The organism is Mammaliicoccus sp. G-M28 (assembly GCF_022386595.1).
GTDB lineage: Bacteria > Bacillota > Bacilli > Staphylococcales > Staphylococcaceae > Mammaliicoccus > Mammaliicoccus fleurettii.
In genome coordinates, this window is the sequence record NZ_JAJNIF010000008.1 from 1 (window position 1) to 57,671 (window position 57,671).

53 protein-coding genes and 25 tRNA genes (1 of these 78 running past the window's edge) are annotated in these 57,671 nt (G+C 31.2%); 64 read left to right on the forward strand and 14 right to left on the reverse strand.

Annotated elements, in window-relative coordinates; translation table 11 throughout:
* Positions 1-96 precede the first annotated feature (96 nt).
* The 16 genes from LQ609_RS08235 (at position 97) to LQ609_RS08310 (ending at position 1,789) form a co-directional block, all read left to right on the forward strand.
* Positions 97-170, forward strand: a tRNA-Arg gene (locus LQ609_RS08235).
* A 19-nt stretch (positions 171-189) separates the two neighbouring features.
* Positions 190-263 (forward strand) — tRNA-Pro (locus LQ609_RS08240).
* Between the two features lie 24 nt (positions 264-287).
* Positions 288-363 (forward strand) — tRNA-Ala (locus tag LQ609_RS08245).
* A 19-nt stretch (positions 364-382) separates the two neighbouring features.
* A tRNA-Met gene (locus tag LQ609_RS08250) sits at positions 383-456 on the forward strand.
* A gap of 37 nt (positions 457-493) precedes the next feature.
* A tRNA-Ile gene (locus tag LQ609_RS08255) sits at positions 494-567 on the forward strand.
* Between the two features lie 12 nt (positions 568-579).
* Positions 580-672, forward strand: a tRNA-Ser gene (locus tag LQ609_RS08260).
* A gap of 29 nt (positions 673-701) precedes the next feature.
* Positions 702-775: transfer RNA gene (locus LQ609_RS08265), tRNA-Met, on the forward strand.
* Between the two features lie 11 nt (positions 776-786).
* Positions 787-862: transfer RNA gene (locus tag LQ609_RS08270), tRNA-Asp, on the forward strand.
* Positions 863-882: 20 nt separating this feature from the next.
* Positions 883-955: transfer RNA gene (locus LQ609_RS08275), tRNA-Phe, on the forward strand.
* 14 nt (positions 956-969) lie between these two features.
* A tRNA-Thr gene (locus LQ609_RS08280) sits at positions 970-1,045 on the forward strand.
* A 6-nt stretch (positions 1,046-1,051) separates the two neighbouring features.
* A tRNA-Tyr gene (locus LQ609_RS08285) sits at positions 1,052-1,135 on the forward strand.
* A gap of 18 nt (positions 1,136-1,153) precedes the next feature.
* Positions 1,154-1,227: transfer RNA gene (locus LQ609_RS08290), tRNA-Trp, on the forward strand.
* Positions 1,228-1,229: 2 nt separating this feature from the next.
* A tRNA-His gene (locus LQ609_RS08295) sits at positions 1,230-1,302 on the forward strand.
* A 14-nt stretch (positions 1,303-1,316) separates the two neighbouring features.
* Positions 1,317-1,388, forward strand: a tRNA-Gln gene (locus LQ609_RS08300).
* Positions 1,389-1,394: 6 nt separating this feature from the next.
* Positions 1,395-1,469: transfer RNA gene (locus tag LQ609_RS08305), tRNA-Cys, on the forward strand.
* A 235-nt stretch (positions 1,470-1,704) separates the two neighbouring features.
* A tRNA-Leu gene (locus LQ609_RS08310) sits at positions 1,705-1,789 on the forward strand.
* 92 nt (positions 1,790-1,881) lie between these two features.
* On the opposite strand, the gene LQ609_RS08315 is transcribed toward LQ609_RS08310, so the two are convergent.
* Positions 1,882-2,097, reverse strand: a complete 216-nt coding sequence (locus tag LQ609_RS08315) for a Gfo/Idh/MocA family oxidoreductase (protein ID WP_078357646.1) — start codon at positions 2,095-2,097, stop codon at positions 1,882-1,884.
* Positions 2,098-2,157: 60 nt separating this feature from the next.
* Complete coding sequence (locus LQ609_RS08320) at positions 2,158-3,123, reverse strand: LacI family DNA-binding transcriptional regulator (protein ID WP_078357645.1); 966 nt, start codon at positions 3,121-3,123, stop codon at positions 2,158-2,160.
* A gap of 83 nt (positions 3,124-3,206) precedes the next feature.
* On the opposite strand from LQ609_RS08320, the gene LQ609_RS08325 reads away from it, so the two are divergent.
* The 9 genes from LQ609_RS08325 (at position 3,207) to trmL (ending at position 12,080) form a co-directional block, all read left to right on the forward strand.
* A complete protein-coding gene (locus LQ609_RS08325; protein WP_078357644.1) occupies positions 3,207-3,548 on the forward strand; it encodes a nuclear transport factor 2 family protein in 342 nt (113 codons plus the stop codon).
* A 72-nt stretch (positions 3,549-3,620) separates the two neighbouring features.
* Positions 3,621-4,673 carry a PTS sugar transporter subunit IIC gene (locus tag LQ609_RS08330; RefSeq protein ID WP_208143715.1) on the forward strand — a complete coding sequence of 351 codons (1,053 nt, stop codon included), beginning with the start codon at positions 3,621-3,623 and terminating at the stop codon, positions 4,671-4,673.
* 361 nt (positions 4,674-5,034) lie between these two features.
* Positions 5,035-6,498, forward strand: a complete 1,464-nt coding sequence (locus tag LQ609_RS08335; protein ID WP_078357642.1) for an ABC transporter substrate-binding protein/permease — start codon at positions 5,035-5,037, stop codon at positions 6,496-6,498.
* Positions 6,491-7,216, forward strand: a complete 726-nt coding sequence (locus LQ609_RS08340) for an amino acid ABC transporter ATP-binding protein (protein ID WP_078357641.1) — start codon at positions 6,491-6,493, stop codon at positions 7,214-7,216. The genes LQ609_RS08335 and LQ609_RS08340 overlap by 8 nt, the downstream gene beginning before the upstream one ends.
* Positions 7,217-7,242: 26 nt before the next feature.
* Positions 7,243-8,277, forward strand: coding sequence for an N-acetyl-gamma-glutamyl-phosphate reductase (gene argC / locus LQ609_RS08345; protein ID WP_239734576.1), 1,035 nt, complete (start codon positions 7,243-7,245; stop codon positions 8,275-8,277).
* 15 nt (positions 8,278-8,292) lie between these two features.
* Positions 8,293-9,531 (forward strand): bifunctional glutamate N-acetyltransferase/amino-acid acetyltransferase ArgJ, encoded by a 1,239-nt coding sequence (gene argJ / locus LQ609_RS08350; protein WP_239734577.1) that lies wholly within the window; start codon positions 8,293-8,295, stop codon positions 9,529-9,531.
* A gap of 14 nt (positions 9,532-9,545) precedes the next feature.
* Positions 9,546-10,307 (forward strand): acetylglutamate kinase, encoded by a 762-nt coding sequence (argB, locus tag LQ609_RS08355; RefSeq protein WP_078357638.1) that lies wholly within the window; start codon positions 9,546-9,548, stop codon positions 10,305-10,307.
* Between the two features lie 168 nt (positions 10,308-10,475).
* Positions 10,476-11,603, forward strand: coding sequence for a tRNA epoxyqueuosine(34) reductase QueG (gene queG / locus LQ609_RS08360; protein WP_107509806.1), 1,128 nt, complete (start codon positions 10,476-10,478; stop codon positions 11,601-11,603).
* Positions 11,604-11,606: 3 nt separating this feature from the next.
* Entirely contained in the window at positions 11,607-12,080 is a 474-nt protein-coding gene (trmL, locus tag LQ609_RS08365; RefSeq protein WP_078357636.1) for a tRNA (uridine(34)/cytosine(34)/5-carboxymethylaminomethyluridine(34)-2'-O)-methyltransferase TrmL, read from the forward strand.
* A gap of 29 nt (positions 12,081-12,109) precedes the next feature.
* On the opposite strand, the gene LQ609_RS08370 is transcribed toward trmL, so the two are convergent.
* Positions 12,110-12,247 carry a hypothetical protein gene (locus tag LQ609_RS08370; RefSeq protein ID WP_016913147.1) on the reverse strand — a complete coding sequence of 46 codons (138 nt, stop codon included), beginning with the start codon at positions 12,245-12,247 and terminating at the stop codon, positions 12,110-12,112.
* Between the two features lie 86 nt (positions 12,248-12,333).
* Here LQ609_RS08370 and nagA point away from each other — a divergent pair, with 86 nt between their 5' ends.
* The 6 genes from nagA (at position 12,334) to LQ609_RS08400 (ending at position 19,716) form a co-directional block, all read left to right on the forward strand.
* Positions 12,334-13,485 (forward strand): N-acetylglucosamine-6-phosphate deacetylase, encoded by a 1,152-nt coding sequence (gene nagA, locus LQ609_RS08375; RefSeq protein WP_078357635.1) that lies wholly within the window; start codon positions 12,334-12,336, stop codon positions 13,483-13,485.
* A 47-nt stretch (positions 13,486-13,532) separates the two neighbouring features.
* Positions 13,533-14,132 (forward strand): 6-phosphogluconolactonase, encoded by a 600-nt coding sequence (locus LQ609_RS08380; protein ID WP_107509807.1) that lies wholly within the window; start codon positions 13,533-13,535, stop codon positions 14,130-14,132.
* Positions 14,133-14,136: 4 nt separating this feature from the next.
* Positions 14,137-14,283: an SAS053 family DNA gyrase inhibitor gene (locus tag LQ609_RS08385; protein WP_239701513.1), complete on the forward strand. Its 147-nt coding sequence runs from the start codon at positions 14,137-14,139 to the stop codon at positions 14,281-14,283.
* 188 nt (positions 14,284-14,471) lie between these two features.
* Entirely contained in the window at positions 14,472-15,860 is a 1,389-nt protein-coding gene (gene fumC / locus LQ609_RS08390; RefSeq protein ID WP_119634438.1) for a class II fumarate hydratase, read from the forward strand.
* A 92-nt stretch (positions 15,861-15,952) separates the two neighbouring features.
* The gene (gene ppx, locus LQ609_RS08395; RefSeq protein ID WP_239734578.1) at positions 15,953-17,479 is read left to right on the forward strand and encodes an exopolyphosphatase; all 1,527 of its coding nucleotides are present in this window, start codon (positions 15,953-15,955) and stop codon (positions 17,477-17,479) included.
* Between the two features lie 71 nt (positions 17,480-17,550).
* Positions 17,551-19,716: an RNA degradosome polyphosphate kinase gene (locus LQ609_RS08400; protein WP_115337289.1), complete on the forward strand. Its 2,166-nt coding sequence runs from the start codon at positions 17,551-17,553 to the stop codon at positions 19,714-19,716.
* Positions 19,717-19,779: 63 nt separating this feature from the next.
* Here LQ609_RS08400 and LQ609_RS08405 read toward each other — a convergent pair whose 3' ends face one another.
* Positions 19,780-20,601 carry an RluA family pseudouridine synthase gene (locus LQ609_RS08405; RefSeq protein ID WP_078357630.1) on the reverse strand — a complete coding sequence of 274 codons (822 nt, stop codon included), beginning with the start codon at positions 20,599-20,601 and terminating at the stop codon, positions 19,780-19,782.
* Between the two features lie 104 nt (positions 20,602-20,705).
* Between LQ609_RS08405 and LQ609_RS08410 the strand changes: the two genes are divergently transcribed.
* From LQ609_RS08410 to yhaM, 10 genes are all read left to right on the forward strand, one after another.
* Positions 20,706-22,244: a bifunctional GNAT family N-acetyltransferase/carbon-nitrogen hydrolase family protein gene (locus LQ609_RS08410; protein WP_078357629.1), complete on the forward strand. Its 1,539-nt coding sequence runs from the start codon at positions 20,706-20,708 to the stop codon at positions 22,242-22,244.
* A gap of 17 nt (positions 22,245-22,261) precedes the next feature.
* A complete protein-coding gene (locus LQ609_RS08415) occupies positions 22,262-23,371 on the forward strand; it encodes a GAF domain-containing sensor histidine kinase (protein WP_078357628.1) in 1,110 nt (369 codons plus the stop codon).
* Between the two features lie 18 nt (positions 23,372-23,389).
* Positions 23,390-24,019 carry a LuxR C-terminal-related transcriptional regulator gene (locus tag LQ609_RS08420; RefSeq protein ID WP_078357627.1) on the forward strand — a complete coding sequence of 210 codons (630 nt, stop codon included), beginning with the start codon at positions 23,390-23,392 and terminating at the stop codon, positions 24,017-24,019.
* A gap of 167 nt (positions 24,020-24,186) precedes the next feature.
* On the forward strand, positions 24,187-25,461 hold the full coding sequence (locus LQ609_RS08425) for a dicarboxylate/amino acid:cation symporter (RefSeq protein ID WP_078357626.1): 1,275 nt from the start codon (positions 24,187-24,189) through the stop codon (positions 25,459-25,461).
* Positions 25,462-25,626: 165 nt separating this feature from the next.
* Positions 25,627-26,085 carry an XRE family transcriptional regulator XdrA gene (gene xdrA / locus LQ609_RS08430; protein WP_078357625.1) on the forward strand — a complete coding sequence of 153 codons (459 nt, stop codon included), beginning with the start codon at positions 25,627-25,629 and terminating at the stop codon, positions 26,083-26,085.
* Positions 26,086-26,149: 64 nt separating this feature from the next.
* Complete coding sequence (locus LQ609_RS08435; RefSeq protein WP_078357624.1) at positions 26,150-27,280, forward strand: DUF445 domain-containing protein; 1,131 nt, start codon at positions 26,150-26,152, stop codon at positions 27,278-27,280.
* A 74-nt stretch (positions 27,281-27,354) separates the two neighbouring features.
* A complete protein-coding gene (locus LQ609_RS08440) occupies positions 27,355-27,723 on the forward strand; it encodes a YlbF/YmcA family competence regulator (protein WP_078357623.1) in 369 nt (122 codons plus the stop codon).
* A gap of 218 nt (positions 27,724-27,941) precedes the next feature.
* Entirely contained in the window at positions 27,942-29,126 is a 1,185-nt protein-coding gene (locus LQ609_RS08445; RefSeq protein ID WP_078357622.1) for a metallophosphoesterase family protein, read from the forward strand.
* A gap of 4 nt (positions 29,127-29,130) precedes the next feature.
* The gene (locus LQ609_RS08450) at positions 29,131-32,064 is read left to right on the forward strand and encodes an ATP-binding protein (RefSeq protein WP_239734579.1); all 2,934 of its coding nucleotides are present in this window, start codon (positions 29,131-29,133) and stop codon (positions 32,062-32,064) included.
* Entirely contained in the window at positions 32,061-33,002 is a 942-nt protein-coding gene (gene yhaM / locus LQ609_RS08455; RefSeq protein WP_078357620.1) for a 3'-5' exoribonuclease YhaM, read from the forward strand. The genes LQ609_RS08450 and yhaM overlap by 4 nt, the downstream gene beginning before the upstream one ends.
* Positions 33,003-33,842: 840 nt before the next feature.
* Here yhaM and LQ609_RS08460 read toward each other — a convergent pair.
* From LQ609_RS08460 to LQ609_RS08480, 5 genes are all read right to left on the reverse strand, one after another.
* Positions 33,843-34,811: a peptidylprolyl isomerase gene (locus tag LQ609_RS08460; protein ID WP_239734580.1), complete on the reverse strand. Its 969-nt coding sequence runs from the start codon at positions 34,809-34,811 to the stop codon at positions 33,843-33,845.
* 71 nt (positions 34,812-34,882) lie between these two features.
* Complete coding sequence (locus LQ609_RS08465) at positions 34,883-35,446, reverse strand: DUF3267 domain-containing protein (protein WP_107509874.1); 564 nt, start codon at positions 35,444-35,446, stop codon at positions 34,883-34,885.
* 38 nt (positions 35,447-35,484) lie between these two features.
* Positions 35,485-36,030: an HTH-type transcriptional regulator Hpr gene (locus LQ609_RS08470; protein WP_078357617.1), complete on the reverse strand. Its 546-nt coding sequence runs from the start codon at positions 36,028-36,030 to the stop codon at positions 35,485-35,487.
* 96 nt (positions 36,031-36,126) lie between these two features.
* Positions 36,127-36,504, reverse strand: coding sequence for a YtxH domain-containing protein (locus LQ609_RS08475; RefSeq protein WP_078357616.1), 378 nt, complete (start codon positions 36,502-36,504; stop codon positions 36,127-36,129).
* A gap of 64 nt (positions 36,505-36,568) precedes the next feature.
* Positions 36,569-36,991, reverse strand: a complete 423-nt coding sequence (locus LQ609_RS08480; protein WP_078357615.1) for an HIT family protein — start codon at positions 36,989-36,991, stop codon at positions 36,569-36,571.
* Positions 36,992-37,118: 127 nt separating this feature from the next.
* On the opposite strand from LQ609_RS08480, the gene LQ609_RS08485 reads away from it, so the two are divergent.
* Positions 37,119-37,856 carry an ABC transporter ATP-binding protein gene (locus tag LQ609_RS08485; RefSeq protein WP_107509872.1) on the forward strand — a complete coding sequence of 246 codons (738 nt, stop codon included), beginning with the start codon at positions 37,119-37,121 and terminating at the stop codon, positions 37,854-37,856.
* Positions 37,849-39,069 carry an ABC transporter permease EcsB gene (ecsB, locus tag LQ609_RS08490; RefSeq protein WP_239734581.1) on the forward strand — a complete coding sequence of 407 codons (1,221 nt, stop codon included), beginning with the start codon at positions 37,849-37,851 and terminating at the stop codon, positions 39,067-39,069. The genes LQ609_RS08485 and ecsB overlap by 8 nt, the downstream gene beginning before the upstream one ends.
* 53 nt (positions 39,070-39,122) lie before the next feature.
* On the opposite strand, the gene LQ609_RS08495 is transcribed toward ecsB, so the two are convergent.
* The gene (locus LQ609_RS08495; protein ID WP_078357612.1) at positions 39,123-39,644 is read right to left on the reverse strand and encodes an antibiotic biosynthesis monooxygenase family protein; all 522 of its coding nucleotides are present in this window, start codon (positions 39,642-39,644) and stop codon (positions 39,123-39,125) included.
* A gap of 166 nt (positions 39,645-39,810) precedes the next feature.
* Here LQ609_RS08495 and hemE point away from each other — a divergent pair, with 166 nt between their 5' ends.
* Genes hemE through hemY form a run of 3 tightly spaced genes read left to right on the forward strand, consistent with a single transcriptional unit; the run spans position 39,811 to position 43,254 of the window.
* Entirely contained in the window at positions 39,811-40,860 is a 1,050-nt protein-coding gene (hemE, locus tag LQ609_RS08500) for a uroporphyrinogen decarboxylase (protein WP_239734582.1), read from the forward strand.
* Between the two features lie 45 nt (positions 40,861-40,905).
* Positions 40,906-41,826 (forward strand): ferrochelatase, encoded by a 921-nt coding sequence (gene hemH, locus LQ609_RS08505; protein ID WP_107509870.1) that lies wholly within the window; start codon positions 40,906-40,908, stop codon positions 41,824-41,826.
* A gap of 33 nt (positions 41,827-41,859) precedes the next feature.
* The gene (gene hemY, locus LQ609_RS08510; RefSeq protein ID WP_239734583.1) at positions 41,860-43,254 is read left to right on the forward strand and encodes a protoporphyrinogen oxidase; all 1,395 of its coding nucleotides are present in this window, start codon (positions 41,860-41,862) and stop codon (positions 43,252-43,254) included.
* Between the two features lie 540 nt (positions 43,255-43,794).
* Here the strand turns inward: hemY and LQ609_RS08515 are convergent.
* Positions 43,795-44,523 (reverse strand): IclR family transcriptional regulator, encoded by a 729-nt coding sequence (locus LQ609_RS08515; RefSeq protein WP_239734584.1) that lies wholly within the window; start codon positions 44,521-44,523, stop codon positions 43,795-43,797.
* Between the two features lie 96 nt (positions 44,524-44,619).
* On the opposite strand from LQ609_RS08515, the gene LQ609_RS08520 reads away from it, so the two are divergent.
* The 16 genes from LQ609_RS08520 to menC all read left to right on the forward strand — a co-directional run bounded on the left by LQ609_RS08520 (position 44,620) and on the right by menC (position 55,107).
* Positions 44,620-46,026 carry a sodium:solute symporter family protein gene (locus tag LQ609_RS08520; protein WP_239734585.1) on the forward strand — a complete coding sequence of 469 codons (1,407 nt, stop codon included), beginning with the start codon at positions 44,620-44,622 and terminating at the stop codon, positions 46,024-46,026.
* Positions 46,016-47,362 (forward strand): dihydroorotase, encoded by a 1,347-nt coding sequence (locus LQ609_RS08525; protein ID WP_239734586.1) that lies wholly within the window; start codon positions 46,016-46,018, stop codon positions 47,360-47,362. Before LQ609_RS08520 ends, LQ609_RS08525 begins: the two co-directional genes overlap by 11 nt.
* 1 nt (position 47,363) lies before the next feature.
* Positions 47,364-48,509, forward strand: coding sequence for a M20 family metallo-hydrolase (locus LQ609_RS08530; protein ID WP_239734587.1), 1,146 nt, complete (start codon positions 47,364-47,366; stop codon positions 48,507-48,509).
* A 382-nt stretch (positions 48,510-48,891) separates the two neighbouring features.
* Positions 48,892-48,966, forward strand: a tRNA-Glu gene (locus tag LQ609_RS08535).
* Positions 48,967-49,053: 87 nt separating this feature from the next.
* Positions 49,054-49,127: transfer RNA gene (locus tag LQ609_RS08540), tRNA-Met, on the forward strand.
* A gap of 14 nt (positions 49,128-49,141) precedes the next feature.
* Positions 49,142-49,217 (forward strand) — tRNA-Asp (locus LQ609_RS08545).
* A 10-nt stretch (positions 49,218-49,227) separates the two neighbouring features.
* Positions 49,228-49,300, forward strand: a tRNA-Phe gene (locus LQ609_RS08550).
* An 18-nt stretch (positions 49,301-49,318) separates the two neighbouring features.
* Positions 49,319-49,394 (forward strand) — tRNA-His (locus tag LQ609_RS08555).
* Between the two features lie 17 nt (positions 49,395-49,411).
* A tRNA-Gly gene (locus LQ609_RS08560) sits at positions 49,412-49,485 on the forward strand.
* A gap of 7 nt (positions 49,486-49,492) precedes the next feature.
* A tRNA-Asn gene (locus tag LQ609_RS08565) sits at positions 49,493-49,567 on the forward strand.
* A gap of 4 nt (positions 49,568-49,571) precedes the next feature.
* Positions 49,572-49,643, forward strand: a tRNA-Glu gene (locus tag LQ609_RS08570).
* Positions 49,644-49,685: 42 nt separating this feature from the next.
* Positions 49,686-49,774, forward strand: a tRNA-Ser gene (locus LQ609_RS08575).
* A gap of 657 nt (positions 49,775-50,431) precedes the next feature.
* Positions 50,432-51,274 carry a DegV family protein gene (locus tag LQ609_RS08580; protein ID WP_239734588.1) on the forward strand — a complete coding sequence of 281 codons (843 nt, stop codon included), beginning with the start codon at positions 50,432-50,434 and terminating at the stop codon, positions 51,272-51,274.
* Positions 51,275-51,415: 141 nt separating this feature from the next.
* Complete coding sequence (locus tag LQ609_RS08585; protein ID WP_078357607.1) at positions 51,416-52,588, forward strand: MFS transporter; 1,173 nt, start codon at positions 51,416-51,418, stop codon at positions 52,586-52,588.
* A gap of 130 nt (positions 52,589-52,718) precedes the next feature.
* Complete coding sequence (gene menE, locus LQ609_RS08590) at positions 52,719-54,116, forward strand: o-succinylbenzoate--CoA ligase (protein WP_078357606.1); 1,398 nt, start codon at positions 52,719-52,721, stop codon at positions 54,114-54,116.
* Entirely contained in the window at positions 54,109-55,107 is a 999-nt protein-coding gene (menC, locus tag LQ609_RS08595; protein WP_208143722.1) for an o-succinylbenzoate synthase, read from the forward strand. Before menE ends, menC begins: the two co-directional genes overlap by 8 nt.
* Before the next feature lie 69 nt (positions 55,108-55,176).
* Here the strand turns inward: menC and yidD are convergent, their stop codons facing one another.
* Together yidD and LQ609_RS08605 are read right to left on the reverse strand one after the other, a co-directional pair.
* Positions 55,177-55,407, reverse strand: a complete 231-nt coding sequence (gene yidD, locus LQ609_RS08600) for a membrane protein insertion efficiency factor YidD (protein ID WP_078357604.1) — start codon at positions 55,405-55,407, stop codon at positions 55,177-55,179.
* A 10-nt stretch (positions 55,408-55,417) separates the two neighbouring features.
* Entirely contained in the window at positions 55,418-56,203 is a 786-nt protein-coding gene (locus LQ609_RS08605; protein WP_078357603.1) for a hypothetical protein, read from the reverse strand.
* A gap of 66 nt (positions 56,204-56,269) precedes the next feature.
* On the opposite strand from LQ609_RS08605, the gene ytkD reads away from it, so the two are divergent.
* A complete protein-coding gene (gene ytkD / locus LQ609_RS08610; RefSeq protein ID WP_078357602.1) occupies positions 56,270-56,734 on the forward strand; it encodes an RNA deprotection pyrophosphohydrolase in 465 nt (154 codons plus the stop codon).
* Positions 56,718-57,491, forward strand: a complete 774-nt coding sequence (locus tag LQ609_RS08615) for an alpha/beta hydrolase family protein (RefSeq protein WP_198644269.1) — start codon at positions 56,718-56,720, stop codon at positions 57,489-57,491. The genes ytkD and LQ609_RS08615 overlap by 17 nt, the downstream gene beginning before the upstream one ends.
* Positions 57,492-57,541: 50 nt before the next feature.
* On the opposite strand, the gene pckA is transcribed toward LQ609_RS08615, so the two are convergent.
* Positions 57,542-57,671, reverse strand: the 3' end of a protein-coding gene (gene pckA, locus LQ609_RS08620) for a phosphoenolpyruvate carboxykinase (ATP) (RefSeq protein ID WP_107509866.1). The gene runs 1,469 nt beyond the window's last position; the window shows 130 of its 1,599 coding nt (coding positions 1,470-1,599); its start codon lies off the right edge, out of view — the gene reads right to left on this strand; its stop codon occupies positions 57,542-57,544.

A 57,671-nucleotide genomic window follows, 5' to 3' on the forward strand; every position in this document is an offset into this window, starting at 1 on the left:
CGGGGTGGCGGAACTGGCAGACGCACAGGACTTAAAATCCTGCGGTAAGTGATTACCGTACCGGTTCGATTCCGGTCCTCGGCACCATTTTAATATGCGCCCGTAGCTCAATTGGATAGAGCGTTTGACTACGGATCAAGAGGCTAGGGGTTCGACTCCTCTCGGGCGCGTAATGACCATTTTTGGTTACGGGAAGTAGCTCAGCTTGGTAGAGCACTTGGTTTGGGACCAAGGGGTCGCAGGTTCGAATCCTGTCTTCCCGACTCTTTAAAAGTTACATATTAAATGGGGGCTTAGCTCAGATGGGAGAGCGCCTGCTTTGCACGCAGGAGGTCAGCGGTTCGATCCCGCTAGTCTCCACCATTTAAAATAATATTATTACGGCGGCGTAGCTCAGCTGGCTAGAGCGTACGGTTCATACCCGTGAGGTCGGGGGTTCGATCCCCTCTGCCGCCATTAAAATTTTGAATATGAAATACATATTTTAAATTTTGGACCTTTAGCTCAGTTGGTCAGAGCAAACGGCTCATAACCGTTGGGTCGCAGGTTCGAGTCCTGCAAGGTCCATACTTATATAGTGGAGGAATACCCAAGTTCGGCTGAAGGGATCGGTCTTGAAAACCGACAGGGGCTTAACGGCTCGCGGGGGTTCGAATCCCTCTTCCTCCGCCATTATATTTGTAAAATTAAATTATTATTATCGCGGGATGGAGCAGTTCGGTAGCTCGTCGGGCTCATAACCCGAAGGTCGGTGGTTCAAATCCACCTCCCGCAATTATTATTTTAGGTCCCGTGGTGTAGCGGTTAACATGCCTGCCTGTCACGCAGGAGATCGCGGGTTCGATTCCCGTCGGGACCGCCATTTTTTAAAATTTTATGTATGGCTCAGTAGCTCAGTCGGTAGAGCAAAGGACTGAAAATCCTTGTGTCGGCGGTTCGATTCCGTCCTGAGCCATCTTTTAACATTATGCCGGCCTAGCTCAATTGGTAGAGCAACTGACTTGTAATCAGTAGGTTGGGGGTTCAAGTCCTCTGGCCGGCACCATCTATCGGAGGGGTAGCGAAGTGGCTAAACGCGGCGGACTGTAAATCCGCTCCTTCGGGTTCGGCAGTTCGAATCTGCCCCCCTCCACCATATTTCTTATAATTTAATAGGGGCATAGTTTAACGGTAGAATAGAGGTCTCCAAAACCTTTGATGTGGGTTCGATTCCTACTGCCCCTGCCATGGCGGTTGTGGCGAAGTGGTTAACGCATCGGATTGTGGTTCCGACACGCGTGGGTTCGATTCCCATCAGCCGCCCTTACTTTTATTAATGGGCTATAGCCAAGCGGTAAGGCAACGGACTTTGACTCCGTCACGCGCTGGTTCGAATCCAGCTAGCCCAGTAGTCTGGCGGCATAGCCAAGTGGTAAGGCAGAGGTCTGCAAAACCTCTATTCACCGGTTCAAATCCGGTTGCCGCCTCCATTAATATTTTGCGGGAGTATTTCAACTCTTAGAATACATTCCTTCCCGGAATGAGATATAGGTGTAAATCCTATCTTCCGCTCCATTATTTTTCAGAACTACTAATTATTAAAATGCGGGAGTATTTCAACTCTTAGAATACATTCCTTCCTGGAATGAGATATAGGTGTAAGTCCTATCTTCCGCTCCATTATTTCTTCCATTGGGAAGATTTTTTTGTAGGAAATATAATTATGCCGGTGTGGTGGAATTGGCAGACACGCGGGACTCAAAATCCCGTGTCCGTTGAGGACGTGTCGGTTCGAACCCGACCACCGGTACTTATAACAAAAAGGCTGAGACAATTAATTTGTCTCAGCCTTTTATAATTTCATCATTAGATTACTGTCTTCTTCTTTTACTAACCTGCAATTTAAAGTTTTATAATATAATCAATTTTTTGATCATTATACAACTTACTTCTTGTCATTACTTTTGGAATTCCGTATTTATCTTTCATATTAATTGCTTTTGTTAAATTATCATCTGCACACGCTACTATGTCAATATTTCTTGTGTGTTGAACTAATTCTACATATATTTCTGAAGTAATGTTACACCCATCAATGCCGACTTTTTGTTTATTCATTTAAATTACCCCCTAAGATATGTGATTAAATAAAGGATAATCTATGAAATGCATTTCATGTCAACAATTAATATTTTTTACAGAATTTCTTTTTATTAATTTAGTTTCAAAAAAGTGATGTGTTATATTATTATCGTATAATTGGTTAAAGAGACTTTTGCCTATATTGATAAGTGGTATTTCTATCGTTGTCAAATTAAGCATCTCTGATATTTTATGATTTTCAAAGCCAATAATAGATAAATGTTCTTTTGCATCATTGTTTATACTTAGTAATAGACCAGCAGCAGTGTTGTCACCTGAAACTATAATTGCTGATGGGGGAGTTGGTGATTTATTTAAATCTTTAGCAAGTATATAACCATCTTCTAGTAATACATAATTTTCATAAATCTTTTTATTATTGAAAGTTAGTGATTTTTCTTTGCAAAAATCTTTATAAGCTGCAATCCTTAATAATGAACTTGTACTATTCTTTCTATTAATAGCACATGAGATATTTCGATGTCCATGTTCGTACAAATGGTTTAATGCCGTGTAAAAGGCTTTATAGTGATCTATATAGGTTGTACGAAGCTTAGAATGTGTTATATCTTCAAAAATAGAGATAGGACCATATTCAACATACTGTTCGATTATATTTAATGAAATATTTCTTGAACATATAATTAAGGCGTCTAGTTGTTTTAGTTTAAGCATTTCTAAAGCGTCTATTTCTTGGTCGTTATCATAAGAAGTTTGGAAAAGTACAATTTTCTTGTTTAATTTAATTGCTTCTTCTGATATACCTTGTATTAGCTGAGAAAAATAAGGATGATTAGAAAAAGGAATAACAACACCTATTAAGTTTGTTTTACCTTTTTTTAAATGTATGGCATTAATGTTAGGTATATAATTTATTTCTTCTATAACTTGGAGTACTCTATTCCTTTTCTCTTCGTTTACATAAGGGTGGTTATTAATTACTCTTGAAACAGTACTGGGAGAAACACCAGCTTTTCTTGCGACTTCTTTTAGATTTGTCATTCGGATTCCCCCTCATTTATACTATATATTATATAAATATTTTAGCATATTAACTTAAAAATTATCTTTAAATTATAAAGTAGGTGAAATTTATTAAACAACAATTTTTTGAACTGGAATGTTCTCATTTAAACGCAAATAATAGATTAGATCATAACATTATACTAGATTTACTTGATGATAATTTCAAAGAGATTGGAAAGTCGGGTAGAGTCATTTATAAAAATGATATTGAAAACAGCACTTTACATACTTTTGAATATCAAATTAGTGACTTTGTAACTGACAAGATTCAAAAAGGCATTGTATTGGTTACATATAAATTATTCAATGAGACGGATAATGTATTAACGAATAGAAGTACTTTGTGGATCAGAAAAAATAACCAGTGGAAAATGCGATTTCATCAAGGTACAATTATTTAAAATTAAAAATGTGATTGTCTATTAAAATAAACTCATATATGATTAATACATATTTAAATATGGAGGAATTTTATGGATAGACATTTCACTGTAAAGGAATTTTTCTTTAACATATTAAATGGTATAGGTGTAGGTATTGTTATTGCGCTTATACCAAATGCAATATTAGGTGTTTTATTTAGTTACTTATCACAGTTTCACCCTGTACTTGAAATGTTTAACCAAGCTTTATTACTTATGCAATATGCTATGAGTTTTATTATAGGAATAATTGTAGCTAATCAATTTAAATTCCAAGCTACAGATGCCGTGATGATAGGGGCAGCTGGATTAATAGGTTCAGGTGCTGTGAAAGTCCAAAATGGCCAATTTATGTTTGTTAGTATTGGTGATGTGGTCAATTTAATAGTTGTATTAATCATTAGTTGTTATTTAATGATTAAATTAAAAGGTAAATTTGGTTCTTTAGATATGCTAATTATGCCAATATTTATTTCGGTAGTTAGTGGTTTTATTGGAATGCTTACTTTGCCATATGTAAGTAATGTAACAAAAGGCATTGGAAAATTAATAGAACAATTCTCGACTTTAAATCCATTGTTAATGTGTATTTTGATAGCAATTACATATGCTCTCCTTATGGTCACTCCAATTTCATTGGTAGCAATTGCAACAGCTGTAGGATTAGAAGGTCTAAGTTCAGGTGCAGGTAATATGGGAATCGTTGCGGCATGTGTAACATTCTTAATGGGATCATGGAAAGTAAATGATAAAGGGATTAATATCGTACTTATTATTGGTGCTGCAAAAATGATGATACCTGTCTACTTTAAAAATCCAATAATAGCAATACCGTTGATCATTAATGGGTTAATGAGTGGTTTGCTAACGTATTTTGTAGGAATAAAAGGAACACCTATGTCAACAGGATTCGGATATACAGGTTTTGTTGGTCCAGCTAATGCAATAAAATATATGGACGGCTCAATAATTGTAAATATAGTTCTTTTAATATTCGCGTACTTTGTTATACCATTTGTATTTGCTTATATTGTACATAGATTATGTTTGAAATTATTGCCTAAATATAATCAGGAAATGTTTTTGTTTAAAGAAAATGCATAAGAATTGAATACTAAAAAGCGCCCTCAGTTAGAGGACGCTTTTTTATATTACATTTTATATATAAATTTAACTATAATTATTAGAATATTATGAAAATATATTGTTTGTTTTCATAAAGTGAGGTAGAATAAATCATTATTCACAAATTTGCATATTGATATCACATTTATAAGTGCATTAAATCAGTGCTAGTTATTTTTAATAGTGTTATAACAGTGATTACAAAAATTTGATTTTAAAATGAGATTATATTTAGTAACGATTAAATGAATAACCATTCAAAAACTTTTATAAAAAGCATTGCATAAAATTACATAAATGCGTATAATAATGAATATTATTAATTCAGGAGGTTACAACTTTGAAAAGAAATTTATTTGTGAAAGTAGTACTTATAACAGTTTGTTTACTACTTACTATTCCATATTTAGTCCCCAAACAGTCACACGCCCAAGAAACTGACCAGTGGGAAAAAGCTAAAGAACGTGGCGAGCTAAGAGTAGGTTTATCAGCAGATTATGCACCATATGAATTTGAACATACCAAAGATGGAAAGCGTGAGTATGCAGGTATAGATATTGAGTTAGCTAAAAAAATTGCGAAAGACAATGGTATAAAGCTTAAAATAGTGAATATGCAATTTGATAGTTTATTAGGTGCTTTAAAAACTGGGAAAATAGATATGATTATTTCAGGTATGGCACCGACTCCTGAAAGAAAAAAAGAAGTTGATTTTTCAGATCACTATATGGAAGTTAAGCAAAGACTAATTGTTCAAAAGAAAGATAAAGATAAATTAAAAACAATTGAAGATTTCAAAGGAAAAATGATTGGAGTACAAAAGCAAACAACTCAAGAAGAATTAGCAAAAACTGAAATGCCAGACTCTCAAGTGAGCTCACTTGCAAGGGTACCTGAAGTTATTATGTCACTTAATTCAGGAAAAGTAGATGGAATGATTATTGAAGGTCCTGTAGCAGATGCATATTTAGAGAAAAATCCAAATTTAACTTATTCAGATGTTGATTTTTCTGATGCAGATAAAACAACTGCCATCGCTTTACCTAAAGATTCTCCTCAATTAATGGAGAGAGTCAATAAAAGTGTTAAAGAAGTTCGAGATAATAATTTGATAAAAGATTATCAAGATAAAGCCACAGAAGCAATGTTTGATGATGGATCATTTTTTAGCAAATATGGATCTTATTTCTTACATGGTGTTGGATATACAATTCTATTATCATTCTTAGGAGTTGTAGCTGGTGCACTTATTGGTGTTTTCTTTGCATTGATGAAATTAAGCAACAGTAAAATCTTAAAATCTATTGCATCAGTTTATATAGAATTTATAAGAGGAACGCCTTTATTAGTTCAAGTATTTTTAGTGTATTTTGGTACAACAGCAGTACTTGGTTTAGATTTATCTGCACTTATTTGTGGTATTATCGCGCTTATTATTAACTGTAGTGCTTACATAGCAGAAATTATTAGAGCAGGGATTAATGCAGTTGATAATGGTCAAATGGAAGCCGCAAGATCATTAGGTTTAAACAAATCACAAGCTATGAAAAAAGTTATTATGCCTCAAGCCATTAAAAATATACTACCAGCTTTAGGTAATGAGTTCGTAACTGTAATTAAAGAATCATCTATTGTATCAGTAATAGGTGTTAGTGAATTAATGTTTAATGCACAAGTTGTGCAAGGTGCGTCGTTTGATCCATTCACACCATTGTTAGTAGCAGCAGTATTGTACTTCATTTTAACGTTTACGTTATCTAGAGTGATGTATATTGCTGAAAGGAGGTTCAGTGTCAGTGATTAAAGTTAATGATTTACACAAAACATTTGGTAAAAATGAAGTATTAAAAGGTATTAATTTAAATATTGAAAAAGGAGAAGTAGTTGCCATAATAGGTCCATCAGGTAGTGGTAAAAGTACGCTATTAAGATGTTTAAACTTATTAGAAGATCCTACTTCAGGTCAAATTATTTTTGAAAACAATGATCTAACGAATACTAAGGGAGCAAAGCTGGATCAATTAAGACAAAAAATGGGAATGGTGTTCCAAAGCTTTAATTTGTTCCCTCACAAAAAAGTTATAGATAATGTTACTTTAACGCCTTTGACTTTAAAAAAAGGAAATAAATCTGAATTAGAAAAACAAGCTCATCAGTTGCTTGAAAAAGTTGGATTAGAAGATAAATCGGATGTTTATCCTTCAAAACTTTCTGGAGGACAAAAGCAGCGTGTCGCTATTGCGAGGGCATTAGCTATGAATCCAGAAGTTATTTTATTCGACGAACCAACTTCAGCACTTGATCCCGAAGTAGTTGGGGAAGTGTTAAGTGTTATGAAAGATTTAGCTAAAGAAGGCATGACAATGGTAGTTGTAACACATGAAATGGGCTTTGCTAAAAATGTAAGTGATCATGTCATTTTTATGGATGAAGGAATTGTACAAGAAGAAGGTACACCTGAACAAATTTTTGATAATCCGCAAAATAGTAGAACGAAACAATTTTTATCTAAAGTATTGTAATACTAAAAAATAAAAGAGGTGTTTTCGTGTTAGAAATAGGTATAGTCGGCGGAAGTGGATATGGTGCAATTGAACTAATTAGATTACTCAAACAACATAAAGAAGTGAATATTAAATATGTATTTTCACATTCTAAGTCTGGGGAAGACATTAAAGAAACATTTCCACATTTGCAAGACAATATTAATGTACCATTTTCAAGTTTAGATGTTGATAAAGTAGATTGCGATTTAATATTATTTGCTACGCCATCAAATGTGAGTAAACATTTTATTCCTAAATTAATTGAACGAGGAATAAAAGTTATTGATTTATCAGGAGATTTTAGACTAAAAGATCCAGCATTATATGAAAAATATTATGGTGAAAAACCAGCTGAACAAAGCATACTTGATAAAGCTAATTATAGCTTAGCTGAGTGGTCCGATATAAACAATGATTCAACTAAAATTATTGCTAATCCAGGATGTTTTCCAACAGCGACTTTACTTTCTCTACATCCACTATTAAAAAACAATTTAATTAATAAGGAATCAATAATTATAGATGCTAAAACAGGTATTTCTGGTGCAGGTAGAAGTTTAAGTCAGAATGTTCATTATGGAGAAGCGAATGAGAATTTCTCTGCTTACAAATTAGGAACACATAAACACACGCCAGAAATTGAGCAATATTTATCAAAATTATCAGGATCTGATATTAAAGTAATGTTTACACCACATCTTGTTCCTATGACAAGAGGCATACTGGCTACAATTTATGTTGATTTAAATGAACAAATATCAGAAGAAGCATTACATAAAATGTATATAAAAACCTATCAAAATAAACCATTTGTCCGTATTAGGAAAATAGGTGAATTTCCAAAAACTAAGGAAGTATTAGGTAGTAATTTTTGCGATATAGGTATTTACGTTGACGAAGAACGAAATAAAGCTGTAATTGTAACTGTAATAGATAATTTAGTAAAAGGTGCAAGTGGTCAAGCAATTCAAAACATGAATATTTTATATGGATTTAATGAAGATGAAGGTTTGAATTTATTACCAGTATATCCTTAGAAATGGAGGAATTTGATGTTAGAAGAAACTGAACAATTAATTGACTCTGAATTGACAATTATAGAAGAAGGTGACGTTGCGACACCTAAGGGCTTTGTAGCAGGTGGAACACACGTGGGCCTTCGTAGAGAAAAGAAAGATTTTGGTTGGCTATTTTCATCAGTTCCAGCTAATTGTGCAGCAGTATATACACAAAATGCTTTCAAAGCTGCACCATTACAAGTTACAGAGGAGAGTATAAGTGTTAATAATAAACTTTCTGCAGTAATCATTAATTCTGCAATAGCAAATGCTTGTACAGGTAAACGAGGTGTTGAAGATGCGAAACAAACTCAAAAATGGGCTGCATCAAAATTACAAATACCAGAACATGAAATTGCAGTTGCTTCAACAGGTTTAATAGGCGAATTTTTACCAATGCAAAAAATAAAGTATGGCGTTAATAATATAGATATACAAAATGATTTTAATTCTGAAAATTTTAATGAATCTATTTTAACAACAGATAAAGAAACCAAGCACATAGCTGTACAAGTGACTATTGATAATGAAGTGATAACAATTGGTGGAACTTGTAAAGGATCAGGTATGATACATCCGAATATGGCTACTATGTTAGGATTTATGACTACAGACGCAAACGTAGAAGTTGAAGATTTAAATAGTTTATTGAAAGAATCTGTTGATGAAACTTTTAATATGATTACTGTTGATGGAGATACAAGTACTAACGATATGGTTATTCTTTTAGCAAATGGTGAAAGTAATAACCAACCATTATGTAAGCTACATCCTGAATGGAATAAATTTGCTAAAGCAGTGCAACATGTAAGTCGATATTTAGCACAAAGTATTGCTAGGGATGGTGAAGGTGCAACGAAATTAATAAAAGTTAAAGTTACTGGTGCCGAAACAAAAGAACAAAACAATATTATTGCTAAAACAATCGTCGGTTCTAGTCTAGTCAAGACGGCTATTCATGGAGCAGATCCAAACTTTGGCAGAATCATTTCAGCAATTGGATATGCTGATATTACGATAAATCCAACTGATATAGACGTATGGCTCTGTGATCATTTATTGGTTAGCAAAGGAATGAATGTTTCATTTGATGAGTTAGATTTAAAAGCTAAAATGGAGCAGGATACTATTGAAATCAATGCTAAGATTGGTGATTCATCCTTTACATCTACAGCATTTGGGTGCGACTTATCTTATGATTACGTGAAAATTAATGCATTATATAGAACCTAATTGGAGGTCTTTAAGTGAAGTATGCAGTAATTAAAATAGGCGGAAGTATATTAAATAATCTTAACAAATCAATAATTGAAGATATTCTCACTTTAAAAAAGCAAAATTATGTACCCATAATCGTGCATGGTGGAGGTCCATTTATAAATAAGCAACTTAGTAAAATAGGAGTTGAAAGTAAATTTGTAGATGGATTACGTGTAACTGATGAGGAAGTGTTGCTACAAACTTCTAGTACATTGATAGGTGAAGTGAATCCTCAAGTAGTATTTCAAATCAATCAATATGAACCATTAGCAATAGGTGTTAATGGAATAGATATGAATTTATTTGATATAGAACCACTTCATCCTAAATACGGTTTTGTTGCAGAATGTTCTTCAGTTAACAAAGCTGCTCTTGAACTTATTTGTTCAAATAGTATCCCAGTTGTAGCTCCTATAGGTATAGATAGTATCAGTGGACAACGATACAATATTAATGCTGATAGTTTAGCTTATAAAATTGCAAGTGAAATGGAAGGTGATTTATTTCTAATAAGTGATATTCCAGGTGTACTCATTAAAGATGAAGTTCAAGCTAACTTAAGTATTAAAGATATTAATAATTATATTGAAACGACTGAAATATATGGTGGAATGATACCTAAAGTTACTGGTGCAATTTCAGCTATAAAAGATGGTTGTAAAAGCGTAAAAATTATTTCTGGATCATCAGAACATGCTTTATTAAAGAGTTCGATATCAAATGAAATAGGTACTACGATTACTTCTTAAAGATATAACAATTCAACATGATTAGTCTGCCAACAAATTCACTATCTTTGTTGGCAGCTTTTTTGTTTATATTCAAGATTTAATTTGTTTTAAATAACTTTAAAATCTAAAACTTTCATATAAATATGTTAAAATATATAAGCATGTTTGATAGTGAGGTGAATCAATTTGAATTTAGATTTATTGAAACAAGAAGTAATAGATTACGCGCATTCTATTGGAATTGATAGCATTGGATTTACAACGGCAGATCCCTTTGATGAATTAAAACAGAAATTAGAAGATTATCACTCAAAGGGCTATGCGTCTGGTTTTGAAGAAAGTGATATTGAATTAAGAACAGTTCCAAAACTCACTTTACCATCTGCAAGATCAATAATTGCTATTGCAGTAGGTTATCCTAATAAATTAAAAGATGCACCTAAAAGTGTAAGAGGTGACAGACGAGGTTTATTTGCACGAGCTTCTTGGGGTCAAGATTATCATACGATTATGAGAAATCGACTAGATAAACTCAGTTTATTCCTACAAGAGAAAGTACCAGATGTAGAAGTGAAATCGATGGTTGATACAGGTGTTCTATCTGATCGAGCTGTTGCTGAAAGAGCTGGCTTAGGATTTGCAGGTAAAAATGGCTTTATTATAAATGAAGATTTAGGGACATGGAGCTATTTAGGTGAGATGTTAGTGAGTATCCCATTTAAACCTGACGACCCGGTTATCGATAGTTGTGGTGATTGTAATATATGTGTAGATCGATGTCCTACTGGAGCATTAGTGGGTGATGGACAATTAAATAGTCAAAAATGTATCAGCTTTTTAACGCAAACTAAAGGATATTTAAAAGATGAATATCGTTATAAAATTGGTAATAGACTATATGGTTGTGATACATGTCAGCAAGTATGTCCAAGAAATAGAGGGATTAACACAGAACAAGATGATATCGTCTTAGAACCTGAAGTCTTGAAGCCTAGATTAGTTCCATTATTAAAAATGTCTAACAAAGAATTTAAGAATACTTATGGACATTTAGCTGGTGCATGGCGTGGAAAGAAACCGATTCAAAGAAATGCAATTGTTGCACTTGCACATTTTAATGAAGAAAGTGCAATACCTGATTTGAAAGATGTTGCATTAACAGATCCTAGACCAATGATAAGAGGTACAGCATTTTGGGCAATTGGACAAATTCAAGGTGAAGAAGCAAGATCATTTATAATGTCGCACTATGAACGTGAAATTGAAGAAGTTCAAGAAGAAATGATAAAAGGATTAGAGATTAGGAGAAAATAAAATATGACAAATCATGTAGTTTTATATCAACCAGAAATACCAGCAAATACAGGGAATATTGCACGTAGTTGTGCAGCAACAGATACAACTTTACATTTAATAAGACCTTTAGGTTTTAGTACTGATGATAAAATGTTAAGAAGAGCAGGATTAGATTACTGGAAATTCGTAAATATTGTTTATTATGATAGTGTTGAAGAATTTTTTGAGAAAACAGAAGGTGGAAACTATTATTTATTAACTAAATTTGGTACACAACCACACACTGAATTTGATTATAGTAGTTTAGATGAAGATCATTATTTTGTGTTTGGTAGAGAAACGACTGGTCTTCCAGATTGGATTAAAGAAAAATATAAAGATACGGCTTTAAGAATTCCAATGAATGAAAATGTAAGATCATTAAATTTATCTAACACTGCTGCAATTTTAATTTATGAAGCTTTAAGACAACAAAATTATCCTAATTTATCATAAAAAAAACTGAGGCCAAATGGTCTCAGTTATTAATTATTTGATTTTAAAGATTCAAGTTCTTTATTTAAATCTTCTTCTTTAAGACCATAGTCTTTAGAATCGCGACCAGCAGTTAACATCGCAGTAATAAATGCTACACCAACCATACAAATTAATAACGTGTTCATTTAATTAGCCCCCTCGTAATGTTATGTTATCTTTATTATAAACGAATTAGGGGAATATTTAAATACATTTTTAAGGAGACATACAAATGGATAATTATATTTTAAAAAATGCACAAGTTTATACTGAAAAAACAAAGATTGAAAATGGATATATCGAAGTGCGTGATGGCTTTATTTATGATATTCAAGAAGGTGACTATAAAGGTAATGCTCGTGTTGTAGATTTAAAAGGACAACATTTGATACCAGGTTTTATTGATATACATATACATGGTGGTTATGGTCAAGATGCTATGGATGCTACTCCAGAAACTTTAAACGTATTATCTGAAAAATTATTATCAGAAGGAACAACAAGCTTTTTAGCTACTACTATGACACAGTCAACAGATGCAGTTAATGATGCATTGGAAAATGTTGCGAAGTATAAACCGCTAGATGAAAAGCGCGCAGAAATATTAGGTGTACATTTAGAAGGTCCATTTATCTCTGAACATAAAGTTGGTGCTCAGAATCCAGCATTTGTTGCAAGACCCACAGTGCAAAAATTTAATGAGTTCCAAGAAAAATCAAACGGGAATATTAAAATAGTAACAATTGCTCCAGAAGTAGAAGGTGCAAAAGAAACGATAAAACATTTAAGCAATGACGTTATTTTTTCTGCAGGACACACAGTTACCGATTATAACGGGATTGAAGAAGCGGTAAATTATGGACTTAAACATGTAACACATTTATATAATGCACAAACAACTTTTACGCATAGAGAACCTGGAGTATTTGGAGCAGCACTGACTAATGAAAGACTAACAACTGAAGTTATTGTCGATGGTGTGCATTCACATCCAGCAGCGGTTAAATTAGCTTATTTGGCAAAAGGTAATGAGAACTTCTGTATTATAACTGATGCAATGAGAGCAAAAGGAATGTCAGACGGAAAATACGATCTTGGTGGTCAAGATGTTTATGTGAAAAATAATGAGGCAAGACTAGAAAATGGTTCATTAGCAGGAAGCATACTTTTAATGAATAAGGGCTTAAAGAACTTGATGGACTTTGCAAACGTGTCACTTGAAGAAGCATGGCGCACAACAAGTTTAAATCAAGCTATACGTTTAAATGTAGATGATAGACTTGGTTCTATTAAAATTGGCAAGCAAGCAGACTTTGTTGTAGTTGATTCAGAATTAAATGTTTTAACTACTATTAAAAAAGGGTATATTATAAATAATGATTAAAGATTAATTTTTTGAAAATAGATAAGTTGAAATGAGGAGTGGACAAAATGGCTTTAAACTTTAAAGTATTTGAAACGAAAGATATCGCTGCACGTTACGCTGCAGACGTAGTTCGCAAACAATTTAATTCAGATAGTACTTCAGTAGTTGGCGTGCACTTAGATGCAGAGAATACAACATTTTTCGATGAATTATTAGATGATGTTAAGAAAAATCCAGTAAACTTTAGTCAAGTACACATTTTGGATTTTGATGGTAAAGAAGATTATTATACTGAACTAGGTGTACCAGCTAAGCAAGTTTTAAAAACAGATGTTGGTAGTGATGTAGAATCATTCATTAAAGAAAAAGTAAACACTGACAAAAAGAAAAATAAATTGATGTTAGATGTTGTGACTTTAACTGAAGATAGCAGAACTGGATTAGATTATAATCAAGCAATTCATCCAGCTAGAGAAGTCATTGTATTAGTTACAGGTAAAGAAAAAGCAAAAGCAGTTAGCAAGTTGTATGAAGAACCAGCTAACGGCTCAGTTGAATCAGCAAAATTAAAACAACATAGAATGGTAACAGTTATATTAGACAATGAAGCGGCACAAGGATTGCCAGAAGATGTTAGATCTTACTTCTCAATTCAATTTTCATAAGAAGGTGAATATATTGAATAAACAGCCAGAAGAAGAAAATGAAATGGTTCAAGACTTAGAAGATGTAAAAGAACTAGGTAAAGAAATGGAACAAATTTCAGAACAAAATGATGAAGCATATGAAGAAAAGAAAGAAGCACAAGATTCATAAAATGCATTATATTTTATAGGGAGTGGGATGACGAAATCTTTTATTAATAGAATAGATTTCGGTTCCACTCCTTTTTTTATGATAATTTAAATTATCTGACAACTGAGAGTTTAAATCATAGGCTGTATAAGATATAATAAAGATGAATAATGAGTGATGACTACAAGGAATAAAGGGGAGTAATTACAATGAGTTACAGAATTGAACATGATACATTTGGTGAAATTAAAGTCCCAAGCGATAAATATTGGAAAGCGCAAACACAAAGAAGTAAACAAAATTTCCCAGTAGGAAAAGAACAAATGCCTATTGAAGTTATATATGGATTTGCTCACTTGAAAAGAGCAGCAGCAATTTCAAACCATGAACTTGGTAAATTATCAGATGATAAAAAAGATGCAATTGTTTTTGCAACAGATGAGATTTTAAAAGGAAATCTAGACGATCAGTTTCCATTAGTTGTATGGCAAACTGGTAGTGGTACGCAAAGTAACATGAATGTTAATGAAGTTGTAAGTTATGTAGCTAATGAATACTTAAAAGAAAAAGGTTCAGATGATAGTGTTCATCCAAACGATCATGTAAATATGTCTCAAAGTTCAAATGATACATATCCAACTGCAATGCACGTTGCTTTATATCATGAAATTGAATCTAAATTATTACCAGCTTTAAGTACGTTAAGAAATACTTTTAAAGATAAAGAAGAATCATTTAAAGATATTATCAAAATTGGTAGAACTCATCTACAAGATGCGACACCATTAACTTTAGGACAAGAAGTTAGTGGTTGGAGATATATGTTGGATAAATGTGAATCACTACTAAATGAATCTAAAGGTCAATTATTGAACTTAGCAATCGGTGGTACCGCTGTTGGTACTGGTATAAATGCACATCCTGAATTTGGTGATAAAGTTGCTAAACAAATTGGTAAACAATTAGGTTATCCATTTGTATCTTCTGAAAACAAGTTCCATGCTTTAACTGCACATGATGAAGTAGTTTATGTGCATGGTGCATTAAAAGCTTTAGCAAGTGATTTAATGAAAATTGCAAATGATGTTAGATGGTTAGCTTCTGGCCCAAGAGCTGGTTTAGCTGAAATTTCTATTCCTGAAAATGAACCAGGATCATCAATTATGCCAGGTAAAGTAAACCCAACTCAATGTGAAATGTTAACTATGGTTTCAGTACAAGTCCTTGGAAATGATTCAGCAGTAGGTATTGCTGCTTCACAAGGTAACTTTGAATTAAACGTATTTAAGCCAGTTATTTTGTATAATACATTACAATCAATTTATTTATTAACTGATGGTATCGAAACATTTAACAATAATTGTGCTGTTGGTATTGAACCTATCGAGGAAAATATTGATAAATATTTAAATCAATCTTTAATGTTAGTTACTGCTTTAAATCCACATATTGGATATGAAAATGCAGCAGCTATTGCAAAAAATGCTCACAAAAATGGACTAACTTTAAAAGAATCAGCCATTCAATCTGGTCATTTAACAGAAGAACAATTCGATGAATGGATTAAACCTGAAGATATGATAAGCTCTAAAAAATAGTAGCATCTGTAAGACATAAATATTAAGAACACAAAAAGGTGCTATGGCAGCACCTTTTTGTGTATAAATATATAGATTCCTGGAGGAAATTTATGAAAAGAATAGGATTAATAGATATAGGTTCTAATACAATAAGACTTGTTATTTTTGAGTATTCAGTAGAAACAGGATTAAATGAACTACAAAATATTAAAACACCTGCTCGTCTAAGTCAATTTTTAGATGAAGATAAAAATATGAACGAAGAAGGCATTAACGTTTTAGTAGAAACTTTAAATAGTTTTAAAAAAGTAGCTAAAAAATTTCATGTTGAAGAACTTGTCCCTGCAGCAACTGCAGCAGTTAGACAATCAAAAAATGTAGATCAAATAATTGAAAGCGTAAAATTCAAAACTAATCTTGATATCGAAATTATTCCAGAACAAGATGAAGCTTTTTATGGATTTTATGCAGCAACACATACACTAAATATTGAAAACGGTATAACTGTAGATATTGGTGGTGGTTCAACAGAGGTTACTTATTTTGAAAATAAGAAATTAAAAGAAGCGATTAGTTTTCCTTTTGGTGTTGTAACGTTAGAAAAAATGTTTTTCGTGGATAAAGATCACAATGATAAAAATGCGATAAAAAAGTGTGAAAAATTCGTTAAAGAACAATTTGAATCTGAAAAATGGATAAAAGATAAAAAAGTTCCAATTATTGGAATTGGTGGTTCAGCACGAAATAATGCACGTATTCATCAGTCTTTAAATAACTATCCTATTGCGGGGGTACATGGTTATGATATGACTAAAAAAGATTTAGAAGAAGTGTATGATGAATTAAAAAAATCAGATAAAAGTGATTTAAAAGATTTAGATGGATTAAGTAGAGATCGTACAGATATTATTATTCCAAGTTCTATTGTATTTAACACGCTTTATGATATAACAGATGCAACTCGTTTCACTTTTTCTAGAAAAGGGTTACGTGAAGGTTTAGTTATGACAAGGTTGAAAGAAGATTTCCCAAAATCGTTTAATAAAGATAATGTGACTACAGATGCTTTAAGATATTTAGCAAATGAGTATAATATAAATCCTTCTAACGGTAAACAGCGTATGAGATTAGCAGAAGATTTACTTAATAAAGTGATAGAAATAACTGATTTTGAAGTTTCTAATGAAGACAGAAAATTGTTGAAAGAAGCGGCATATTTATACTATTTAGGTGCATTTATTGATGCGGATTCTAGTTCTCAACATACTTATTATATTATAGCAAATTCAAGTATTAATGGATTCTCACATAGAGATAGAGTGAAATTAGCGCTTCTTGCAAGTTTTAAAAATAAATCATTACTTAAGTTTTATGTAAAAGAAACATCTTGGTTTAAAGATAATGAAATTGAACTCATTCAAAAGCTAGGTGGAATAATAAAATTCGCTAATGCATTAAATGTTTCAAATACTGATTGCATAGAAACGTTGGAGTTAATTGACAAGAAAAATGAATTTGACTTAATAGTGGATTATGTAACAGACCCAATTGCAGAAGAATATCAGTCAGAAAGACAGAAAAAACATATAGAAAAGTTACTACCAAAAAAACTTAATATAATATTTACACAAGGTTAACAATTTTGCGTTTTAATGAAACAGTGTCAGTTTTTAAAGATGAATGGAAATAAGTAAAGGGTGAGATAATTATGGAAACGCAAACGAACGGGTTTTATTTAGACAATCCAGAGTACTATAATAATCGAGAGTTAAGTTGGCTTGACTTTAATTATCGTGTTCTTGAGGAAGCGATTGATCCGAACAATCCAATGCTTGAACAACTAAAATTTTTAGCAATTCATAGTTCTAACTTAGATGAATTTTTCATGGTCAGAGTAGCAGGTTTAAAAGACCAAGTGAAAATGAATTTTAATGAACCAGAGAATAAAGCACAATTAACGCCAAAAGAACAACTTACCGGTATAGAAAAGAAAAATAGAGAAAACGTGTATCTTCAATATAAGAGATTTAATGAATTAAAGGATTTATTAAAAACTTATAATATATTTATTACACAACCAGAAAGACTGCCAGAAGATTTAATTGATCAACTACACAATCAATTCAATACTGAAATATTACCAACACTCTCACCATTAGGAATTGATGCTTATAGACCATTTCCTAAATTAAATAATAAAATGCTCAATTTATTTGTTGATATAAAGTTAAATGATGGTGAAATAAAGTCAGCAATAGTACCTGTACCAACATTATTAGATAGAATTATTAAGTTGGAATATGATGGTAAAAAGTATATTGTATTTTTAGAAGATGTCATTTCTTTATTTATTGAACAATTATTTAATGGATTTGAAGTAATAAACACGTATACTTTTAGAGTGACGAGAAATGCTGATTTAACAATCCATGAAGATGGTGCGGAAGATTTATTAATAGAAATTGAAAAGTTTCTAAAAGAAAGAAAAAGCGGTGCAGCAGTAAGACTTGAAATAGATAGTAGACATATTGATACAGAAGTAAAAAGTATGTTTTTAATGAATGAGCTAGAGTTAACTAATAAAGATATATACAGAGTTAATGGGCCATTAGATTTAACTGTATTATTCTCTCTTGTAGGACGATTAGAAGAATTATTCCCTGAATTATTGTACAAACCATATAGACCACAATTACCTTCCTCTTTAAACAAAAATAATGTTTATGATTTAGCTTTAGAAAAAGATGTATTTTTCCATCACCCATATGAATCGTTTGAACCAATTGTAGAATTTATTAAAGAAGCATCAGAAGATCCAAATACACTCGCTATTAAACAAACACTTTATAGGGTGAGCAGTGATTCAACAATCATTCAAGCATTGAAAAACGCTGCCGAGAACGGGAAACAAGTCACAGTATTAGTTGAATTAAAAGCTAGATTTGACGAAGAAAACAATGTTCAATGGGCAAAAATGTTAGAAGATGCAGGATGTAATGTTATATATGGCATGACTTTCCTTAAAACGCATAGCAAAATAACACTCGTAATAAAAAAAGTGGATGGAAAAGTTATACCATTCGTACACTTAGGTACAGGAAATTATAATGACAAAACAGCAAAAATATATACAGATATGGGTATCATTACTACAAATCCTAAAATAGGTGAAGATGCCATTAATTTCTTTAACTATTTAAGCGGTTACTCTTTGAAACCCGATTATAATGAATTAATAGTGGCACCATTTGAAATTCGTGATTTCTTTGTTGATCATATTGAACAAGAAATAGAATTACACAATGAGCATGGCAATGGACTCATTATAGCTAAGATGAATTCTTTAACTGATAAAAAAGTAATTAAAAAATTATATGAAGCGTCTCAAAGCGGTGTGAAAATCAAACTTATTATTAGGGGCATTTGTTGCTTGAAACCAGGTATTAAAGGGGTAAGTGAAAATATCGAAGTTATAAGTATAGTAGGCAGATTTTTAGAACATTCTAGAATATATTATTTTCACCATAATAGTGAAGAAAAGATGTACCTTTCCTCTGCGGATATGATGACAAGAAATATGATAAAGCGTGTTGAAATATTATTCCCTATACTTGATCCTAAAGTAGTAAGTAGATTAAAAGATATTTTAAACTTACAATTAAATGATGGATTAAAAGGACGTATTCAAAATTCCGATGGTAATTATCAATACAATGATGCTGGTAATAAACACATGAACTCTCAAGAAATGTTGATGGATGAAGCATTATTAGCAGCTAAAGAAATGAGACAATCTCATATAAATATTGGACAGCCTGTAAGAAGTAGAAGAAGGAGTTTCATAAATAAATTTAAAGAAAGATTAAAACGATAAAGCTCAAAATATAAAGCCCTCCCAATCCTTGATAACTGAAGGATTGGGAGGGCTGTTTTTATATTAATCGTCTAAAGTAACTGAGATGAATTCATCTTTAAATGGATGTTCGAATTCTATTTTATAACTGTGTAATTTTAATTGTCTAAGTTTACTATTGTTATATAAAGGGTCACCTACGACTGGGTGTCCTATTTCTGCTAAATGTACACGGATTTGGTGTGTTCTACCAGTATCTAATTTCAACTCTACTTCAGCTGTATGTTCATCTAACATATGACTTTCTATAATATGTGTAATTGCTCGTTGACCAGTTGGTGATACACGTCTTTTATTTGGATGGAATTTATCCTTACCTATTGGCATATCTATCGATTGTGGCTTAAGTGGTAACAAACTATCGACTTGAGCTTTATATGTTCGAGTGATTTTTCTATCTTCTAACATATGATCTAATATTTTTTTAGCAATCGGATGCTTTGCTACTAATAATAAGCCGACTGTTTCTTGGTCTAACCTATGAACAGGCTCAGTATAATCTGAATCTAATGTATAAATTACATGATTCATAAGTGTGTTTGCTTCCTTTAAATCGTTTGGATGCGTCTTTACGCCTTTAGGTTTAACAACAATTGCTAAATATTCATCCTCATATTTAACTTCAGCCAATCGATAACTCGATACATACTGACTCGTTTCATTAAGAGTAGGAATGTAAAGTTTATCTCCTTCACTTAATTTATCTCTTAATGTGCTTGCTTGTTCATTTATCGTAATCTCTTTTGACATTCTCAAAAGGTGTAGTTCTTTTTTAGGAAGGTGTAAAGATTTGAACATTTCTTCAATTGTTTGACCTTCATGTTTTGATGGTATTGTTATTTGCATAGTGTCCTCCAGGAATATTTCTCTTAAAATCAGGAAAAATTATATTATAACTAAAAATAAGCTATAATTAGTATAACAAGAAAATTAGATAAGGAGTATCATTCATGTCAAAATCAATCGATAATAATGAATTTAATGTAAGTATTAATACAAGACAAATGACTTTTGAAGATATAGACGAAGTTATTGAACTACAATCTAAATGTTTCCCAGGAATGGAACCATGGGAAAGAGCACATTTAGAAAGTCATTTAAAAATGTTCCCAAGAGGACAAGTAGTTGTTGAATTTGAAGGTGAAATTATAGGTTCATGTTCATCTCTTATAATAAATTTTGATGAATATGATGATAGACATACATGGGATAGTATTACGAATAACGGCTATATAACAAATCATAATGATCATGGTCATAATCTATATGGAATAGAAGTTATGGTTCATCCTGAGTATAGAGGAATGAAAGTTGGCGCAAGATTATACGAAGCAAGACGCGAAATTGCTTATGAACTAAATTTGAAAAGTATTATAATTGGTGGAAGAATTCCAAACTATCATGAATATAGTGATGAACTAACACCAAGAGAATATGTGCAAGGCGTAATTAAACATAGAATTAAAGATCCAGTCTTAACATTTCAATTGATGAATGATTTTACTTTAATGCGAATTAATCCTAATTATTTAAATGATGATGTTAAAAGTATGAAATATGCTACTTTAATGGAATGGAATAATCCTGATTATATCGCACGTAGTAACGTTCATTTTAAAACAAGTGAGCCAGTTAGAATATGTACAGTTAACTATATGATGAGAAAAATTAATTCTTTTGAAGAATTTGCTAATCAAATAGAATATTTCATTGACGTTGCTTATGATGCAGACAGCGACTTTATTGTGTTCCCCGAGCTTTTAACTACTCAATTAATGAGTTTCGATGAGCAAAGTAATCCTGCTGAATCTATTAGAAAATTAACGACTTATACATCTCAATATATAGAGATGTTTAATCAATTTGCTATGAAATACAATATAAATATAATTGGTGGTTCTCATTTCGTAGAAGAAGGAGAAGACATATATAATATTTCTTACTTATTCCGTCGTGATGGTTCTATTGAAAAACAATATAAAATACATGTAACACCTAATGAAAGAAAATGGTGGGGTGTGTCACCTGGTAATGGTGTAGAAGTTTTTGATACAGATTGTGGAAAAATCGCAATACAAATTTGTTATGATAGCGAATTTCCAGAAATGGCAAGAATAGCTACAGAAAAAGGAGCAAAAATAATATTTACACCATTTTCAACTGAAGATAGACAAAGTTATTTACGTGTAAAATATTGTTGCATGGCTAGAGCTATTGAGAACCAAATTTATACCGTAACTTCAGGAACTTGTGGTAACTTACCGCAAACTGAAAATATGGACATACAATATAGTGCTTCAGCAATATATTCACCATCTGATTATGGTTTTGCACGTGATGGCATAGTAGGAGAAACAGGTGAAAATCTAGAAATGGTAGCTATAGGTGAAATAGACTTAGAAGTATTAAGAAGAGGTAGAGAAAATGGGACAGTAAGACATCTTAGAGATAGAAGACATGATGTATATAATGTAACGCACAATCAATAATACTAAAGGTGATGTATATGGAGAAACCAACACGTACAAGTCTCTTAAAAGAAATAGCAGAATTTTTAAATGAAGAGACAGAAATGTACAGCATGATGCATGGAGCTCTCAAAAAATTAGTGAGTGGTAGTAATTTTCATACTGGCTGGATATTTTTTATTGATGAAGAGGGTAAACACGAGTTAGTTGCTGAAGAAGCCTTACCACCAGCACTAACACACAATAAATGCCAATATATGACTGAGGGTACGTGTTGGTGTGTTACTGCATATCAAAATAAAAAGTTAACTAAAGCTTCAAATATTATTTCATGTTCGAGAATTGTGAAAGCTACTAAAGAGCATCACGACAAAACTGATGGTATAACGCATCATGCAACGGTTCCTCTTAGGTCAGGTAATGAACAATTTGGATTATTGAATATTGCTACTCCTAATACGAAACGATATTCTGAAGAAGATTTAGAACTACTAGAATCAGTAGCATTTCAAATTGGTTCAGCTATAAAACGTATTTTTCTAACTGATCAAGAAAAAGAAGCAGCTCGTATTAACGAAAGAAACAGGCTTGCTAGAGATTTACATGATTCAGTTAATCAGATGTTGTTTTCTTTAAAAATAACAGCTCATGCAGCTAAAGGATTAAACGATCAACAAGCAGCTAAGGAAGCTTTCCAAACTATAGAAGATACGAGTCAAAGTGCTGTTAATGAGATGAGAGCACTTATATGGCAATTAAAACCGATAGGCTTAGAACAAGGATTGATTGCAGCAATTAAGCAATATAGCCAATTTATTCATATAGAACCAGAATTTGAAGTAGAAGGTTTAATAGACTTACCTAATACGATGGAAGAAAATATTTACCGTATTATTCAAGAATCATTGAATAATATTAATAAACACTCTGGACAAAAACGTGCAAAAATTTATTTAGAACAAAATAAATATGAATTTAAATCGCGTATAATAGATGAAGGAAGAGGCTTCGAAAATAATAAATTAGAAAATAACCTCTCACATGGTCTTAAAAATATGAAACAAAGAGTTCAATTTATGAAAGGTCGCATAGATATAAACTCTGAATTGAATAAAGGAACGGAAATCATTATATCTATTCCACTATAAATGTTAGGGGTATCACATATGAGTAATAAAATAATCTTAGTAGATGATCATCATATAGTAAGGCAAGGTTTAAGGTTTTTATTAGATACTGTTCCAAACTTTGATATTCTAGCAGACTTTTCAAGTGGGGCATTGTTATTAGATTACTTGGAGAATAATGAAAGTCCTGAAATAGTTCTATTAGATTTAGTGATGCCTGAAATGAATGGTATTGAAATAACTGAAATAGTGAAAAAGAAGTATCCAAATATCAAGATATTAGTTCTAACAAGTTTTTATGATGAAGAACATGTTATATCTGCACTTGATAAAGGAGCAGATGGATATGAAATTAAAGATGTAGAGCCTGAAGCGCTTATACAAACAATTAGAACAGTACTAAATGGAGAGAAGAAAATTCATCCTAAAGTACAGTCGATTATAACTGAAAGTTCTCAAAAACCACATAGAGAAAATAAATTATCGAAGAGAGAACTTGAAGTATTAGCCGAAATGGTCAAAGGAAAAACAAATAAAGAAATTGCAGAAACACTTTTTGTATCTGAAAAAACAATAAAAACACATGTGAGTCATATACTAAACAAACTGAAAGTATCAGATAGAACACAAGCAGCAGTATACGCAATGGAACATCAATTGATAAATTAAAATTTTTAATTTTATACGAGTAAGTATTGAAAAATTCAATACTTACTCGTATTTTATTATTGAATTAAAAATGAATTTAAAAAATAAATTTACAAATTGAAAGCGCTTAAAGTATAATAAGCTACAAGGGAGAAATGATTTTATATTATATAGGGGGTAATTTGTAGATGAAGGTAACAAAAAATTTAACTTTAAAAATCGTAATAGCCTTAATACTCGGTATTGTTGTCGGGTCAATTTTTAATATGTATGCAGGCAGTGGATTTGTTCAAAATACTAATCAGTATGTATTTAATGTACTAGGTCAAATATTTCTTAATTTAATCTTTATGCTTGTTGTACCAGTAGTATTTGTGTCAATTGTGCTTGGAGTAGTTGGTGTGGGTGATCCAAAGTTATTAGGTGGTATAGGACTTAAGACTGTAATATTTTTCTTAACTACTACAGCATTAGCAATTATAATAGCTATGGCATTAGCCTTAGTATTTAAACCAGGTGACGGACATTCAGATTTATTGAATAGTCAAGAAGTAAAAAAATATGGTGAAGAGCAAAAAGCTAAGTCAGGTGATACGGCTGCACCAGAAAATCAAACGTTCGATCAAACATTGATTAATCTGTTCCCTAAAAATCCAATGCAATCAATGGTTGAACAAGATATGCTTCCAATTATTACGTTTGCTATTTTTATTGGTATAGGAATGATTGCACTCGGTACGAAAGTTGAAGGTGTAAGGAAAGTATTTGAGCAGACTAACGATATACTCATGTATATCGTAACAATGATCATGAATTACTTTGCACCAATAGGAACATTTGGACTTGTTGCAACAGCTTTCACTAACGCTGGTTTTGGAGCAATTAAACAACTCGGAATGTACTTCTTTGTAGTGTTATTAGCATTAGCGGTTCACTTCTTTATAGTATATGGTGGCGCTGTTAAAATTCTAGGTGGTAAGAATCCGTTATGGTTCTTTAAAAAATTCTTCCCAGCAATGACTGTAGGATTTAGTTCATCTAGTTCAAATGCAACTTTACCGATATCATTAGAATGTACGAAAGATATGGGTGTAAGAAAAGAAATTAGTTCGTTTGTACAGCCGTTAGGCGCAACCATTAATATGGATGGTACAGCAATTATGCAAGGTGTTGCCACTATCTTTATTGCTCAAGTATCTGGCATAGACTTAACTGTTATGCAAATGATTACTGTTGTTCTTATCGCAGTAATTGCTTCTATTGGAACAGCAGGTGTACCAGGAGTAGGATTAGTAATGTTAGCTATGATATTAACATCAATTGGAATAAACCCAGCAGCAATAGGTATGATCATAGGTATAGATAGACTACTTGATATGACAAGAACGGCTGTAAATATTACAGGTGATGCAGCATGTGCGTTAATTTTATCTGAAAGAGAAAAATCAAAGTTAGCAAAATAATTATAATTTAACGTATTAAAGGGGTAAATTGATATTAAATTCAATTTACCTCTTTTATTTTGTCCTGAAATGTATTATGATGATACTTGTGCTGAAAAAAATCGTGTATTTTTGCAACATATTAAATCAATTAATAATATATATTAAGAAGAAAGGTAGATATAGATGGATAAACAAACATTTACAACGATAATCCAAACAAAATTTAAAATGGTTCGTATTGAGGCAGGTTATACTCAGGATACTATGGCGAATACAGTTGGATTATCTAAAAAGACTTTAGTACAAATTGAAAAAGAGAGAGTTCTACCAAACTGGACAACATGTGTTTCTATATGTGCTTTATTTAGAGATTCAGATGTTTTAAACACAACATTTGGCTGTGATCCATTAGAAGTTATTCAAATTATATCTCGTCATCATTGTGCATACCCTAACCATGACAACACGAGTGATATTTATTGGGTAACACTTGATGCTAAATCAGGATATATTTTACAATCAAACAAAAAAACAGATTTGTATAGAGTATTAAATGAAGAACGCCAACCTATCTTCGGAACTGCTAAGAAACGTGAAGCAGAAACTTATTTCTTACGTAAGACACAATCATTATTTGTATAATATTTGTTAAAAGCTACTTCTTAGATTATTCTAAAGAAGTAGCTTTTTTAGAAGGAGAATTCCAATGTCAACAATTTTAACAATTATAAGCATGATGGTAATTGGTGCGATAATAGGTGGATTCACAAATTTTATTGCAATTAAAATGTTATTCCATCCTTACCACGAAAAAAGACTGTTTGGCTATAAATTGCCATTCACTCCAGGTTTAATACCGAAAAGAAGAAACGAATTATCAGAAAAAGTTGGAGAAATGGTTACAAAGCATCTTCTCACTCCAGAAGTATTTAAAGAGAAACTTGTTAATCCTAGTACACAACATGTTCTAGAAGATACCATTAAAGTTCAATTTGATACATTGAAAAAGAAAAAGTATACTATACAACACTTTGTAGATAGAATTGATTATCCGCTAGAAGAAAAAATTAATAATACGCTTAACACTACAATTCAACAAAAAGTTGATAAATATTATGAAACTCATAAGAATGAACAACTTCAAAGTCTGATACCAGTTGAAATATTTGAACAACTTAGTCAACAAGTTAATCGTGTGACACCAGAAATTTTAACTAAAATTGATGAATATTTATCTTCTGAAAAAGGGGAGCAAGATATTCATTCGATGGTAGAAGAATTTTTTGAGCAAAAAGGGAAAATGGTCGGTATGATACAAATGTTTATGACAACCGAAGAGATAGTGGATAGAGTGAAGAAAGAACTTAAAAATGTCATCAAACAAGAAAAAATTGAAAATATGATTGATTTACAAGTCCAAAAACAATATGAGAAGTGGATGTCTAAACCTTTAGAAGATGTGTTAACAAGTGAAAGGAAAGACAAAGCTAAATTATTAATTGCTGAAGAGTTAACTCATTCTATAAATGTTAATCGCTATTTAAATACACCACTTTACGAGTTAGTACCAAACTTATTCGTTTATATGGAAGGTGAAGGTACTGAGAGATTTATTGAGTATATGATTCGTAAAGTAGGAGACAATATTAGTTTGATACTAGAACGAATGAAATTAGCCGAATTAATAAAAGGTCAAATTGACAGATTTGAATTATCTTACTTAGAAAAATTAGTTATCGAAATTTCTAATAAAGAATTAAAATTAATCACTTTACTTGGTTTTGTATTAGGTGGAATTATTGGATTATTACAAGGAATAATCGCTATTTTTGTATAAGAAGTAGAAGTGTGATACAGTATTATTGGAATTGATATTCTAATACATTTATTTAATATAGGAGCGAATTTATTATGGCAGAAGTAAACATTTACGACAAAGCAAATGAACTAGAACAAACTTTACGTGAAAGTGAAGAATATAACAAAATTAAAGAACAATATGAAAAAGTTAATGCAAATCCTGAAACTAAAAAATTATTCGATGAATTCCGTGAAATTCAATTAGAATTACAAACAAAACAAATGCAAGGCGAAGAAATTTCAGAAGTAGATATCGCTAGAGCTCAAAAATCTGCTCAAGAAATTGAACAAAATGAAACAATCGCTGAATTAATGCAAGCTGAACAAGCTATGAGTCAATTAATTCAAGATTTAAACCGTGTAATCATGAGACCATTAGAAGATATCTATGGTAGCCTTGAAGAAAACCAAGAAGGTTAATATATTATCTTTCTTGTGAACCTTATTAGATACAATCTTGTATCTAATAAGGTTTTTTTATTGTCGTAAGTCTGCTTTCTTGTTCGTCCAATGTATCGTATAGTCTTGGAATATGGTAAAATTAAAGCATTAAAAGTCTTTATAAAATCTGATTATTCTATTGTTTGAGCTTGAATAAAATAATTAAGAATGAGCTAAAATTGAAAGAGGTTAGGTATATGATTAAATTTATACATTGCGCGGATTTACACCTTGATAGTCCATTTAAGTCTAGACATTATTTAAGCCCTTCTATTTTAAACGACGTAAAACAAAGTGCATATAATAGCTTTACAAAAATTGTAGATGAAGCTATTAAAGAACAAGTAGATTTTGTTGTTATTGCAGGAGATTTATTTGATCAAGATAATAGAACGCTTAGAGCAGAAGTGTTTTTAAGAGAGCAGTTTATTAGACTAGAGCAAGAACAAATATTTGTATATATTATACATGGTAACCATGATCCTTTATCTGTAGGTGTTCATACTTTATGGCCAGAGAATGTGACGGTGTTTACTGACAAAGTATCTACATATCAACTGATCACTAGAAATGGTCAAGTTGTTTATTTACACGGATTTAGTTATCAAAAAGATCAAAGTTATGAAAATAAAGTTGATGAATATCCTGAATCAACCGGTAATAAAGGTATACATATTGGTGTATTACATGGTACTTATTCGCAAGCTTCAGACGTAAAGAAAAGATATACTGAATTTAATATTGAAGACTTAAATAGCAAGTTATACCATTATTGGGCATTAGGCCACATACATGAAAGAGCAATGATTAGTGAACTTTCTCAAATACATTATTCAGGTAATATACAAGCTCGCCACTTTAAAGAAAAAGGTGAAAAAGGATATTTGCTTGTTGAAGGTGATGAATCTAAATTACAGGCTACTTTTAAACCAACCCAGTACATACGTTTTGAAAAAGCAATAATAGAAACTAAAGCTCAAGGTAAACATGCTTTATATGAAGCAATTCAAAAATTCAAAGATAGCGTACGTACTGAAGGTAAAGCATTTTACCAATTAGATGTTTATGTTAAACACGATGAAGTACTTAAACAAGATGAAATCAATCAAGTGATACAGCTCATTCAAGAATATGAAGAAAATCAAACAAACTTTATTTTTATAGAACAACTAAATGTCTTTTTTGAACAAGACTCTGAAGTTGCATTAGCAAATGAATTTAACGATGATATTTTACAAGATGAAACCATTCTTGAAAATGCATTAAGTGATTTATATATGAACCCTAAAGCCAATCGTTTCTTAGATCCATACAGTGATGTAGATAAAGAAGCATTAATTGAACGTGGGGAAGCTATTTTAAAAAGAAGAATGAGAGGTTAAAGCGATGAAAATTAAATCCTTAGAAATTTATGGCTATGGCCAACTCATGTCTAGAAAAATTAAATTTGATCAAAGTTTTATGCAAATATATGGTGAGAACGAAGCAGGTAAGTCTACTATTCAAGCATTTATACATTCAATACTATTTGGTTTTCCAACAAAAAAAGAGAATGAGCCAAGATTAGAGCCAAGACTTGGTAATCAGTATGGTGGTAAATTAGAACTTGAATTCGATGGACAAAAAGTAGAAGTAGAAAGAGTTAAAGGCCGTGTAACAGGTGACGTCAAAGTGTATCTTTCAAACGGCAAAATAAAAGACGAAGAATGGCTCAAACAAAAGATTAATTTTATAAATAAAAAAACATACCAAGGAATATTCTCATTTAATGTATTAGGGTTGCAAGATATTCATAAAAATTTAACTGAAGATCAACTTCAAATGTATTTATTGCAAGCTGGTGCTTTAGGATCAACTGAATTTACGGGTATGAGTGATTTGATGCAAAGTGAAAAAGAAGCACTTTACAAAAAGAACGGTAAGAATCCTGTATTAAATGTTCAGTTAGAACAATTAAACGATTTAGAAATAAAAATTAAAAACGAAGAAAAGAAACTATCTGAATATGAAAGACTACAAGATGAAAGAGATAAAATATCTAGAAGACTTAATCAGTTAAAAGATAATCTTGGAAATCTTACAAATAGATTAACAAGTAAAGAAAAGGAAATATCTTTACATAATGAAGTTGTAGAATGGAAGAAACTAGAGAGTAATTTAAATATTGAACCTTATGAATTCCCTGAACAAGGTATTGAAAGATATGAATCTGCAGTTCGTTCTAATGAAAGTATTAAGCGTGACTTAACCTTAAGAAATGAAAAGCTTGCACAAGTAGTACATACATTAGATAACGTAAAAGTCATGTCTGAAAGAGATGAAAAAGCCTTAAATAGTATTAGACAACGTGAATCGGATATTAAAGAAAAACAGCAAGAATTAAAACAACTAAATAAACAAATTGATGATTCTGAAAGAGATAACGAGTTGTTACGCCAAGATATCGGCTGGAATGATGAATATTTAGATGTTGATACATCTGAAGCTATGAAGACGCATATTGCAGAAGTGAATCGAATTAAAGAAGAAAATGTAGCAGAACGTGAGCAAATTAAACGTTCTATGAACCAACTTGATATTGAAAGAGAAAGATATAATAACAATATCGATAGACTACATAACGATTTAGTGTCTGATGAGAACTATGAACAAAAGAAAGTTTATAATCAAAAAGCTTTAGAACTAGGTGAGAAGAAGTCACTTTATAAAAAAATGGAAGAAAGTTTCATTAAGCAAAAAGAAGAAAGTGAAAAAAGAAGTAAGCAATATCGACTATTTTCAGTAATAGGCGGTTTATTATTAATCGCAATCGCAATATATGCATTCATTGCTTCTCAAGTTTTATTTAGTGGCATTTTCGCAATTGTAGGGATTATATTAGTCGTTTTATCATTCTTTATTAAATCAAAAGATTTAGACCATGACCAAGCTTTTTCTAAAGAAATTGACGAATTAGAGGAAAAGGTTAAACATCTAAAACAATTTTATGATTTAGATTTTAACTTAGATGAACAAACGAAGATCAGACAAGAATTGGAAGGTTATTATCAGTCACAAGAAATTTTATCTTCAAAGCAGTCTGAATTGAAGAAAGAATTAGAAAAAGTTGAAGCAATTATTGATAATAAAGAAAGTGCATTACAAGAAACTAAAGCTAGTATTCATGTTTCAAATCAACTATCATCTCAGTTGTTAAACGACGCATTAACAACAATTAAGAAAATTAAACAAAACAGATTAGAGATTAATCGATTAACTAAATTAAGAGATGAAAAGAATTCGGATCTTGAAGCGTTTTACCGTGAAGCAGAAAGTATTGTTAGTCATGCACGATTACATTACCAAAAGATTTCATTATTCCACGATGTAAAACAAGCATTAGATGAACATCAAAAAGAATTTAATATTCAATCAAGAAATATTGAGCAACAAGCACTACTAACTAATGAAATTAATGCATTAAAAGAAAGATTGGACGAAAATAACAACGTCATAAATTCACTATTTAGTTACATTAATGTATTCGATGAAGAAGCGTATTATCGTCATTATAAAGCATATATTTCTTATAATGAGGACATGGAGAGATTTGACTATTTAACAGCGTTACTAAATAATCAAAATTATGATTATGATAAAAATACTCAACTTAGTTATATGACTAAAACAGATTTAGAAAATGAAAGAAATCAATTAGAACTTCAAGTAGACGAATACAATGATAATTATTTAAATGTACAAGCTGAACTTAGTGATTTAAATGCTAAAATTAATCACATGGAAACTGATGAAACATTATCTGCATTAAGACATGAATATCATTTACTTAAAGATAAAGTTAATGAAACTGCTAATGATTGGGCAGCGTTAAGCTATTTACAAAACTTAGTAGAAGCGCATATTAAGCAAATCAAAGATAAAAGATTACCTTATGTCGTAAAAGATGCAACTGATATCTTAAATACATTAACTGAAGGCAGATATACTCAAGTTATCTATGAAGAACAAAATGTTCAAGTAAGACATCAAAATGGTCAAGTATTCCATCCAACAGAGTTAAGTCAGTCTACAAAAGAATTGTTATACATTGCACTTAGATTTAGCCTTATAAAATCATTGCATAAATATTATCCATTCCCAATAATAGTTGATGATGCATTTGTTCACTTTGATAAACACCGTAAAGAAATTATGATTAAATATTTAATGAGTATGTCAGAAGATATTCAAATACTTTACTTTACATGTAATAAAGACCAGAATGTACCTCAAAAGCAAACAATAACTCTGACAAAAATAGAAGGAGCTAAGAGTAAATGAGAACAATAGAAACATTAAAGCCAGGAGATACAGTTGACCACTATTTCTTAATACATCGTGCAAATCAAGGAGTAACAGCCCAAGGAAAGCCTTATATGACACTTTACTTGAAAGATAAGAGTGGTGATATAGAAGCTAAAGTATGGACTGTAACAGCTGAAGATATTAAACTACTTGTACCGGAGACAATTGTAAGAGTTAAAGGCGACGTTATAGATTATCGTGGTCGTAAACAAATGAAAATAAATCAGTTTAGAGTAGCAGTAGAAGAAGATGGTGTAAAATTAGAAAACTTTTTAGAAGCTGCGCCATTAACAATAGATGAAATGTCAGAAGAAATTATGACATTTTTATTAGATATTGAAAATGCTAAACTACAAAGAATAACTCGTATATTACTTAAAAAATATCAAAAAGAATATTTCACATTCCCAGCAGCAAGTTCACATCATCATGACTTCGTTTCAGGATTAAGTTATCATGTTGTAACAATGTTGAGACAAGCAAAAGCATTGTGTGATATATATCCAATACTAAATAGAAGTTTATTATATAGTGGTATTATTTTACATGACTTAGGAAAAGTAAAAGAACTATCAGGTCCAGTCGCTACTACTTATACAGTAGAAGGTAATTTATTAGGTCATATCTCAATAGTAAGTGATGAAATATCACAAGTAGCTAAAGAGCATAATATAGAAGGCGAAGAAGTATTGTTGCTAAGACATTTAGTGTTAAGTCATCACGGTAAATTAGAATATGGATCACCAAAATTACCAATGGTTAAAGAAGCGGAGATATTGCACTTTATTGATAATATTGATGCTAGAATGATGATGTTTGAAAAACACCTTAAAAAAGTAGATAAAGGTCAATTTACAGAACGAATCTTTGCATTAGAAAATAGACAATTTTATAAGCCAGAATCATTGGATTAATAATATTAGAGACTGGAGCATATTTCCTAACTCAAAATAAATAAGCATATCACTATAAAACTGAAGAATTCAGTTAAGTGATATGCTTATTTTATATATTACGATTTTGTATGTGCATTTGCCAGGGGGTATGGCTCGAGCCTGTAGTCTCTCACACATACTATTCCCTCAGGCGTCCGCACTATACAAAATCGTTGGTAATATTTATTTTTTTAAATCTTGCGATTTTGTATGTGCATGCTTGCCAAGGGGTATGGCTCGAGCCTGTAGTCTCTCACGCATACTATTCCCTCAGGCGTCAGCACTACAAAATCGTTGGTAATATTTATTTTTTTAAATCTTACGATTTTGTATGTGCATGCATTTGCCAAGGGGTATGGCTCGAGCCTGTAGTCTCTCACGCATACTATTCCCTCAGGCGTCCGCACTTACAAAATCGTTGGTAATATTTATTTTTATATAGAAAACAGGTGTCTCTAAGAGTTAGCTAAATGATTCTCATTAAAATACTAGGACATTTATGTTAAAGGCAATTAATCTTAAGTGTCTATATTTACATAAGTTGAGAAAAGTGTGAGTATGGATGCCTATATTCACATAAATGGAAAGAAGTGTAAATAAGGATGCCTATGTTAACACAAGTCGAAGGAAGTGTGAGCAAGGGTATCTGTATTCACACAAGTCGAGAGAAGTGTAAGTAAGGATGCCTATATTCACATAAGTAGAGAGAAGTGTGAGCAAGGGTAACTATATTCACACAAGTCAGTAGAAGTGTAAGTAAGAGAACCTATATTTATACACAAAAAACCTCATTTCAATAATGAGGTTTTTTGTGTACTATTAGCTAGCAGACTGTTGTTGTGCTGCTTGCATTTGTTGTTGCTGTAATGCTTTTTCGTTTAAAATGTTATCTTCTATAGATTTCTTAATTTCTTTATCTTTGTAATCTACTTTGTATTCATCTAATAATTTTTTGTATGCATTAATGATGATTTTAGGATCTTTTTGAATTTTCAATTGACGATATTGTTCTTTAAGGCTCTCTTTTTCTTTTTTACTTGCTTCGCCTTTATCGGCTTTTATAATATGATAACCGTATTGCGATTTAACAACATCTGAAATTTCACCGTCTTTAAGTTTAAATAATGCTTTTTCAAATGCTTCGTCCATTTGACCTTTCATTACGAAACCAAGTGAACCGTTTTTAGATTTAGTACCTTCGTCTTGTGTTTCTTTTTTAGCAATTTTTTCGAAGTCATCTGGGTTTTTCTTGATTTGAGCTAGTATGTCATCAGCTTTTTTCTTAGCTGCTTTATCACTCATGCCATCTTGTGAATCTTTTGATTTAACTTTTATTAAGATATGAGAACCTTTTTTAGTGTTTTTATCTATTTCTTTATCAGAAACTTTTACTGCATCATTGATGAATTCTTCTTGATATTTAGAAGTTTTTTGAGAATCTTTAAAGTCTTCTAAAGTTGCACCAGGTTTTTCTTGTTGAAGTGCTTCTTCAAATTTTTTCTTACCACCATATTGCTCGATTTGTTTATCAACTTGTTTATCCAATTTCTTAGTATCAACTTTGTCATCATATTTATCTTTTAAGACTTTGTTAAGTACAATTTGGAATGCATTTTGGGCTACTTCATTGTTACCCATTTTGTCTAAAACATCTTGTGAAGTAACATTTCCAGCTTTAGATTCTACTAAAGTTTCTCCAGAGTTGTCTGAACCGTTACCACAAGCGCCTAAAGTTAATACTGATGCCGAAAGTGTTATAGGTAACACCATTTTTTTAATTGATTTCATTAATAGAACTCCTTTTGTAAGAATACAATGATAAATATAGCATATTTGGTAATTTAATTACAAAAATTTATCTATAATTGTTGCGTATCCAGTGAACGTTTTGTTAACAATTCAATTCCGTTCTTTCTTTCTTCGATATATGTTCCTCTTTTTGTAAATAAAATAATTTTCAGATATAGTAAGTCAATGATGGATATACCAGTATTTATAGACATTATAAAGAGAATGTAATGACCATACTGTGGAATAATATTTATTAACACAAGTGATAGGGTAGTTAACGTAATCAAAGGACATACAAGTGCAAAGCAAAATACAATTTTGTTAACTGGTTGATCCACTCTAATATTATATAGTGGTAATGCACGTTTCGCCTTAGTCGTTTTATTCATTTTAAATGACTTACGATAATAAATGAGTACAATCAAATGCAGTAATTTATGGATTGGATAAATTAAGCAAAGGACGAATAAGAATAAAATAAACTTATCGTCCTTTAATGGTTGAGTTTGTATATAATTAAATATTTCGTAAGTGACTATAAATGTTAAAAATGATACTAAAGCACTAATTAATACAATTCTCTGTAGTCCGTACCGAGAGTGTATATTGATTGATTTAGAACAAACAAACATAAGATATGTCACCTTCTAAGTTATGATTTATCTTGATATTATGCATCATCCTCAGAGCGTTCGTCAAGTAGATATTTTCTTAATTGTTCATGATTTTGTTCTATATGATTTATGAAGTCGCTACCGTATATTTGACCAACAATATATTTTACATCAGTAAACTCTGGCATATTATACATAACTTTTTCATAATCAGTTGCAATTTCGTATAATCTATTCGTATCATTTGTATAACTTACATATGTTTTTCTTAAAACTTCAAGCCCTTTGTCGGTTAATTCTAAATATGTCGTACGTTTATCGTGTTGGCTTTTTGGCATAGTTAAATAACCACGTTTTTCTAAATTCTTAGCAAAGTTGAAAACCGTGGAAACGTGCATCACGCCATATTTACTCACTTCTGAAATAGTTGCTTCATCCAAACTTCTTATAATGATAAGAATGTGATGCTCATTAATATTTAAATCAAATGGTTTGATCCACTGTTGCCAATCTTTTTCAATAGTCTTCCATAAAGCTTTAGATAATTGTGAAACTTTATGAGTGAATAACATTTTTTCAATCATGTCCCGTTCGTTCGTCATAGTTAAATCCCCCTTTGTTAGTATAATAAAAGCATGATACTGATGTATCATGCTTACATATAACACTTTAATAATATAATAATTTTAACACGTTTTCTATTTTTTTAGAAATGGAAGTTTAGTATTTTGGATTTCTTTTTGGATTTCATTTCCACGATTGCTTATATTTTCAATGTTTTTCTGAATTTGTTCGATATTAGGGTTAATATCAGCTTTAAATTCATTTATCATTGTTTTTACTTCTTCACTTAAAGATTGAATAGCAATTTGGCTTTCATCTTTTGTTTTTAATACATAATTTTTAATCTCAACTGCATTGTCTTTAATTTCATTTAATTGGATTTTAGATCCATCAGTAGTTGATTTTAGATCTGTCTTTAATGTATCACCTGAACGATCTGTATTTAATATTGCTGTTGTAAAACCAGTAACTAGTCCTACACCAACACCAATAGCTAATCTTGAAAATTTCATAATAATCCTCCTTGATTTCTCTTACTTAAATATATACCCTATAAGCTTAAATATATGCAATGAATTATAATTGCTGTTGAATACTTTTTGCTATTTCTGCTTTTTTATCCTCATCGATTCGGTCTTCATTTGTATTCCAAATATAACCGAAACCATCTATATCTTCTTTGTATCTCGGGATTAAATGGAAGTGAATATGAAAAACAGATTGAGAAGCATATTCTCCATTATTTTGAATGATATTTAAACCGTCTGGATTGAAAGCTTTTTTAATAGCGTTAGCGACAATAGGTAGTGCTTCTGCTATATGTTTCATCGTTTCAGGATCGGTTTCGTAAATATTAGGTGATGCTTTTTTTGGTATGAGAAGTGTGTGACCTTTAGAAACTTGAGATATATCTAAGAAGGCATATACATAATCATTTTCATAAATTTTGTAAGAAGGAATTTCTCCGTCGATAATTTTGCTAAATACTGTTTCTGACATAATATCATCTCCTATGTAAATATTAACTTTATTATATCATGCAAGCAGTATCATCTTACAGTAAAGATATTATTTAATGAATGTATCAATAGGAACATGCTACAATATACTTTGGAGGTGTATTCACGTGACAATTAAAGTGAACAATTTAACAGGTGGATATGGTAAAAAAGCAGTTATCCATGATATCTCATTCGAATGTAAACCAAATGAAGTTGTCGGATTAATAGGATTAAATGGTGCTGGGAAGAGTACAACTATTAAACATATATTAGGTTTATTAACACCACAACAAGGTGAGATGTCCATAAATAATATAGATATAAAAGAAGATATAGAAGTATATAGAAGAAATCTTACATATATACCTGAAAGTCCTGTTTTATATGATGAATTAACATTAGAAGAACATATATATATGACGGCAATGGCTTACGGGATAGATAAGGAAACAGCACTTGAAAAAGCGATGCCTTTATTAAAAAGGTTAAGACTTGAGAATGAATTAAAAGTATTTCCAATACATTTTTCAAAAGGTATGAAACAAAAAGTAATGATCGTGTGTGCATTTCTAGTAGAACCAAAACAATATATTATAGATGAACCATTTTTAGGACTAGACCCACTCGGTATTCAAACGATGTTAGATTTAATAGTAGAAAGACGGAATCAAGGTTCTTCAGTCTTGATGTCGACACATATACTGGCAACTGCTGAAAGATACTGTGATCGTTTTATTATATTGCATCAAGGCAAACTGATTGCTATGGGAAATTTAGATGAGTTAAGAAAAGAAACGGGTCTAACAAACGCAACATTGGACGATATTTATATACATTTAACGCAAGGTGACAATTATGAATGATGCTAAAAGTTTATTTAACATTAGACAAAAAGAAGAAGTTATAGAGAAACTTAAATATAATAAATTTATTTTTAATGGTCATTTTTTAATCTTTATTACAATAATGCTTGGAGCATTTGCGTTAGGCTATAGTAATTGGCTGAAAGATATTCCACAAAATATAAATTATCATTTAATTATTTCTATTATATTGTCTGTTTGTTCAATTTTTCCATTACGTACTATGTTCCGAGAAGCTGATAAGTTATATTTATTACCATTTGAAAAACATTTATCAGTATATATAAAAAAAGCGATAACTTATAGCTATTTAAACAGACTTTATTTGCCGGTTGTTATTCTTGTGATAGGACTGCCGTTATTTTATAAATTAATGGTTAATGATTTTTATTTATACATCACACTTATAATTTTGAGCTTTATATTTCCATTGTTTGGCTTAGTTATAAAATGGTTCTGGTTAAAATACGGACTAGAAATGTGGAGTGTTAACATCGTTCTATTCATTATTTACGCAAGTGGTTATTACACGACATTGAAAGTAGGGTTGATGTCTAGTATATTGACCATCGTAATGTTAATTGCGTTAGTAATATTAATGGAGATAATGAATAGAGATACATTTTATCAATGGGAGACATTGATATCCATCGAGCATAATCATAAAATGAATTATTACAAATTCGTAAATATGTTTACTGATGTGAAAGTGTTAAATGAAAGAACAGTCAGAAGAAGGTATTTAGATATATTCTTAAAAGTACCAGCTTCAAAAAAATTCAACCAAGATTATATGTATAAATTTTTGTTTATAAGAAGTTTTGCAAGAGGTAAAGACGCATTCTTTATCGTTTTGAGATTTTTAATTATCGGTTTATTACTTATTTGGTGGATAGATCAATCGGTGATTTCTGCAATACTCGGAGCATTAATAATGTACTTACTCATCTTACAACTCTCTCAATTCTATAAACAACAAGCTTATGGATTATGGCCACAAGTTTGGCCAGTAAGTGAACATCAAGTAATAAAGGGATATCATCAATTTTTAATAAATATGATGATAATACTCGCTGTCATTTTATCAATTATATATATTGTTAAATTCCCAACAGCAATTTACTTTGTTATTTTATTCTTTATAGTAGGTTGGTTAACAATCGATTCATCTATTAAAAAGATTAAAAAACATCAAGAATTATTAAGAGACTAATAATAAGAGGCTGAGACAATTAATTAATTTGTCTCAGCCTCATTGTATGTTATTTATACTTCTTTTTCTTCTTCATCTTCGTCAGGTCTATACCAATACTTTGTATAATTAGCTGTTGAATATTGTTCTGCACCAGAGAATTTTCTTGTAGCATCTCTTGAGAAATATTCTGCAAAAAATGATGATTTAGTAAAATCTTCATATAGTTCATTTGAATCAAAACCAACTATAATCATGTAAGTATCGCCTTTTCTAGGCTTAAGCAATCTAAATGATTCAAAACCTTCAAAGTCATCAAACTGTCCATCGATATCTACGTAATGATTTTCAAATCGATGTTGCATTTCATCTGATACAGGAATGTAGCTAACTGCTAAAAATTCATGATTTATAAATTGCCCCTTTGATTCTAAGATTCGATATTCTCTTGGTTGCGCGAAAACTGTTTCACCAGTTGTTTCATGAATAAGCACCGTCGTATCTTGTCTAGTATAATGATGGATGTCTTCCTCTGGATATTTCTTTAAAATATTTTGAAGAAAATGATACGTACCAGTTGTTATATAACATTTCATAATTACAAACCTCCTATATCTCTTTATTTTGATTATAAACATGTAAGCGCTAAAATCAACCTATACATCAAATCTTTTGTATAATTTATGACTTTTTCTACACATAGATGTCTTTATAATAGAATATGTTAAAATAGATTGTAATGATTATAATGAGGTGAAAGAAATGAGTGTACCGTTTAACGACACAATTTTAAAAGCAGCAAAAGGTGAAAGTACAACTCATACTCCAGTTTGGTTTATGAGGCAAGCAGGTCGTTCACAACCTGAATATAGAAAAATTAAAGAAAAATATTCATTATTTGAAATTACGCATCAACCTGAACTTTGTGCTTATGTAACAAAGTTGCCTGTAGATCAGTATAATACAGATGCTGCAATTTTATATAAAGATATTATGACACCTTTAACAGGAATCGGAGTAGATGTAGAAATTAAATCTGGAATTGGTCCAGTTATACATAATCCAATAAAAGATATCACTGATATTAATAAATTAAGTCAAATAAACCCTGAAGAAGATGTGAAGTATGTTTTAGATACCATCAAAATTTTAACTGAAGAACAACTTAATGTACCTTTAATTGGGTTTACAGGAGCGCCATTCACATTAGCGAGCTATATGATTGAAGGTGGACCATCTAAAAATTACAATAAAACTAAAGCGTTTATGTATAAACAACCAGAAGCTTGGTTTAAACTGATGGATACACTTGCTGATATGGCGATACGCTATACGCATGCTCAAATTGATGCTGGTTGTAAAATGATACAAGTATTTGATTCTTGGGTCGGCGCATTAAATGCTGAAGATTACCATTACTTTATTAGACCATCAATGAATAAAATATTTACAGCTATAAAAGAAAAAAATGTACCAGTAACAACATTTGGTGTTGGGGCTAGTCATTTAATTGAAGAATGGAATCAATTGCCAGTTGATGTGATCGGTTTAGATTGGCGATTACAAATTAAAGAAGCACGTGAAAAAGGTATCACTAAAACTTTACAAGGAAACTTGGACCCAGCATTATTGTTAACTCCATGGGAAGTAATTGAACAACGATTAATTCAAATTTTGAATCAAGGTTTAGAAAATCATAATTATATATTTAACCTTGGACACGGTGTGTTCCCTGAAGTTCAACCAGATACTTTAAGAAGAGTAGCTCAATTCGTACATGACTATTCAGCAAAATATAAATCACAAATGTAGTTGATAAATAAACAGCATTAATTTTACTTAAAGGGAGTATAGAAAATGAATAAAAAAGTCGGTCTTTTAGTTATGGCATATGGTACACCATATAAAGAAAGTGATATAGTGCCATACTATACGCATATTAGACATGGTCATAAACCATCTGAAGAACAAATTGAAGATTTAAAAGGACGTTACAAAGCTATCGGTGGGATTTCTCCACTAGCTGGAACAACTGAAAAACAAGCTGAAAGTTTGTTAGGTGCATTAAATGACACTTATGAAAATGTTGAGTTTAAAATGTATATTGGTCTAAAACATATTCGTCCATTTATTGAAGATGCAGTTGAACAAATGCATAATGATGGCATTGAAGAAGCGGTTACAATCGTTTTAGCACCACATTATTCTAATTTCTCAGTAGGTAGCTATAATAAGCGTGCCAAAGAAGAAGCGGATAAATACGGTATAAACTTGCATCATGTTGAACAATTTTATAATGAACCAGCATTTATTTCATACTGGACAACAATGATAAATGACACTTTACAAATGATTCCTGAAGAAAATCATGATGAAACAGTTCTAATAGTATCGGCGCATAGTTTACCTGAGAAAATTAAAAAAGCTAATGATCCTTATCCAGAACAATTAGAAGAAACAGCTAAAATATTAGCTGAAAAATCAAATATTAAACATGTTTCTGTAGGGTGGCAATCAGAAGGACAAACTGGGGAACCTTGGTTAGGACCAGATGTTCAAGATTTAACTAGAGAGCTATACAATAAACATGGATATAAACATTTTATATATACGCCTGTAGGATTTGTATGTGAACATTTAGAAGTACTATATGATAATGACTATGAATGTAAAGTTGTTTGTGATGAATTAGGTGTGAATTATCATAGACCACCAATGCCAAACATTGATCCTAAATTTATCGAAGCAATGGTATCGGCAATTAAGAAAAAATTCTAATTCGAACAATCGAATAAGAAAGAAGTGTTAAGCATGACAAAACGTATCGCAATAATAGGGGCAGGTATAACAGGGTTATCTGCTGCCCATTATTTGAAAAAAGAACAACCAGATGTTGAAATCGACGTATATGAACAATCAGATAGAGTGGGCGGTAAAATTAAAACTTATCGTGAAAATGGTTATACAATTGAATTAGGGCCTGAATCTTATTTAGGTAGAAAAAGAATTATGACTGAATTAGCTGAAGAAATAGGTATAGCTGATGATCTAGTTACAAATAAAACAGGACAATCATATATTTATAGCCATAATAAACTTTATCCAATACCAGGCGGTTCAATTATGGGTATACCAACAGAAATTAAGCCATTCTTAAAAACGAAACTCATTTCGCCTGTAGCTAAATTAAGAGCCGGAATGGATTACTTTTTACCTGTAAAACCAATGAATACTGATATATCTATTGGCCATTTCTTTAGACAACGTTTAGGAAATGAAGTGTTAGAAAATTTAATCGAACCTCTTATGGCCGGCATTTATGGAGCGAATATTGATAAATTAAGCTTAAAAACGACTTTTCCTCATTTTAAAGAGCAAGAAGAAGAGGAAGGTAGTTTAATTAAAGGTATGATTGCTCAAAAATCTAAAAATAATGCTAATAAAAAAGTGACTGTTAAACCTAAAGGTCAATTTAAACAATTTAAACACGGTCTAGAATCTTTCATGATTACTCTGCGAAATGATTTAGAAAGTAAAGGAGTAAACATTCATTTAAATTCACAAGTACAAAATTTAAATGAAGAAAATGCTAAATCAATTTTAACAATTAATGGTGAAAACCATGAATATGATGGTGTGATTGTTACAGTTCCACATCAACATTTTGTTAAATGGTTTGAAGATGACCTTAAGCTAGATTATTTCAATTATATGCCTTCAACGAGTGTTGCAACTGTAGTTATGGCGTTTGATAAAGAACAAGTAGTTAATGATAAAGACGGTACAGGTTTCGTTATTGCTAGAACGAGCGATACTGCAATTACTGCATGTACATGGACTAATAAAAAATGGCCACATACAACGCCGGAAGGTAAAGTATTATTAAGAGCTTACGTAGGTAAACCAGGTTCTAATATCATTCATCATAAAGATGAAGAACAATTGAAACAAGTTGCTTTAAATGATTTAAATAAAATAATGACTATCAACGGTGAACCAGAATTTTCAATAGTAACAAAATTACCTTATAGTATGCCTCAATATGAAGTAGGGCATATTGATCGAATAAGAGATATACAGCAACATATAGAAAAGAACTATAATAATTTAATTATTACTGGAGCTTCATTTGATGCAGTAGGACTTCCTGATTGTGTACAGATGGCTAAAGATGCAAGTGACAAAATGATAGAGTATTTGAAGTAAATAGTAGGAAACAGGACAGAAATTCTAATGTAGCATTAGAATTTCTGTTTTTTTGATGGAGAGGTATGACAAGCAATGTTGGAGGACTGAATATTGCAAGATAGGTATGACAAGCAATATTGGGAGTCTGAACATTGCAAGAGAGGTATGACTAGCAACATTGGAGGACTGAACATTGCAAGATAGGCGTGACTAGCAATGTTGGAGGCCTGAACATTGCAATACAGGTGCGACTAGCAATATTGGAGGACTGAACATTGCAAGATAGGTGTGACTAGCAATGTTGGAGGCCTGAATATTGCAAGATAGGTGTGACTAGCAACATTGGAGGCTTGAACATTGCAAGATAGGTGTGACTAGCAATATTGGAGGACTGAACATTGCAAGATAGGTGTGACAAGCAACATTGGAGACTTGAACATTGCAAGATAGGTGTGACTAGCAATGTTGGGAGCCTGAACATTGCTAGAGAGGTATGACAAGCAATGTTGGATACTTATAAGTTGCAAGACTATCCAACAAGCAACATAGCTTTTAGTATTAATCATTTTGCATTAAAAATGATATTTCATGTGCCATATCTTTTAGATAACTTATAATTTCTTTCTTTTTCTTATCGTTTATTCTAAATTCAGGTGCAGCAACGGAGAGTCCTCCAATTAAATTCTTTTTAATCATTATAGGAACACCTATACCGATTGCTCCAACATCAACTTCTGAATATGAAATAGCATAACCATCTTTTTTTATTTCTTTTAAATCTTCTTTAAGTTTCTCGTGATTATTTTCTTCGCTTAATTTTATTAAATCATTTCTATAGTTCTCTTCAGCAAAAGCGATAAGTACTTTAGAAGATGCGCCATAATATGGTAAAAATACTTCATTCTTATTAAATGAGAATCTCAAGTTTCTATTACTTTCTACAGTATCCAATACTAATACATGATTTCCTCTTAATGTTGTTAAAATGATTGTTTCTCCAAGTTGATTTACTGCTTCTTCTAATAAAGGTCTTGTTAGTTTAGTTAATTTTGAATAATGCGGATAAACAGGTTCATATAATGCTTGAATTACCCAACCAGGCTTGTATAAACCATCACCAAGTGATTCGATAATACCTTGGCTAATATGTGTCTTTATAATTCGATAAACTGTACTTTGAGGAATATTGAGTTCTTGCATTATATACTTTATGTGTAAAGAATGATTTTTATTGATAAAAAGTCTTAAAATTTCATTGGATTTAATGATTGTTTTAATGTCATTCATAATATCACCTTTCTCACATTGTAAGAATTTCGATTTGTTTATTTAATTATAATACCATAAAATACATATAAAAATATAACAAAGGGGGCGTGTTAAATGTTAATAGCTTTAGTTATTACATTAACAGTTGTGTTATCGGGTTTGTTTATATTTTCTCTTATTATGGGAAAACGGCATCAAAGTATCGATGATTGGAATGTAGGAGGTAGATCACTTCCTATATATGTTCAAATAGGAACACAATTTGCAACAGTTATGGGAGGCGCAGTAATAGTAGGTTTAGTTGGTACGGCTTACACGTATGGATGGGCTTCTTTAACTTACGGATTACTAACTGCAATAGGATTTTTACCATATATATTCATGGCTAAATGGCTTAGGAATAGTGAATTTGAATCTTTACCTGATGCACTTAGTGCTATTTTTGGGAAAAATAAAGTATTTATGATATTAGTAATTATTGCTACTTTAATTGTTCCTTTTGGTTGGATGATAACTCAACTTGTAGGTTTCGGGAAAATTTTTTCAAAAATAACAGGATTTGAACCTAGTACAGTTGTCATTATATTTGCTTTAATCAGTTTAGCATTTGTATTACCAGCTGGTATGACAACAGTTGCTTGGACTGATTTTATTTTTGGGTGTTTTATGATAGTAGGTGCTATTATTGCTGTCGTTGTTGCGCTACAAATGGGTGGAAGTTGGTCAGAAATTACATCTAATCATGAACCTAAGTACACTGAGTTACCTAAAGGATTATTTGGTATAGGTGGAACGATGATTATATTTTGGATATTTGGTGTAATGCCAGGTAACTTGACGAATCAACAAATTTTTCAAAGAATTTACGCAGCAGATAATGCTAAAAATGCAAAAATTTCTATAATTGCAACTGCAGTACTGTTTGCTTTAGCCTCAGCATGGTCTTCGATTATGGGAATTACAATCAGTCATTTAAATCCAGGAATGTCTAATCCTGAAGATGCAACTGGTTGGTTTCTAACCCAAACTCCTGCTTGGTTTACAGTAGTATTTTCAACATTTATAGTTGCTACAATTATGTCAACATTGTCTAGTGCGATTCAGTCAGTCGTTGTTACTTTGTCTAAAGATATTTATGTGAATTATTTAAATCCGAGTACAACAAGAAGCCAACAAGTTAAGGTTTCTAGAGTAATTGCAGTGACTGTTTTAATCATTGCAGTTAGTTTATCTATTTTAGTTCCACAAGCATTGGGATGGATAGTTGCATCATTTGCTTATTCAGTTTCAGCATTAATTATTCCAGTCATTTTTGGATTTATTTTCAAAGACACAAAATGGATAAATACTTATGGTGGTATCAGTTCGATTATTGGTGGAATAGTTGGTTCCGCGGTAGCACATACAATTGGAACAACATTGCCTTATGTATTTTATGGAATTTGCTTATCGATAATTTGTTTATTTGCTGTAAGTTATTTAACAAAAGAGAAAGCGGAGGTAATTGAAAATGACATTTGATTTAGTTATTAGAGGGAATTATGTACAAGACGGTGTTCAACAAGGTGATATTGGTATTAAAGATAGCAAAATCGTTAAAATAGGTGAATATGGAACGTTTCAAGCAAATCAAATTTTTGAATATAAAGATGAAATTATATTCCCTGGTTTTATAGATTCTCATGTTCATTGTTACTCTAATCCAGATGAAGGTATGAATAGGGCTACAAGAGCTGCAGCTCAGGGGGGCATAACAACTATTATTGATATGCCGTATGATAGACCAGAACCAATCGATACAGTTGAAAAGTTTAAAAATAAAATTGAAGATGTTAATGAAAATGCTGTTGTTGATGTCGCATTGTGGGCTACAGTAGCAAAAAATAAAGGTATAGATAATATCCAGAATATGATAGATGCGGGTGCAATTGCATTTAAATTATCTACTTTCGAAACTGATCCAAAGAGGTTCCCTAGAATACCAGACCATCAAATAATAGATATTATGAAATTAACTTCGGAAAATGATATCTTAGTAGCTTTTCATGCTGAGAATGAAGACATTATTAATCATCTGGTAAATAAGTATAATTCTGAAGATAAAACAGATGCAATTTATCATAATCTTAGTAGACCACCAGAATCAGAATCATCAGCAGTAGCTACTTTGTTAGAATTAGCAAAATGGAGTAATGCCAAATTACATCTTGTTCATATTAGTCACCCGCATACGGTAGATTTAATAGAAACTATGAAAAGTAAATTCGATATTAATGTAACGTATGAAACATGTTATCAATATCTTACGCTAGATACTGATACATTAGAAAAATATGGTGTATTAGCTAAATGTAATCCAGCCCTACGTACACCAACAGAAGTGAGTAAATTAAATAAACAATTACAAAGTGGTCAAATAGATTTCATTACATCTGACCATGCACCTTGGGTTAAAGACCAATCTGAAAAAAATATATTTAATGCGCCATCTGGTCTTACTGGATTGGATATTATGATTCCTATAATATTTGATTTTCTCGTTTTACAAAATGGTATGACTGAACAACAATTCTCTAATTTATTCTCGGCTAATATTGCTGATAGATATAATCTAATCAGCAAAGGAAGAATTCGAGAAGGATTAGATGCAGATTTTACTATTATTAACCCAAATAAATCTTGGAAACTAGATAAAGATTACTATGAATCCATTTCCAATCAATCTGTATTTAACGATAGTATGGTAAATGCACAAATAGTAGATACGATCGTAAGAGGTCAATTAGTTTATCATGATCAAGAAGTTACAAATAAAACTATTGGTAAATTCATTTCTGGACTTAAAGGAGTGAACTGATTTGCAAATTAATGATAAAAGGTTAGAGAGTTTATTTGATGAAATAAAACAATTTAACGATACACATGGAAAAGGATATACACGTCGTGTATTTAGCTATACAGAAGAGCAAACTTTATCTTGGTTTGAAAAATTATTAAAAAAAAATGATTTATATTCACATACTGATGAAGTAGGTAATGTGTTTGGACAATATGGAGAAGGTAAAAATCCGATTTTAATAGGGTCTCATTTAGATACAGTACAAAACGGCGGACTATATGATGGAGCACTAGGTGTCTTAAGCGGATTAGAAGTTTTATTAACGTTAAAAGAAAACAAAATTAAACTTAATCATCCAATCATGCTTGTAGCTTTTAGAGGGGAAGAGGCGAATATACTAGGTGGAACATTTGGTAGTAGAGTCTTTGCTGGTATATTTGATGATAAGAACGAAGATCTAGAGAAAGTGGGTTTAAGTAAAGAAGCAGTAGAAAAAACTCGAAACCAGCAAAACTATCAAAGCTATATTGAATTGCATATAGAACAAGGTGAAGTCTTAGAAAATGAAAATTTAGATATTGGCATAGTAACAAGTATTGCAGGATTAAGAAGGTATCATATTGAAGTTGAGGGGAGAAGCGGTCATTCTGGGACCACGCCTATGCATTTAAGACAAGACGCATTAAAACTTGCAACATTAGAACTTCAAAAAATATTTAATTTCTCAGAAACACTAGATGATCAATCCGTATTAACAGTTGGAAAACTTAATATATATCCAAATCAAGCGAATGTGATACCTAATAAAGTAGAACTATTTGTTGAAATAAGAAGTGATGCAGAAGAGAAACTCGATCAATACGAAGAAACATTATTAAATATAATAACATCAAAAAAGGAAATAGTAGTAAAGAAGCATACAACAAAATTAGATAAACAAAATATAATAAAACTAAGTGAAGTAACAAAGAAATTAGGATATACGTCTCAACAAATGGCAAGTGGCGCCAATCACGATGCAAACTCAGTCAGTGCAATAATGCCGGCTTCGATGATCTTCATACCAAGTAAGGACGGTATTAGCCATCACCCAGACGAATACAGCAGTAAAGAACAAATAGTAAAAGGAAGTAATGTATTGCTTAATTATATTTTGGAAACATAAGAAATAAAATAACCATCTAGCTTCTAAGAATAATGAAGTTAGATGGTTTTTATGTACTATAAGAATTAATAATAGAAAATTAAACAAACATAAATTGAAGAAAGTGCCAACCAACAATAATTGAGCACTGAACATTGTAGAAGATAAACAATTATATACATTCAAGTATGGAAAAGTTGTTTTATCCCATTTTTTCATTGGAAAATCATGTATGAACTACACTTTTAAAGATAAAAATAGGGGTGATTTGAATGAGTATTTTTCCCTTTAGTGACAATTGTCACATAGATGTTAAAAGTTCAAATTTTTTATTAAGAAAAGTAAAGAAATAGCATTGACGTTATCTATATTTCTATATATAATTAAGAAGTTCTCAATTAGAGGCCCCTTGGTCAAGCGGTTAAGACACCGCCCTTTCACGGCGGTAACACGGGTTCGAGTCCCGTAGGGGTCACCATTTTTTATAAAAAACAATTAATATTTTCTTGACATAATATTAATAAATGTGTTATATTAAAAAGGTAGCCAAATTACTTAATATTAACGCGGGATGGAGCAGTTCGGTAGCTCGTCGGGCTCATAACCCGAAGGTCGGTGGTTCAAATCCGCCTCCCGCAATACTTTTTAAAGATGGTCCCGTGGTGTAGCGGTTAACATGCCTGCCTGTCACGCAGGAGATCGCGGGTTCGATTCCCGTCGGGACCGCCATTTTTATTTTGGCTCAGTAGCTCAGTCGGTAGAGCAAAGGACTGAAAATCCTTGTGTCGGCGGTTCGATTCCGTCCTGAGCCATACTTTTTAACAAGTATGGCGATTGTGGCGAAGTGGTTAACGCATCGGATTGTGGTTCCGACATTCGTGGGTTCGATTCCCATCAGTCGCCCCATTTAAATTTAATATTAAGCGGGTGTAGTTTAGTGGTAAAACCTCAGCCTTCCAAGCTGATGTTGTCGGTTCGATTCCGATCACCCGCTCCATTATTATTCCACAGTAGCTCAGTGGTAGAGCTATCGGCTGTTAACCGATCGGTCGTAGGTTCGAGTCCTACCTGTGGAGCCATATAGGCCCCTTGGTCAAGCGGTTAAGACACCGCCCTTTCACGGCGGTAACACGGGTTCGAGTCCCGTAGGGGTCATATAATCAGAGGTGAAATATCGCTTCTGATTTTTTTGTTTGTGGAGAGTTGTCCGAGCTGGCCGAAGGAGCACGCCTGGAAAGTGTGTAGGCGCCACAAGCGTCTCGAGGGTTCGAATCCCTCACTCTCCGTTTGTACCTTAATAATCAACTCATCCAAGACGTTGGTATTAAAGTGTTTTCTTGCACTAGGTAAGTAAACGTGAATGAGCAAGTGTCAAATAGGTGTTAAGAGATTAATCTCTTACACGTTGACCTTGCTCTTTTTTTATTGTCTTATTTTAAGCAATAAATTGTGGTAACAGTAGCTAAAGTATAGCTTGTTAAATTGGTGATTTATTAATATTTTTCGCAAATACGTCAATAGGACAGGAATTATATCAATTAGCTTTGTTTTTGTTAAAAATAATCACATTAGATATATTAGTCTAATTTGGTTTGTGGTTAATATTGGGAACATATTATTTCTAATACCATTAATAATGTTTTTGTTATTTTTTGTAATTTAATAAATAGGGAGATTCAAAGATAATTAGTATTTTTAAATAGTAAATTTTATCTAAAATAATTCATATAGTACAATTTACCTTATAATATTAATCACCTAAATAATAAGGTTTGTTAATAAAATTATATTAGAATTACAAACCTATATTTTATTATATGATTGTTCGAACTTATTGTTTCTTTTTTTAATTGTGTAGAACTGGAATATATGGTATTAATAAGATTAGAGTTAAAATAATACACTAAGATGATTCGTATATTTTATATACACTGGAGGAAGTAATGAAATTAGCGTGGTTAATTGATACAACAACTTATATTGATCAAAATATTGACGAGAAAGATTTATTTGTAGTTTCTTTATCAACAATTATAGAAGACAAACCATATAAAGATACAGAGTTTGAAAGTTCAAAATCATGTTTCGATATGTTAAAGGAAAATGGTAATGGAGCAAAAACGGCTCAACCTACACCTCAAGATTTTATTGAAACTTATCAGCAAATTGAAGATGAGGGATATACGCATGTTATTGCGATTCACCCTTCAAGTAGTTTATCGGGTACTTATGCTTCATCACTTTCAAATTCAAAAAATTTTCCTATGGAGATCCATGTTGTCGATAGCGGTACAGGGAGTTTTCCTCAGAAAGAATTAGTTGAATATGGGAGAAAGCTATATAATGAGAATAAATCATTTGATGAGATAGTGAATAAGTTAGAAAGTGTAAAAGAAACAAGTGAATTATATTTATTACCAAGAAACCTACAGCAATTGAAAAATAGTGGTAGAGTATCTAATGGCAAATATTTATTGAGTAGCTTACTTCACATTAAACTTTTATTGAAATTAGAGCATGGAACGATAGATTTAGAACTTAAATCTAGAGGAATGAAGAAAATTGAAGCTTATTTAATTGCTCGTATGAAAGAGGCAATTGATAAGGGGATTACAAGTATTGGTGTACTACATGCTGGTAATGAAGAAGAGGCACATATTTGGAAAGAACGTATTTTAACATTGAATAGTAATATAAATGTATATGTTGAACCATTAGTACCTGTTGCTTCTGTTCATACTGGTTATGGAACGATTGGTATTGGTTGGATTAATACAACTGAATGAAATCGTTTTAAAAACTGAGAATCTATTTCTCAGTTTTTTTTTATTTATAAAAAATTTATAAAAAAAGCTTGTCATATGCTTATAAACGTACTAATATGGATAAATCTGATTAAAATAATAAGGTTAAAGGAGTTGTGTTTGATGAAGAAGTATCCTTTAGCGATATGGATATTAAGTCTTGGTGCGTTTGCAATAGGTATGACAGAGTTTGTAATCATGGGATTGCTACCAAATATTGCAAGAGACTTGAATGTAACTGTGTCTGATGCTGGGCAACTGATTACAGGTTATGCACTTAGTGTTGCCATTGGAGGACCGATTATAGTTCTTGCTACATATAAGCTACCAAGAAAAAATTTACTCGTTTTATTAATGGGAATCTTTATAGTAGGTAATGGAATAGGCGGAATAGCTCCAAACTATGAGTTATTAATGTTAAGTAGAATTGTTGCGGCGCTAGCACATGGATCTTTCTTTGGTATAGGTTCTATTTTAGCAGCAAGCATGGTGCCACCTCATAAAAGAGCTAGTGCTATGGCGCTAATGTTTATGGGCTTAACAATGAGTAATATTATAGGCGTACCATTCGGAACTTTTGTTGGTCAAATATTTGGTTGGAAAATGACCTTTATAATTATAAGTATATTAGGTCTACTAACATTAATAGGAATTATTAAATATGTACCGAATCAAAAAGATACTCAACCTATTTCTATTAAAAATGAATTAAATGTATTAAAAGACGTTAAATTATGGTTAACTCTTGGTGTAACATTATTTGGGTTTAGTAGTGTATTTGCATATTTTACTTATATTTCTCAAATTTTAATTAATGTTTCACATATAGATGAGCGATGGATTTCATTTGTTCTTATAATATTTGGTGTAGGTGTCACTTTAGGTAATATAATTGGTGGTAAACTAGCAGATTGGAATTTAAATAGAGCACTAAACATTATTTTTATTGTTTTTCCTATTTATATTTTTATGATGTACTTTATTCAAAATTATAGCCTGTTAATGGTTGTTGGTATCTTTATATTTGGACTTATAGGATTTAGTATGAGTCCTTCTCTTCAATTTAAGAGTATGGTCATTTCAAAAGATGCGCCAATGTTAGCAAGTACAATGAATCAATCTGCATTTAATATTGGTAATGCACTAGGTGCTTTTATAGGTGGAATAGTAGTTAGCCAATTAGAAGTTAAAGATCTAGCATTAGTAGCACCATTTTTAACTATCATTGGACTAGTGTTCTTAATGTTAGAACGTATCGTTACAAAAAGAAGAATGCAACAAAATACTTCAGCATAACCAAGAACTAATAATATAAATCCCGACATAATTTAAACTTTGTCGGGATTTTATATTATGCATAAAGCATTTTTTATGTTCTATTATGAATTTATCGTTATAATAAATAATGATATAAGGAGGTCCAAATATGAAACATTGGATTGAACAACGCGTAATTGAATCACCAAATAAAGTAGCAATCAAACAAGATGATATTGAAATAACATATCAACAACTATTCAAAGAGTCAAAAGTATATGCGTCGTATTTAAAACAACTTAATTTAAATAGGGTGGCATTTTATATAAAGAATGATATCCATCATGTATCTTTGATTATTGGAGCTTGGCTAGCGAATGTTGAGATTGTGATGATTAACACTAAATTGACATCAAGAGAAATAGAACAACAATTAGATAGTGTTAATGTACAAACAGTATTGACTTATAATTCACTTGATATTAAACAAAAGAATATAAATATAAGTGACATAAATCATATAAATAAACATAATTTAGAATCTCAATTTAAAATGGATAATATTGCTACGATAATGTTTACGTCAGGGACAACTGGACCTGCTAAAGCTGTACCTCAAACTTTTTCGAATCATTATTATAGTGCTATTGGCTGTAAAGAAAGCCTTGGTTATGATTCATTAACGAAATGGCTATCAGTGCTACCTATTTATCATATATCTGGTTTAAGTGTGCTTATACGTAGTTTAATTGAAGGTTTCACAGTAGTATTAGAAGCTAAGTTTAATATTGACCGTGTTATGCATTTGATTAAGCATGAAGGTATTACACATATTTCACTCGTTCCTCAGACATTGCAATGGTTGATTAAAGAGGAATTAAAAGAACCCTATAATTTGGAGAAAATACTGTTAGGTGGAGCAAAATTATCAGAATCTATGATCAATAAATCACTTGAATACAATTTACCAATTTATAATTCATTTGGTATGACAGAAACATGTTCGCAGTTTGTAACTGCAAGTCCAGAAATGTTACGTGATGAACCAAGTACGGTTGGTAAAATACCTTCAAATGTAAAACTTAAAATTTTAAATAAGAATGCTGATGGGCACGGTGAGATAGCTGTTTCAGGTGGTAATGTTATGAATGGTTATTTAACAACTAATAGTAATACTACGACATTTATAGATGGATACTTCAAGACTGGTGATATTGGATCTATAGATGAAAATGGATACGTATATATTTATGATAGAAGAAAAGACTTAATTATTAGTGGAGGAGAAAATATATATCCTTTTGAAATAGAACATATCATGTTAAATCATCCGCAGATTAATACATGTGTTGCGGTTCCTGTTGAAGATGAAAAGTGGGGACAAGTACCTGCTTTAGTATATGAAGGTGAAAGTAAAATAGAAATTAATGAATTTAAGATTTTGTTGAATGAATATTTAGCCAAATATAAACACCCAAAATATTTTTATAAAATGGATGAAATACCAAGAACTTCAACCGGTAAACTTTCAAGGCATAAAGTGAAAGAGTGGATAACCCATGAGTAAAAATACGATGAATTTTTATTTATTTAAAGCTCCGTTCAGAGTATCTATCAAAACACCTTTAATTGAAATGGAAGAACGTGAAGTATTGATTGTTGAATGGGTTGATAGTAATGGACAGAAATACTATGGAGAGTGTAATGCCTTTAGCACGGATTGGTATCATTTTGAAACGATAGATTCTGTAAAAAAAGAATTAACTAATTGGTTTGAAAGACATGTTTATGATCAAATAAATAGTTATAAACTAAGTTGTCAATTAATAGATGAACTAAATGACTTTCCGAACGCTCGAAGTGTAATGTCTATGATTTTTTATCAGAAGTTCCATGATTTATATGAATTTGATATAGCATATGGTGCTACTGTAAATCATGATATTGAAAAATACTTTAATCAATATCATGGTGAATTACCTTCAAGAATTAAAATAAAATGGCACAATGGAATTCGAAAAGATATTGCATTTTTAGAACAATATTATCCTCAAATTAAAAGAGCTATTGATGCAAACGGAGTATTAGAAGAAAGTAATATTTCTTTATTAAACACATTTAAAGATCAAGACTTTATTTATATAGAGCAGCCATTTAGTCATTTTGATTTATATAAGGAATATCGTAAATCATTAACGTTACCTATATTTATTGATGAGTCAGCTTTGAATTTAGAACAAATTAATAAATTTAATAAATCTGAACTTATAGATGGGGTTGTTATTAAACCTTCCCGAATAGGAGGGATAGATAAATCTCTAGAAATAATCGATTATTGTAAAAAGAATAAATTGAAATTTGTAATAGGTGGTATGTATGAATTTGGTTTAAGTAGTTATTTCACCGCATATTTAGCTCAGCATAGTGATTATCCAAGTGATGTGACACCAAGTGATTATTATTTCATGGATGATATCGTTAAGGATAGTGCTGAAATAAAGAACAATAAAATTAAATATTTACCACCAAAAGTAGATACAGATAAACTTATAAAATAAAGAAGTGGGATCGTAATCTAATTTTAAAAAAGATTACGATCCCACTATGGTTGACTAAGGTTGAGACAATTAATGTGTATGGTCTTTTTTTGGTGGAACTGGATCATATCCTCCTGCATGGAATGGATGACATTTTAATATTCTTTTCGTACCTAACCATGTTCCTTTTAATGCACCATATTCAGAAATTGCTTCTACAGCATAATTAGAGCATGTTGGTTCAAATCTGCATGTAGGTGGAGTTAATGGTGATATATAGTTTTGGTATAGACGGATTAATTTAATGAATAACTTTTTCATATCAATTCTCCTATTTATAATTATTTTCTGTTAAATTTTTGTATGGTTTAACTTTAGTATTATTAAACTTATAAAATTGTGTTGTTTGTTTCATATGAATATTTATTGTTTCGTTCTTTATTTTTCCTGTAGCGACAATATTAAAAGTTAATTTTTTAGGTAATGTTTTGTCTTCTTGGAAAGTTAAATTGAATTTACCTTTTTTAATTTTTAAATCATTAATATTACTTAATGATTCTTGATCGATTAAAGGAGATTGGCTATAACCTAATTGATATAAATATTTCATTACGCTGTCAGTACCTTCATATGAAAGGGTATTGTCTTTAATCGTCACATCATCTTCAATCGGTTTTAATAAACTTTGGTTAAATGTAGTTAAATCAAACCAGTCTTGACCAATTTTTTGATAATAATCAATTTCAGCATTTTGTGCATGATAATTTAAGTATTTAGTCTTTGGTGAAGATTTGATTTCATTTGAATCTATAAAGATACTTTTGTCACGTGTTTTGAATTCCTTAGTATTACTAGATTGTTCTACATTAAATGAAAGTTTATCGTGATGATTTGTACGGCCATATGAATTTTGTTTTAACTTTGTCTTTCTATCTTGAAAATCTACAGTTGTTTCATTTTTAGATTTTATAGAATGGGTATCGACATCTTTAATGTTTTTTTGAAATGCTTCAATAGCTTCACTGCTATTTTTAAAATTATTTTGACCTTGTTGACTACAACTTGCTAGAATAAGAGTAATTGTTAATATCAAGGACGTTAAGGTTAATTTTTTCAATATTTTCTACCTTCCTAATAAAATATATATACAGTTTATCACAATCGAAGAAAGAGGTCGTGTTTCATGCGCTATAAAGATCCATATGGACTAAACGTAGATTTAGAATATAAAGAAGCGAACGATATACAAAAAGCTAAACATGTACTTGGAATTCCTATATACAAGAATAATTATATTATGACTCATCATAAAATCAGAGGAATAGAATTTCCTGGTGGAAAAGTGGAGCAAAATGAAACAAATAAAGAAGCAATAGTAAGAGAATTATATGAAGAAACAGGTGCAATCCCTAAAGAAGTAACGTTTATTGCTTCATATACAGTGCATGATGAGAAACCATTCGATAAAGACGTATATTTTATTAAAGTTGATTCGATGGAGGTAAAAAGTGAGTATTTTGAAACATATGGCCCGATTATTGTTCAAAATATAGATGATGTACCTGAACAAAAAAAGAGTTTTTTATTAAAAGATAAAGCGATATTAAAGTGTGTTGAAAGGGTGTATAAACTTGGATTTCTTCAGTAGAAAAAGAATGCCTGTTTTCCTTTTAGATCACGTGACAGAAGAAGTGATTTATATTGTAGATCGACTTAAAGTTAGAGGGTTGCTAATGACACCTCATAAAAACGTTGAAAGAATCGTTGTTTATTTACGAGGTGGTAAAGGACAAGTTGGTAGAGTAAGGCCAGCAAGAATGTCTCAATTTAAAAATAAAAATACATTAGTATTCGCTCCTTATTATCGAGGAAGTAACGGAAGCGAAGGAAGAGATCATTTTTGTGGAGACGATTTAAATGATGTAATTGTTGGTATCAATATATTAAAAGAAAAATACCCGCAAATACCTGTTCATATTATAGGTTTTTCTAGAGGCGGTATACAAGGCTTACTTACGTATCAAACAGTTAAAGCAACAAGTTATATAATTTGGGGCGGAGTAACTGATTTACTTATGATGTATGAAGAGAGAATTGATTTACGAGGAATGTTAAAAAGGATGGTTGGACATCCTAAAAAGCAATATGAAGAATATGAACGTAGAAATGCTTTGAAAAACATTAATCAAGATAGCCCGCCAATTTTAATTGTTCATGGTGATAAAGATAAACAAGTTAATATCAATATGGCGTACCATTTAGAAGAACATTTAAAAGAACATAATGTAGAATATAGCACGATTTATGAACAAGGAGAAGGGCATGTATTTAGACCTGAAAAAGAAAAACAGACACTCATTCAAATTCATAATTGGATGGATAAATGTGAAAACAAAAACCCTTAAAGTTGAATTTCAGTTCAACTTTAAGGGTTTTTTTATACATGGGGTTAATTTTAACGATTAAAAGTAAATCCGCCTTCTGCTTGAATGTGTTCTGAAGTTTCTCCAAATTTACAGAAGTTTTCTTTGAAATCTGAAGCAAGTTGTTTAGCTTTTTCATCATATGCTTCTGCTGATACCCAT

Excerpts from the sequence above, each read along its gene's own strand:
- xdrA (WP_078357625.1), top strand. The coding sequence starts at position 25,627 with ATGGATAAACAAACATTTACAACGATAATCCAAACAAAATTTAAAATG.
- yidD (WP_078357604.1), bottom strand. The coding sequence starts at position 55,407 with ATGAAAAAGTTATTCATTAAATTAATCCGTCTATACCAAAACTATATA.
- LQ609_RS08425 (WP_078357626.1), top strand. The coding sequence starts at position 24,187 with ATGAAGGTAACAAAAAATTTAACTTTAAAAATCGTAATAGCCTTAATA.
- yhaM (WP_078357620.1), top strand. The coding sequence starts at position 32,061 with ATGAGAACAATAGAAACATTAAAGCCAGGAGATACAGTTGACCACTAT.
- nagA (WP_078357635.1), top strand. The coding sequence starts at position 12,334 with ATGGATAATTATATTTTAAAAAATGCACAAGTTTATACTGAAAAAACA.
- LQ609_RS08370 (WP_016913147.1), bottom strand. The coding sequence starts at position 12,247 with ATGAACACGTTATTAATTTGTATGGTTGGTGTAGCATTTATTACTGCG.
- LQ609_RS08440 (WP_078357623.1), top strand. The coding sequence starts at position 27,355 with ATGGCAGAAGTAAACATTTACGACAAAGCAAATGAACTAGAACAAACT.
- argJ (WP_239734577.1), top strand. The coding sequence starts at position 8,293 with ATGTTAGAAGAAACTGAACAATTAATTGACTCTGAATTGACAATTATA.
- LQ609_RS08410 (WP_078357629.1), top strand. The coding sequence starts at position 20,706 with ATGTCAAAATCAATCGATAATAATGAATTTAATGTAAGTATTAATACA.
- LQ609_RS08415 (WP_078357628.1), top strand. The coding sequence starts at position 22,262 with ATGGAGAAACCAACACGTACAAGTCTCTTAAAAGAAATAGCAGAATTT.
- LQ609_RS08475 (WP_078357616.1), bottom strand. The coding sequence starts at position 36,504 with ATGAAATTTTCAAGATTAGCTATTGGTGTTGGTGTAGGACTAGTTACT.
- LQ609_RS08400 (WP_115337289.1), top strand. The coding sequence starts at position 17,551 with ATGGAAACGCAAACGAACGGGTTTTATTTAGACAATCCAGAGTACTAT.
- LQ609_RS08465 (WP_107509874.1), bottom strand. The coding sequence starts at position 35,446 with ATGTTTGTTTGTTCTAAATCAATCAATATACACTCTCGGTACGGACTA.
- LQ609_RS08580 (WP_239734588.1), top strand. The coding sequence starts at position 50,432 with ATGAAATTAGCGTGGTTAATTGATACAACAACTTATATTGATCAAAAT.
- menC (WP_208143722.1), top strand. The coding sequence starts at position 54,109 with ATGAGTAAAAATACGATGAATTTTTATTTATTTAAAGCTCCGTTCAGA.
- hemH (WP_107509870.1), top strand. The coding sequence starts at position 40,906 with ATGAATAAAAAAGTCGGTCTTTTAGTTATGGCATATGGTACACCATAT.
- LQ609_RS08480 (WP_078357615.1), bottom strand. The coding sequence starts at position 36,991 with ATGTCAGAAACAGTATTTAGCAAAATTATCGACGGAGAAATTCCTTCT.
- trmL (WP_078357636.1), top strand. The coding sequence starts at position 11,607 with ATGACAAATCATGTAGTTTTATATCAACCAGAAATACCAGCAAATACA.
- LQ609_RS08470 (WP_078357617.1), bottom strand. The coding sequence starts at position 36,030 with ATGACGAACGAACGGGACATGATTGAAAAAATGTTATTCACTCATAAA.
- ytkD (WP_078357602.1), top strand. The coding sequence starts at position 56,270 with ATGCGCTATAAAGATCCATATGGACTAAACGTAGATTTAGAATATAAA.
- LQ609_RS08405 (WP_078357630.1), bottom strand. The coding sequence starts at position 20,601 with ATGCAAATAACAATACCATCAAAACATGAAGGTCAAACAATTGAAGAA.
- hemY (WP_239734583.1), top strand. The coding sequence starts at position 41,860 with ATGACAAAACGTATCGCAATAATAGGGGCAGGTATAACAGGGTTATCT.
- LQ609_RS08450 (WP_239734579.1), top strand. The coding sequence starts at position 29,131 with ATGAAAATTAAATCCTTAGAAATTTATGGCTATGGCCAACTCATGTCT.
- LQ609_RS08515 (WP_239734584.1), bottom strand. The coding sequence starts at position 44,523 with ATGAATGACATTAAAACAATCATTAAATCCAATGAAATTTTAAGACTT.
- LQ609_RS08460 (WP_239734580.1), bottom strand. The coding sequence starts at position 34,811 with ATGAAATCAATTAAAAAAATGGTGTTACCTATAACACTTTCGGCATCA.
- fumC (WP_119634438.1), top strand. The coding sequence starts at position 14,472 with ATGAGTTACAGAATTGAACATGATACATTTGGTGAAATTAAAGTCCCA.
- LQ609_RS08330 (WP_208143715.1), top strand. The coding sequence starts at position 3,621 with ATGGATAGACATTTCACTGTAAAGGAATTTTTCTTTAACATATTAAAT.
- LQ609_RS08585 (WP_078357607.1), top strand. The coding sequence starts at position 51,416 with ATGAAGAAGTATCCTTTAGCGATATGGATATTAAGTCTTGGTGCGTTT.
- hemE (WP_239734582.1), top strand. The coding sequence starts at position 39,811 with ATGAGTGTACCGTTTAACGACACAATTTTAAAAGCAGCAAAAGGTGAA.
- LQ609_RS08320 (WP_078357645.1), bottom strand. The coding sequence starts at position 3,123 with ATGACAAATCTAAAAGAAGTCGCAAGAAAAGCTGGTGTTTCTCCCAGT.
- LQ609_RS08525 (WP_239734586.1), top strand. The coding sequence starts at position 46,016 with ATGACATTTGATTTAGTTATTAGAGGGAATTATGTACAAGACGGTGTT.
- ppx (WP_239734578.1), top strand. The coding sequence starts at position 15,953 with ATGAAAAGAATAGGATTAATAGATATAGGTTCTAATACAATAAGACTT.
- LQ609_RS08445 (WP_078357622.1), top strand. The coding sequence starts at position 27,942 with ATGATTAAATTTATACATTGCGCGGATTTACACCTTGATAGTCCATTT.
- LQ609_RS08435 (WP_078357624.1), top strand. The coding sequence starts at position 26,150 with ATGTCAACAATTTTAACAATTATAAGCATGATGGTAATTGGTGCGATA.
- LQ609_RS08495 (WP_078357612.1), bottom strand. The coding sequence starts at position 39,644 with ATGAAATGTTATATAACAACTGGTACGTATCATTTTCTTCAAAATATT.
- LQ609_RS08380 (WP_107509807.1), top strand. The coding sequence starts at position 13,533 with ATGGCTTTAAACTTTAAAGTATTTGAAACGAAAGATATCGCTGCACGT.
- LQ609_RS08520 (WP_239734585.1), top strand. The coding sequence starts at position 44,620 with ATGTTAATAGCTTTAGTTATTACATTAACAGTTGTGTTATCGGGTTTG.
- LQ609_RS08420 (WP_078357627.1), top strand. The coding sequence starts at position 23,390 with ATGAGTAATAAAATAATCTTAGTAGATGATCATCATATAGTAAGGCAA.
- ecsB (WP_239734581.1), top strand. The coding sequence starts at position 37,849 with ATGAATGATGCTAAAAGTTTATTTAACATTAGACAAAAAGAAGAAGTT.
- LQ609_RS08315 (WP_078357646.1), bottom strand. The coding sequence starts at position 2,097 with ATGAATAAACAAAAAGTCGGCATTGATGGGTGTAACATTACTTCAGAA.
- menE (WP_078357606.1), top strand. The coding sequence starts at position 52,719 with ATGAAACATTGGATTGAACAACGCGTAATTGAATCACCAAATAAAGTA.